At 35.7% G+C, this 57671-nt stretch carries 50 protein-coding genes and 1 pseudogene (1 of these 51 running past the window's edge); 49 read left to right on the top strand and 2 right to left on the bottom strand.

The window, feature by feature from the left end:
* From flgK to PVA17_RS14690, 7 genes are all read left to right on the top strand, one after another.
* Window positions 1-1099 carry the 3' portion of a flagellar hook-associated protein FlgK gene (gene flgK / locus PVA17_RS14720; protein WP_132360530.1) on the top strand. The gene continues 443 nt to the left of window position 1, outside the view, so only the last 1099 of its 1542 coding nucleotides appear in the window; its start codon lies off the left edge, out of view; the stop codon is at window positions 1097-1099.
* 29 nt (window positions 1100-1128) lie between these two features.
* Entirely contained in the window at window positions 1129-2049 is a 921-nt protein-coding gene (gene flgL / locus PVA17_RS14715) for a flagellar hook-associated protein FlgL (protein WP_274068100.1), read from the top strand.
* Between the two features lie 158 nt (window positions 2050-2207).
* Window positions 2208-2771 (top strand): DUF6470 family protein, encoded by a 564-nt coding sequence (locus PVA17_RS14710; protein ID WP_274068099.1) that lies wholly within the window; start codon window positions 2208-2210, stop codon window positions 2769-2771.
* A gap of 16 nt (window positions 2772-2787) precedes the next feature.
* Window positions 2788-3231, top strand: a complete 444-nt coding sequence (gene fliW, locus PVA17_RS14705; RefSeq protein WP_274068098.1) for a flagellar assembly protein FliW — start codon at window positions 2788-2790, stop codon at window positions 3229-3231.
* A complete protein-coding gene (gene csrA, locus PVA17_RS14700) occupies window positions 3231-3449 on the top strand; it encodes a carbon storage regulator CsrA (protein WP_274068097.1) in 219 nt (72 codons plus the stop codon). The genes fliW and csrA overlap by 1 nt, the downstream gene beginning before the upstream one ends.
* A 202-nt stretch (window positions 3450-3651) precedes the next feature.
* Window positions 3652-4494 carry a flagellin Hag gene (gene hag / locus PVA17_RS14695; protein WP_274068096.1) on the top strand — a complete coding sequence of 281 codons (843 nt, stop codon included), beginning with the start codon at window positions 3652-3654 and terminating at the stop codon, window positions 4492-4494.
* A 712-nt stretch (window positions 4495-5206) separates the two neighbouring features.
* Window positions 5207-5551: a DUF8042 domain-containing protein gene (locus tag PVA17_RS14690; RefSeq protein WP_274068095.1), complete on the top strand. Its 345-nt coding sequence runs from the start codon at window positions 5207-5209 to the stop codon at window positions 5549-5551.
* Between the two features lie 42 nt (window positions 5552-5593).
* Here the strand turns inward: PVA17_RS14690 and PVA17_RS14685 are convergent.
* Window positions 5594-5799: pseudogene (locus PVA17_RS14685) on the bottom strand (IS4 family transposase); the annotation flags it as partial.
* A gap of 256 nt (window positions 5800-6055) precedes the next feature.
* On the opposite strand from PVA17_RS14685, the gene pseB reads away from it, so the two are divergent.
* The 32 genes from pseB to prfB all read left to right on the top strand — a co-directional run bounded on the left by pseB (window position 6056) and on the right by prfB (window position 42340).
* Window positions 6056-7027 (top strand): UDP-N-acetylglucosamine 4,6-dehydratase (inverting), encoded by a 972-nt coding sequence (pseB, locus tag PVA17_RS14680; protein ID WP_274068094.1) that lies wholly within the window; start codon window positions 6056-6058, stop codon window positions 7025-7027.
* Window positions 7028-8011, top strand: a complete 984-nt coding sequence (gene galE, locus PVA17_RS14675) for a UDP-glucose 4-epimerase GalE (protein WP_274068093.1) — start codon at window positions 7028-7030, stop codon at window positions 8009-8011.
* A complete protein-coding gene (locus tag PVA17_RS14670) occupies window positions 8008-8940 on the top strand; it encodes a UDP-glucuronic acid decarboxylase family protein (protein ID WP_274068092.1) in 933 nt (310 codons plus the stop codon). The genes galE and PVA17_RS14670 overlap by 4 nt, the downstream gene beginning before the upstream one ends.
* Before the next feature lie 12 nt (window positions 8941-8952).
* Window positions 8953-9834 carry a UTP--glucose-1-phosphate uridylyltransferase GalU gene (gene galU, locus PVA17_RS14665; protein WP_274068106.1) on the top strand — a complete coding sequence of 294 codons (882 nt, stop codon included), beginning with the start codon at window positions 8953-8955 and terminating at the stop codon, window positions 9832-9834.
* The gene (locus PVA17_RS14660; protein WP_274068091.1) at window positions 9831-11078 is read left to right on the top strand and encodes a UDP-glucose dehydrogenase family protein; all 1248 of its coding nucleotides are present in this window, start codon (window positions 9831-9833) and stop codon (window positions 11076-11078) included. Before galU ends, PVA17_RS14660 begins: the two co-directional genes overlap by 4 nt.
* A gap of 21 nt (window positions 11079-11099) precedes the next feature.
* Complete coding sequence (locus PVA17_RS14655; protein ID WP_274068090.1) at window positions 11100-13955, top strand: 6-hydroxymethylpterin diphosphokinase MptE-like protein; 2856 nt, start codon at window positions 11100-11102, stop codon at window positions 13953-13955.
* A gap of 36 nt (window positions 13956-13991) precedes the next feature.
* Window positions 13992-14651: a class I SAM-dependent methyltransferase gene (locus PVA17_RS14650; RefSeq protein WP_274068089.1), complete on the top strand. Its 660-nt coding sequence runs from the start codon at window positions 13992-13994 to the stop codon at window positions 14649-14651.
* On the top strand, window positions 14629-15549 hold the full coding sequence (locus PVA17_RS14645) for a LicD family protein (RefSeq protein ID WP_274068088.1): 921 nt from the start codon (window positions 14629-14631) through the stop codon (window positions 15547-15549). Before PVA17_RS14650 ends, PVA17_RS14645 begins: the two co-directional genes overlap by 23 nt.
* A gap of 23 nt (window positions 15550-15572) precedes the next feature.
* Window positions 15573-16730 (top strand): glycosyltransferase family 8 protein, encoded by a 1158-nt coding sequence (locus tag PVA17_RS14640; protein WP_274068087.1) that lies wholly within the window; start codon window positions 15573-15575, stop codon window positions 16728-16730.
* A 50-nt stretch (window positions 16731-16780) separates the two neighbouring features.
* Window positions 16781-17899 (top strand): methyltransferase domain-containing protein, encoded by a 1119-nt coding sequence (locus PVA17_RS14635; protein WP_274068105.1) that lies wholly within the window; start codon window positions 16781-16783, stop codon window positions 17897-17899.
* Window positions 17900-18295: 396 nt separating this feature from the next.
* The gene (locus PVA17_RS14630; protein WP_274068086.1) at window positions 18296-19396 is read left to right on the top strand and encodes a glycosyltransferase family 8 protein; all 1101 of its coding nucleotides are present in this window, start codon (window positions 18296-18298) and stop codon (window positions 19394-19396) included.
* 20 nt (window positions 19397-19416) lie between these two features.
* On the top strand, window positions 19417-20541 hold the full coding sequence (locus PVA17_RS14625) for a glycosyltransferase (protein WP_274068085.1): 1125 nt from the start codon (window positions 19417-19419) through the stop codon (window positions 20539-20541).
* Window positions 20542-20544: 3 nt separating this feature from the next.
* Window positions 20545-21717 carry a glycosyltransferase gene (locus tag PVA17_RS14620; RefSeq protein ID WP_274068084.1) on the top strand — a complete coding sequence of 391 codons (1173 nt, stop codon included), beginning with the start codon at window positions 20545-20547 and terminating at the stop codon, window positions 21715-21717.
* A 478-nt stretch (window positions 21718-22195) separates the two neighbouring features.
* A complete protein-coding gene (gene pseH / locus PVA17_RS14615) occupies window positions 22196-22732 on the top strand; it encodes a UDP-4-amino-4,6-dideoxy-N-acetyl-beta-L-altrosamine N-acetyltransferase (RefSeq protein ID WP_274068083.1) in 537 nt (178 codons plus the stop codon).
* A 25-nt stretch (window positions 22733-22757) separates the two neighbouring features.
* Window positions 22758-22982: an acyl carrier protein gene (locus tag PVA17_RS14610; RefSeq protein WP_274068082.1), complete on the top strand. Its 225-nt coding sequence runs from the start codon at window positions 22758-22760 to the stop codon at window positions 22980-22982.
* 1 nt (window position 22983) lies between these two features.
* Window positions 22984-24231, top strand: coding sequence for an ANL family adenylate-forming protein (locus PVA17_RS14605; RefSeq protein ID WP_274068081.1), 1248 nt, complete (start codon window positions 22984-22986; stop codon window positions 24229-24231).
* Complete coding sequence (locus PVA17_RS14600; protein WP_079559511.1) at window positions 24228-24953, top strand: SDR family NAD(P)-dependent oxidoreductase; 726 nt, start codon at window positions 24228-24230, stop codon at window positions 24951-24953. The genes PVA17_RS14605 and PVA17_RS14600 overlap by 4 nt, the downstream gene beginning before the upstream one ends.
* 34 nt (window positions 24954-24987) lie before the next feature.
* Entirely contained in the window at window positions 24988-25713 is a 726-nt protein-coding gene (locus PVA17_RS14595; RefSeq protein ID WP_274068080.1) for a glycosyltransferase family protein, read from the top strand.
* A complete protein-coding gene (gene pseG, locus PVA17_RS14590; protein WP_274068079.1) occupies window positions 25710-26678 on the top strand; it encodes a UDP-2,4-diacetamido-2,4,6-trideoxy-beta-L-altropyranose hydrolase in 969 nt (322 codons plus the stop codon). Before PVA17_RS14595 ends, pseG begins: the two co-directional genes overlap by 4 nt.
* Window positions 26675-27721 carry a pseudaminic acid synthase gene (gene pseI / locus PVA17_RS14585; protein ID WP_274068078.1) on the top strand — a complete coding sequence of 349 codons (1047 nt, stop codon included), beginning with the start codon at window positions 26675-26677 and terminating at the stop codon, window positions 27719-27721. Before pseG ends, pseI begins: the two co-directional genes overlap by 4 nt.
* Window positions 27718-28860 (top strand): UDP-4-amino-4,6-dideoxy-N-acetyl-beta-L-altrosamine transaminase, encoded by a 1143-nt coding sequence (gene pseC / locus PVA17_RS14580; RefSeq protein ID WP_274068077.1) that lies wholly within the window; start codon window positions 27718-27720, stop codon window positions 28858-28860. Before pseI ends, pseC begins: the two co-directional genes overlap by 4 nt.
* A gap of 59 nt (window positions 28861-28919) precedes the next feature.
* Window positions 28920-30134, top strand: a complete 1215-nt coding sequence (locus PVA17_RS14575; protein WP_274068076.1) for a glucose-6-phosphate isomerase — start codon at window positions 28920-28922, stop codon at window positions 30132-30134.
* A gap of 37 nt (window positions 30135-30171) precedes the next feature.
* Window positions 30172-31824, top strand: a complete 1653-nt coding sequence (locus PVA17_RS14570) for a phospho-sugar mutase (protein WP_483308027.1) — start codon at window positions 30172-30174, stop codon at window positions 31822-31824.
* A gap of 266 nt (window positions 31825-32090) precedes the next feature.
* Window positions 32091-32378, top strand: coding sequence for a flagellar protein FlaG (locus tag PVA17_RS14565; RefSeq protein ID WP_483308026.1), 288 nt, complete (start codon window positions 32091-32093; stop codon window positions 32376-32378).
* A gap of 22 nt (window positions 32379-32400) precedes the next feature.
* Window positions 32401-34707 (top strand): flagellar filament capping protein FliD, encoded by a 2307-nt coding sequence (gene fliD, locus PVA17_RS14560; protein ID WP_274068073.1) that lies wholly within the window; start codon window positions 32401-32403, stop codon window positions 34705-34707.
* Window positions 34708-34732: 25 nt separating this feature from the next.
* Window positions 34733-35092, top strand: coding sequence for a flagellar protein FliT (gene fliT / locus PVA17_RS14555; protein ID WP_274068072.1), 360 nt, complete (start codon window positions 34733-34735; stop codon window positions 35090-35092).
* Between the two features lie 194 nt (window positions 35093-35286).
* Entirely contained in the window at window positions 35287-35697 is a 411-nt protein-coding gene (gene fliS / locus PVA17_RS14550) for a flagellar export chaperone FliS (protein ID WP_274068071.1), read from the top strand.
* Between the two features lie 346 nt (window positions 35698-36043).
* Entirely contained in the window at window positions 36044-36427 is a 384-nt protein-coding gene (locus PVA17_RS14545) for a PilZ domain-containing protein (RefSeq protein WP_274068070.1), read from the top strand.
* A 143-nt stretch (window positions 36428-36570) separates the two neighbouring features.
* Entirely contained in the window at window positions 36571-37122 is a 552-nt protein-coding gene (hpf, locus tag PVA17_RS14540) for a ribosome hibernation-promoting factor, HPF/YfiA family (protein ID WP_132360578.1), read from the top strand.
* 537 nt (window positions 37123-37659) lie between these two features.
* A complete protein-coding gene (secA, locus tag PVA17_RS14535; protein WP_132360581.1) occupies window positions 37660-40170 on the top strand; it encodes a preprotein translocase subunit SecA in 2511 nt (836 codons plus the stop codon).
* 390 nt (window positions 40171-40560) lie between these two features.
* Window positions 40561-41106 carry a competence protein ComK gene (locus PVA17_RS14530; RefSeq protein WP_132360583.1) on the top strand — a complete coding sequence of 182 codons (546 nt, stop codon included), beginning with the start codon at window positions 40561-40563 and terminating at the stop codon, window positions 41104-41106.
* 129 nt (window positions 41107-41235) lie between these two features.
* A protein-coding gene (gene prfB, locus PVA17_RS14525) for a peptide chain release factor 2 (protein ID WP_402933768.1) occupies window positions 41236-42340 on the top strand; the annotation gives its coding sequence in 2 pieces (ribosomal slippage) (window positions 41236-41310 and window positions 41312-42340; 1104 coding nt in all).
* Between the two features lie 224 nt (window positions 42341-42564).
* On the opposite strand, the gene PVA17_RS14520 is transcribed toward prfB, so the two are convergent.
* A complete protein-coding gene (locus tag PVA17_RS14520; protein ID WP_274068069.1) occupies window positions 42565-43074 on the bottom strand; it encodes a competence protein ComK in 510 nt (169 codons plus the stop codon).
* Window positions 43075-43299: 225 nt separating this feature from the next.
* Between PVA17_RS14520 and PVA17_RS14515 the strand changes: the two genes are divergently transcribed.
* From PVA17_RS14515 to PVA17_RS14470, 10 genes are all read left to right on the top strand, one after another.
* A complete protein-coding gene (locus PVA17_RS14515) occupies window positions 43300-43542 on the top strand; it encodes an IDEAL domain-containing protein (RefSeq protein ID WP_274068068.1) in 243 nt (80 codons plus the stop codon).
* 319 nt (window positions 43543-43861) lie between these two features.
* Complete coding sequence (uvrB, locus tag PVA17_RS14510; RefSeq protein WP_132360589.1) at window positions 43862-45841, top strand: excinuclease ABC subunit UvrB; 1980 nt, start codon at window positions 43862-43864, stop codon at window positions 45839-45841.
* Window positions 45842-45848: 7 nt separating this feature from the next.
* Complete coding sequence (gene uvrA, locus PVA17_RS14505) at window positions 45849-48713, top strand: excinuclease ABC subunit UvrA (protein ID WP_274068067.1); 2865 nt, start codon at window positions 45849-45851, stop codon at window positions 48711-48713.
* Between the two features lie 574 nt (window positions 48714-49287).
* A complete protein-coding gene (locus PVA17_RS14500) occupies window positions 49288-50481 on the top strand; it encodes a DUF4097 family beta strand repeat-containing protein (RefSeq protein WP_274068066.1) in 1194 nt (397 codons plus the stop codon).
* Between the two features lie 274 nt (window positions 50482-50755).
* Window positions 50756-51442 carry a cell division ATP-binding protein FtsE gene (gene ftsE, locus PVA17_RS14495; protein WP_132360596.1) on the top strand — a complete coding sequence of 229 codons (687 nt, stop codon included), beginning with the start codon at window positions 50756-50758 and terminating at the stop codon, window positions 51440-51442.
* Complete coding sequence (ftsX, locus tag PVA17_RS14490; protein ID WP_132360598.1) at window positions 51432-52316, top strand: permease-like cell division protein FtsX; 885 nt, start codon at window positions 51432-51434, stop codon at window positions 52314-52316. The genes ftsE and ftsX overlap by 11 nt, the downstream gene beginning before the upstream one ends.
* A gap of 78 nt (window positions 52317-52394) precedes the next feature.
* The gene (locus PVA17_RS14485; RefSeq protein WP_274068065.1) at window positions 52395-53711 is read left to right on the top strand and encodes a murein hydrolase activator EnvC family protein; all 1317 of its coding nucleotides are present in this window, start codon (window positions 52395-52397) and stop codon (window positions 53709-53711) included.
* A 699-nt stretch (window positions 53712-54410) separates the two neighbouring features.
* Window positions 54411-55034, top strand: coding sequence for a hypothetical protein (locus PVA17_RS14480; RefSeq protein ID WP_274068064.1), 624 nt, complete (start codon window positions 54411-54413; stop codon window positions 55032-55034).
* 42 nt (window positions 55035-55076) lie between these two features.
* Window positions 55077-55670 carry a redoxin domain-containing protein gene (locus PVA17_RS14475; protein WP_248717931.1) on the top strand — a complete coding sequence of 198 codons (594 nt, stop codon included), beginning with the start codon at window positions 55077-55079 and terminating at the stop codon, window positions 55668-55670.
* 274 nt (window positions 55671-55944) lie between these two features.
* A complete protein-coding gene (locus tag PVA17_RS14470; RefSeq protein ID WP_248717932.1) occupies window positions 55945-57393 on the top strand; it encodes a S41 family peptidase in 1449 nt (482 codons plus the stop codon).
* Window positions 57394-57671: the final 278 nt, after the last annotated feature.

Here is a 57671-nt window from a genome sequence, read left to right as displayed (position 1 = left end):
AATCGCAATTGCTGAATCCTTTAAATATATGGATAGACAGCTAAAACAGATCCAAGGTAATATCGGGAATGAAATTAATGTATCGACGGATAAAGTGAATTCAATTCTTAAACAAATTGCAGCTCTTAATAAACAAATTCAAGAAGTTGAGCCGAGTGGTTATGTGCCAAATGATTTATATGATGCACGTGATGTATTGGTAGATCAGTTAAATGAATATATTCCTGTAACGGTTTCATTGCAAAAATCAGGTGGTTTAGCAAAAGATGTTGCTGAAGGTTCAATGACGATTACATATGTATCAGCAGACGGTACTCCAATTAAATTAGTGGATGGTAGACAATATGCTGCACTTGCAACGATGGACACGAACGATCGGCGCATTGATGGTGATGTAGATGATCAAGCGACAGGGAGCTATGCTAACTTTAAGGAAATTAAAATTTCTGATATTGGCGAGCCACCGGGAGATCCAGCGACTGGAATCGCAATAGATTACAGTAAAATGGACCCTGGTAAAGGTACATTACGTGCATTGATTGATGCGTATGGACATAGCGGTGGACAAGGTACTTATCCAGAAATGCTTGCTAATTTAGATAAACTAGCAAATGAATTTATAACAAAATTTAATGAAGTTCATAGTAAAGGTTTTGGTTTAGATGATAGCACGGGTCAGAACTTTTTCTCTGGGACGACTGCACGGGATTTTGAGGTAGTTATTACAGATCCGAAGCAAGTAGCTGTATCCGATACGGCGGGTGAGGAAGGTAATAACGGAAACATGCGTAAGTTAGCAGCGCTGCAATCGCAGGCTCAAGATAACTTAAAGAAAGGTACATTCCAAAACTATTATAAATCATTAGTGGGAGACTTAGCGGTTAAGGGACAGGAAGCTGAACGCAGTGCATTCAACTCTGAAACAATGCATTTGGAAATTTTAAAACGTCGTAATTCAATGAACTCAGTTTCCTTAGATGAAGAGATGACTAATATGATTACATTCCAGCAAGCATACAATGCCAATGCACGTATGATTACAGTGGTAGATGAAACATTAGATAAAATCATCAACGGTATGGGAAGAGTAGGGCTATAGTAGCCACTTAACTGAGAGGAGATAAATTTATGCGCGTTACACAATCAATGATGTCGAGTAATATGCTACGGAATTTAAATACAAGCTATAGTAAAATGTCTAAATACCAAAATATGTTGGACTCAGGTAAAGTAATTACTAGACCATCCGATGATCCAGTTGTAGCAGTAAAGGGAATGGGCTATCGTATAGATCTTGATAAAAACCAACAATACCAACGTAATCTACGTGAAGCAAATACATGGCTAGATACAACAGACGAGTCGCTTGATCAAGTAGGTGAAGCATTAAAACGTGTAAAGGAGCTTATTGTACAAGCTGCTAACGATACAAATACTGCTGATGATCGTCAAAAGATCAATGCAGAAATGCAACAAATCAAGGAACAATTGCGTGATATCGCCAATACAAAAGTGGGCGAAAACTATATCTTTTCAGGCACGCATACAAACCAACCCCTTTATACGGATAAAACAGGACCACAAAACCCAGCAATTACTACTGGGGGAAATAAGCCGATTGAAATTAACGTCTTTGATGGTATCTCGATGAATATTAATACTCAGGGTGCTGATTTATTTAAGAATATTGATGGGTTTATGACGCACGTAACAACACTTTTAGAAAGTGGTGCAACAGGTCCGGAGATTGGCAATGCACTCGGTTTAGAAGTCACAAATGGTGCTAATAAAATTCCAGGTTTAGATGGTATTTATGAAAATACATTGGCTGTAAGAGCAGATGTCGGAGCTCGTCAAAATCGTGTAGAGATGATGGAAAATCGACTAAGTCTTCAAGAAGTAAATGTAACAAAACAACTATCTGCCAATGAAGACACGGACTATGCGAAGACCATTACAGATATGGTTACACAGGAATCCATTCACCAAGCCGCTCTATCGGTAGGAGCAAAAATCATTCAGCAAACCCTAGTAGACTTTATCCGATAAAATCTACCAGGGTTCTGCCCTGAAAGCGAAGCGACAGGGGCAAATGCGAAGTGAAAGGTTCTGCCCCGAAAGCGAATAGTTCAGGGGCAAACTTTATAATGAATAATAGAGCGTTTGGACAATATGTTCAGACGCTTTTCTTGAAAGGAGAATAGTAAATGCGACTTCCACAAATTCAAATTCAAACAACCGATGCAAAAATAGAACTTGAAATTAGCAAGCCTCAACAGCATATTGAACAGCCCAGAGCTACCCAATTTATTGAACAACCAGCTGCTATCCTGGAAATTCATACAACTAAAGGTGTTTTACAAATCGATTCTTCTCAAGCAAGACGAGATATAGGAATGATTAGTCCTTTGGAATCAAGTGCAAACTATGCGGAAGAGGGTAAACAAGGGGCACTTGACGGGATGGCGCGTAGAGCAAGTGAGGGACGTCAATTAATGGAGAATGCAGGTAAAGGACAAGGGCGTGCGACAATTCAAAATATCGCAAAACAAAATCATGGTCCTCACCGTGTGCCATTCAACATTAAATTTGTGCCTTCTGTGGGCTCTGTTAAAATCGACTATACACCAGGTACTACAGACATCAATATTGAGAAAAGAGATCCAATAATTGACGCAAAGGTGAACAAACCTATTCACGACTACACACCTGGTAAAGTAACTAGTACAATGGTACAAAGACCAGATATCAACATTGACGTCAACATCTAAAGGAGCGCATAAAAGAATGAAAATAGCTACTAAATTTTTAGGTCAAATCGAAATTGAGGAACAGGACATCTTAACGTTCGAACATGGTTTACTTGGATTAGAGAATGAAAAAAAATTCGTATTATTACCTATAGATGCAGATCTTCCTTTAGCGATACTACAATCTGTTGAAAATGTGGAAATTGGTTTTGTAGTTGCCTATCCGTTCGCCTTCAAAAAAGATTACAGCTTTGATATATGTGAAGATGACCGTAACCAGCTACAAATTGAGAAAGAAGAGAACGTACTTACATACTCTATAGTAACAATGAAGGAAACATTCCAAGAATCAACGATTAATTTGCTAGCACCTATAATCGTTAACATGGATAAAAAATGTGGTAAGCAAATAGTCCTGCAAGATAATAAATCCTATCCACTACGCTACCCAATGCAAACATTGGAAGGAAGTGCAAAATAATGCTAGTACTTTCTCGAAAAAAAGATGAATCTATCATGATAGGCGATCAAATTGAAATTAAAATATTAGCTGTCGAAGGCGAGCAAATTAAAATCGGCATTGTTGCGCCAAAAACAGTTAAAGTACATCGGTCCGAAGTTTTTGAAGCTATTCAAGCGCAAAATAGAGAAGCTTTAGCAGCATCCTCAAGCTTCTTGGAACAGCTAACGAAAAAATAAAGACTACGTTTTTTAGTGATAATTTTAAATTAGTAATCTATTACATAAAAAAATAAAAAAAACTTTCGAAAAACTATTAAACATTTCCAACTAAATACGATATATAAATTGTAAGGGGCAGGAAGTACATACATACTACCTAATCCGAACATTCTACACGGATGTGGAATGACAAAAACAAACATTCAAGGAGGAATTCCAAATGAGAATTCAACACAACATTTCAGCTTTAAACACACACCGTAACCTTGCTTTCAACAACACTCAAGCTTCTAAAAACCTTGAGAAATTATCTTCAGGTTACAAAATCAACCGTGCTGGCGATGACGCTGCTGGTTTAGCAATCTCTGAAAAAATGCGCGGACAAATCCGTGGTCTTGACATGGCTACTAAAAACGCTCAAGACTCAATCTCTTTAATCCAAACTGCTGAGGGTGCTCTTAACGAAACTCACTCAATTCTACAACGTATGCGTGAATTATCAGTACAATCTGCAAATGATACTAACACACAAGAAGATCGTGATAAATTACAAGCAGAAGTAGATCAATTAGCAAAAGAAATTAACCGTATTTCTAATACTACAGAATTCAACACAAAGAGTCTGTTAAACGGTGACTTAGAGACTGATGGAGCAAAATTCCACATCGGTGCTAACTCTGGTCAAAACATGACACTTAATATTGGAAAAAATGATGCTCAAGAATTAAAAGTTGGTACTACGAATGATGAAACAACTGAGGGTATTAAAATTAATTCTCAAGAAAATGCAGATAAAGCAATTAAAATAATTGACAATGCAATTAACACTGTATCTAAAACTCGTTCAAACTTAGGTGCTGTACAAAACCGTTTAGAGCACACAATCAATAACTTAGGTGCATCTTCAGAAAACTTAACAGCTGCTGAGTCTCGTATCCGTGATACAGATATGGCTAAAGAGATGATGGGCTTCACTAAAAACAACATCTTAATGCAAGCTGCTCAATCTATGTTAGCTCAAGCTAACCAACAGCCTCAAGGCGTTCTTCAATTATTACAATAATTTTGAAGCTGTGTTTAAAACCTTTAGCCATTTTTTGGCTAAAGGTTTTTTTATTAATTACTTACACAATTAATAAAAATGACCGATATTATAATGAGTGATAAGTATGAATAATAAAGGTTAATGGTTATTTTGTACATAGGAGCAAGAGCAAATCGGTTAGTCCAAAAATAAAATTCCTCATCATGCACATTGTATTTGGCTATGGATGAAGCTATCTAGTAGATGCTCTATTAAAGAGGTTTCAATTTGATGAGAAGCTTATAGTAATTGCCCACTACTAGACAATGGAAGTATAGAAGTAAGAGAAACGCATGAAAAAATAGTTGTATTTAATAGTACTGTTATTGAAGATTTGATATTCGTCTGAGGAATTTTACAAAAGGGATTCGAATAACCTTTCAAGTATTTTGTTAATCGAATTATGATAAAATATCCCCAAATATGTTTAAATTAATTTTTTAAAAGGTAGCAAAAATAAATATAGCTATATGATATTTTAGTGAAAGAAATAACAAGAACTTTTAGGTCAACTGCCAGTTGAGTTGATTGTTGCGTCTATTACAATGGAAGTTATGCTGGCTGCTTGCAAAAGAAAACGAAACGGCTGAAGATATGTATAAGCGATTAAACAAAAGATCTTTATAATGAACTAAATAAAGCGATAAAGAAAATAAGAAGCTATTGACAAACATAAAAGTGAGGGATAAGCATGACAGAAGAAGTAATAGAAGTAATTATAAGTTACAATGATTATTTATCAAAAGTACCTTCGGGAAGTGTTCAAATTGCAAATTATTTGCGAGAGGATAATGTTCAAAATGCCATACAAATGGTTTTAGATTTTTCTGAAGGTATTGCGTGGCTAGTGCATGCTACGGAATTACTAGAAAAGAATGGTGTAAACGTAAAGTTTGAGGCGGAAAAAATTCATGAATTTTTAAATGAAGTGAATTCAGGATTAGAAATGCAAGATTATGTGTTAGTTGCAGATATGTTTGAGTATGAAATTGCAACATTCTTTACAGAAGTACAACCAATAGTCGGGATAATATAATGATGGATTGGTCGTTGACAAGTTAACATAGTGAACCTTTTACCATGACAGAACCTTGTAGGTGCAAAAACAATAGCTGTATGACTAGCAAGTAAATCATAAGATTTGCTTTAGAATGCTTTTTGTAGACGTAAAAGTGATTTAATTGCTTTAAAGAAGATTTCGGTAACCCAACGCATCCCATAGATTCGGATGATTTCTTGTTCTGGGAGTGTATAACCGGTACTGAGAATTGCCAGATATTTAGATATATGAAACAAGAATGAGTTAAAATTATTTTTTTATAAAATACCAATACTACCTCTTTGTGGGGTATTTATAACTTAATGGTTATTATTGTTTAGGGAATTATAAATAGATAGCGATAAACTTAGCGTCACATCTTATTAGATGTGACGTAATTTTGTTATAAAATTTTAGTTTCTCGAGTGTTGGCCGATATATAATAGAAAGTGAGTATGTTCTTAAAATACATAAAAGCTGAATTGAGGTATTTAATATAGAATGGAGACAGTTAAAAATAAAACGGTACTTGTCACAGGAGGAACGGGATCTTTCGGGAAGAAGTTTATTCGAAAGATTTTAAACTTAGGTGTAAAAAAGGTGATTGTTTTTAGTCGTGATGAGCTGAAACAATATGAAATGAAACAGGAGTTTATTGATTCACGTTTGCGTTTTTTTATTGGTGATGTTCGTGATAAGGAGCGTTTACATCGTGCATTCGATGGTGTCGATATCGTCATTCATGCGGCAGCGATGAAGCATGTGGATGCATGTGAATATAATCCGTTTGAGGCAGTCAAAACGAATATTAATGGTGCACAAAATATTATTGAAGCAGCAATTGACTGTGGTGTGGAAAAAGTGATTGCACTCTCAACAGATAAGGCGTGTTCACCGGTAAATCTTTACGGAGCAACAAAACTGGCTTCTGATAAGCTTTTTGTGGCAGCTAATGCCTATGTAGGTGAAAAGAAAACAAGTTTTTCTGTTGTGCGTTACGGTAATGTAGTGGGGAGTCGAGGAAGTGTTGTGCCATTCTTTAAAAAGATAAAAGAAACGGGTACATTGCCTGTTACAGATGAACGGATGACACGATTTTGGATAACATTAGAACAAGGCGTGCAATTTGTACTTGATAATTTAGAACGTATGCATGGAGGTGAAATTTTTGTACCAAAAATTCCAAGTATGAGAGTTGTAGATTTAGCTAAAGCCATTGCTCCAGAGTGTAACATTGAGTTTGTTGGCATTCGTCCAGGTGAAAAGTTGCATGAAGCGATGATTATGGAGGATGATGCACGGCATACGCTTGAGTTTGATGATTATTATATTATTCAACCGGAATTTTCATGGTGGTCAAAAAAATATGCCGAAGGTGGGAAAATATTGCTGGATGGGTTTTCCTATACAAGTGACAATAACGTAGAGTGGCTTACGATCGAGCAATTACACAATTTAGTGGAGGATATGTAGATGATTGCGGTAATAGGTGGAGCAGGTTATATTGGTTCACACACGACAAAATATTTAATACAACAGGGAAAAGAAGTAGTTGTGTTCGATAATTTGAGCACAGGTCATCGAGAGTTTGTGCCAAATCATATCCCGTTCATAGAAGGAGATTTAGCGAATAAACAGGACTTAGTGAGATTGTTTACAGGTTATCCACAAATTCATACAGTGATTCATTTTGCTGCATTTGCCTACGTTGGAGAGTCAGTAGAACAACCTTCAAAATATTATCAAAATAATGTTATAAATACGATTAAGTTGCTTGATACAATGCTGGCTTATAATGTGAAAAAAATAGTTTTCTCTTCAACTTGTGCAACATATGGGAACCCGATAGAGTGGCCAATTACAGAAAATCATCCACAACACCCTATTAATCCTTATGGTCGTACAAAATTAATGATAGAACAAATTATGGAGGACTATTCTTTAGCTTATGGGCTGAAATTTGCTGCATTACGTTATTTTAATGCAGCGGGAGCAGCTGTGGAATGTGACATAGGAGAATGGCATGAGCCTGAATCCCATTTAATCCCACTCGTTCTAAATGTTGCGTTGGGTAAACAGGATGCTATTTCAGTATTTGGATCAGATTTCGAAACACCTGATGGGACTTGTGTCCGTGATTATATTCATGTTACCGATTTAGCGGATGCGCATAGTCGAGCTGTTGAATATTTAGGCAAGCATGAAATTAATTTGAAGCTGAATTTAGGGAATGGTGAAGGTTATTCTGTTCTCAAAATTGTTCAAGAAGTTGAGCGGATTACTGGACAAACTATACACTATATATATTCAGAGAGACGTGTGGGTGATCCTGCAAAACTAGTAGGTTCATCCGAAAGAGCAAAGCAAATATTAGGATGGCAGCCGCAATACAATCTGCAACAAATAATTGAAACGGCATGGCATTGGCATCAAAAGAAGTTTGGAGGACCACAATGAAACGAATTCTAGTAACAGGCGGAGCAGGCTTTTTAGGTTCCCACTTAATTGATCGATTAGTGGAACAAGGACATGAAGTAGTTTGTATCGATAATCTGCAAACAGGTTCACTCGAAAATATAACGCATTTACAAGGGAAAATCACTTTTCTTCAGCATGATATTTCTGAAAGTTTGCCAGAGCTAGGAAACTTCGATGAAATTTATAACTTGGCATGCCCTGCAAGTCCTGTGCATTATCAGGTAAATCCCGTGCATACATTCAAAACGAGTGTACTTGGTGCATTACATTTGCTTGAACTTGCACGAAAAACAGGAGCGAAGATTTTTCAAGCGTCCACTTCAGAGGTATATGGGGACCCTTTAGTACATCCACAACCGGAGCGTTACTGGGGTCATGTTAATCCAATCGGCATACGTAGCTGTTATGACGAAGGTAAACGTGGTGCCGAAACATTGTTCTTTGATTATGCAAGAATGTATGATGTAGAAATTAAAGTTGTACGTATTTTTAATACATATGGGCCAAGAATGGATGCTAAAGACGGACGTGTTGTGAGTAATTTTATTGTCCAGTCCTTATTGAAGAAACCTTTAACTATATATGGTGATGGTAAACAGACACGCTCTTTCTGCTATGTAGATGATTTGATAGAAGGTTTTTTACGATTAATGGCTACAACCAAAGAAGTTACAGGTCCTATAAACCTTGGCAATCCGAATGAATTTACAATGCTTGAACTAGCAGAAAAAGTTGTGAAATGGACAGGAAATGATACACCATTACAATTTGAAAAGCTTCCACAAGATGACCCTAAACAACGACGACCAGTTATTTCTGAAGCACAAAGTATCCTAGACTGGGAACCAAAAGTCATGTTAGATGAGGGACTTCAGAAAACAATCGCTTATTTTGCAAGTAAAGTGTAGGAGAGATGAATGATGCAAAGAGTACGTAAGGCAGTTATCCCAGCAGCTGGCTTGGGAACAAGGTTTTTGCCCGCAACAAAAGCACAACCGAAGGAAATGCTACCAATTGTGGACAAGCCTACGATTCAATATATTGTAGAGGAAGCAGTGGCATCCGGTATTGAAGATATTATTATTATTAGCGGACGCAACAAACGTTCGATTGAAGACCATTTCGATACGAATTATGAATTAGAACATACATTAGAAATGAAAGGGAAGCTTGATGATTTAAAAGAAATCGAAGCCATTTCAAATCTAGCGAATATACATTATATACGCCAAAAAGAAGCGAAGGGTCTTGGAGACGCAATTTATTGCGCACATCGTTTTATAGGAGATGAGCCATTTGCGGTCTTACTAGGAGATATTATTTTACAAGCATCTACACCTGCGTTAAAACAATTAATCGATATATACGACCATGAAAAGGTTTCTGTCATTGGAGTCCAACAAGTATCGATGGAGAGTGTCCATAAATATGGTGTGATTGATCCAGCAACAGAGGTTCAAAATGGCAAGGCATTCGACGTAAAAGGATTTATTGAAAAGCCAACGAAAGAGACTGCACCATCAAACTACGCTATTATGGGACGTTATGTCTTAACACCTTCGATTTTTGAAAAATTGGAAGCAACCAAACCTGGTGCAGGTGGAGAAATCCAGTTAACAGATGCGATTCAATCGTTAAACCAAGTAGAGCGAGTAGTTGCACAAGATGTTGAAGGACAATTATATGATATTGGTAGTAAAATCGGTTTTGTCCAAGCGACGATAGACTTTGCCTTACAACGTAATGATTTAAAAGATGATATTCAAGCTTACATCAATATGAAAGCGGGGATAACAAAGTGAATATAGGCATTATTGGCACGGGATATGTAGGCTTAGTAACTGGCGCTGTTTTATCAGAAATCGGGCATGTTGTTACTTGTTTAGATATTAACGAAGAAAAGATCGATACACTAAAAAAAGGGCAATCACCAATTTATGAACCTGGATTAGATGAAATACTAGTACGTAATATTGAAGCAAATCGTTTATTCTTTACAACAAGTACTCAAGAGGCATTTGCGCATGCAGATATTATCTTTATAGCTGTTGGTACACCACAAGGTGAAGACGGTGCAGCGGATCTGTCTTATATCCAACAAGCAGCTAAAGATATTGCAATCAATGTAGATCATAATGTGATTGTGGTTGTGAAAAGTACAGTTCCTGTAGGTACGAACGATATAGTTGAAGAAATTATTCATGCTAATATGACCGACGATTTCCAAATACATGTAGTTTCTAATCCAGAGTTTTTGCGCGAGGGACATGCGATTAACGATACATTTCACGGAGATAGGATCGTGATTGGAGCAGAGAATGCATTTGCTAGAGATAAGGTGGAAAGTATATTCAAACCACTAAATATACCAATTATGCATACGAATCGTCGCAGTGCGGAAATGATTAAATATGCATCAAATGCTTTTTTAGCAGTGAAAATTAGCTATATTAATCAAATTTCTAATTTATGTTATGCATTAGGTGCAGATGTGAATGCAGTAGCAGATGGCATGGGTATGGATCATCGAATAGGACGTGCTTTTTTGAATGCTGGATTGGGCTATGGTGGATCATGTTTTCCAAAAGATACTGAAGCGTTGGCATACTTGGCTCGAGAAAATGATGTGAAATTAAGTATTGTAGAATCCGCTATATACGCAAATGATGAGCAACGACATATCTTTGCTCAAAAAGTAATTAATCACTTTAAGGGCAAGATTCTAGGGAAGAAAATTGCGATATTAGGATTAGCATTCAAGCCAAATACAGACGATATGCGTGAAGCACCATCTATCATGATTATTAAAGAATTAGTTGCAAGAGGTGCTGTAATTTCAGTATATGATCCAGTTGTCAAGAAAACGTCTTTTTTAGATGACATAGAAGTATCTTATGCTACTACTAAAGAAGAATGTGTTTCGGGATCAGATGCAATCTTGCTAGTTACTGAATGGAAAGAATTTATCGAGGCAAATTGGACTGAGTTAATGACGTTTTCTAACAATGGAGTTGTCTTTGATGGAAGAAATATACTTAAGTTTTAATGCTTAATGGAGGTGGATGGAGTGAGCAAAATTCAAGTTGAAATTCTGGATAGTAAGATAGGAGTACCTGCATTACGGATGGAGGTAGATGATAAGAAGCTGATGCTCCATAGTAAATATAATCCGATCCAAGAAGCGGAACGCTTTATTGATTCTTTGAAGGAAAGAATTGAAGACTCGGAGCATATTTTGTTCTATGGTGTGGGTCTCGGTTATCATATTAGCTATTTTTGTGAGCTTTACCCTGAGAAACTAGCGTCAGCATACGAGCCAATTACTGAAATTGCTAACTTGTGTTTGAAACTGAAATCTAAAACCGCATTCCCGAAAGAAAAATTAGCACATTTTTTAATAGAAGATACTGAGAATTCATTACAAGCAAATATACAGCGATTAAGAGAACTAGTACATCAAAAGTTTATAATTATTACTTTACCTGTATATGAAAGGCTGTTCTCTGTGAAAACTGAAAACTTTAGTCAGTCCTTCCGAGACTTTTTATTAATGGTAGGTAATGATATTGTAACTACTGCTGAATTTTCGAGACGATGGACTGTTAACGCATTGATGAATCTGCCTCATACATTAAAAGATCCTAACTTTTTGCTACATCAAAAGCACTTTTTTAAGGGGAAGCCAGCAATAATTGTAAGTGCGGGGCCTTCTTTGGATGAGGAATTAGAAAACTTACGATATATAAAGGAGAATGGTTTAGCCTATATTTTTGCAGTCGGATCATCCAATAAAACGCTTTTAAAACATAATATTTATCCTGATGCTGTTGTTACATATGATCCACAACAACATAATTATAAACTATTCGAAGAAATTTATAGTCGTGGCATTAATTCTATACCTATGATTTATGGTACTACTGTTGGTTATGAGACATTGGATTATTATACAGGTCCAAAAATGTATTTTGTGACATCTCAGGACAAAATCACACAACAATTTCATCAAGATAAGCTTCCTATCATATATGATGCTCCATCTGTTGCACTAATAGCAATGCAGCTATTAAACGCACTTGAAGTTAGTGAGATTATTTTAGTTGGACAGAACTTCGCCTTTAAGAAAGATAAGTTTTATGCAGATGGAATTACTCGCTATGACGAAGACAAACGTGCAATTTCGGATAATAGCATTCAGGAGAAGGATGTTGCAATTTCCTTGGAAACAGAGGATGTCCATGGAGGCAAAGTTAAAACGAGCTCACATTTCCTTCAGATGAAAGTAGATATGGAATTATATTTACAATATGTTAATATGCCAGTTATTAATACAACAAGTGGTGGAGCTGCTATTATTGGTACCGAATATCAACCGTTGAAACAGCTAATAGAAAAGAAATTAGTAACCTCAATTGTAAATGATGATTGGCTAGATAAATCGACATCTAAAAGTCTAACAAAAGTAAATAAGGTGTTTATGAATGAGTTTCAAAGAGAATTTGACTCTTTTGTTCAACATGACAAATTACTGAAAGTATACCTAATTGAATTTAATGAAAAGCTTCATGGGTTAAAACCAAATCAAATTCAAAAGAAACTTGAGCATTTGGATGAACTTTTTAATCAATATTTTCAAAATGTATTCTTTCAAACATCTATTATACAAATAGCAAAGCGTTCAATTGAAAAATTAAAGGCAGAAACACAACTTGTATATGCAATGAGTACATCAAGAGAAAAGGCAGAAAAAGTTATTAAAATGCATATGGCATTCCTAGAAAAATGTCGATTAATATATAGTGATATCGCTCCAATCATTAGCAATTGGACTATTCCTAAGGTATCTGAAATGGTAAAGTCTAAAAGTTTCATAGCTACATCAGGGGTATTTCATTACGAAGGAGAGTGGCAAAGAAAAATACCAATATCTAGGGAAGAAATGCCAGAAGGCTTAACAGAGGAAGAGTTAGAAATTTGGTACAAAGAAAAAGATATAAAAGATGCAATTGAACTACCAATTTCATTTGTAGAAACATTTAGAAAAGGTTCATTAATTCAGTTTCGTTTTATGGGGAATAAACTTTCCATATATGGAAGTAACCATTCAAAAGTTGTCTTAGATTTAAAAGTGATTATAGATAATAAAATCACTAATTTATCTATCAATTCTATTGAGAATGTAATAGATGATTTATATATTCGTAAAGAGATTAAGACATTTACTAATTTAAATGATGAAATTCATAATGTAACAATTGAAGTTTTATCGGAAAGTCCGAATTTTACTTTTCATGGAATCGAAATCAACAAGTCAGGACGATCTTTTCATATTCATGAAGTGGAAAGAATAGAAGACTTAACAGTAGGAAAACGCATTCGTTGTCATTATGAAGCTTTCAAAAATAATGTTGGGCATTTTTCAGGATGGGGTAAAGAAGAAAGCCCATTCCTTGAAATTATTCCTAGGGCTAATCCTTATGGGGACTTCTATTTTATATGCGTTGAAGATGGAAAATTAATTGCAGATAGAAATGTTCAAAATGAAATTTCCTGGTTGACCCTAGAAACTAATGATATTGCAACAATATCTGGATATCAAGACAAAAAGTTAGGGATTATAGTAACGTTACCTACTGGTGGTAAATTCAGGGATGATCAAGAGAATGATTGGTTTAAATATATTAAGAATAGTTTTAAAAATAATTTAGGAATCACTAACAGTGATTTTTATTGGAATTGTGTAAGTGACTTCACTTCTTGGTGTTTAGATGAATCCACTGAGTATAAAGGAAAAGTGGTGATTAGAGGGAGATATAGGAATTTAAATAAGTGGAAAGGTAAAGACGGGCATTATTGGGGGGTAAGTGATAGTAAGGCTAATGAATATACTACAAATAGTTTTAGACCAATAGTATTATACTAATTTAAGTCTAGAGTAAGTAAAAATGGAGATGAATGTATGGGGAAATACAACATTGAAACACATAATGAACAATACTGGGAGCAATATTACGGAAAAGAAATGATAAGTGAAGAATCTAGCTTTTGCGGATTTATTAAAGGGAAAATAGATTCATCTTCATTTATTGTAGATGTTGGCTGCGGATCGGGTAGAGATACTACTTCATTCTATGAAAGTGGTTATAAGGTTATTGGAATGGATAAATCTCAGCAAGCTATTCAAAAGAACGAGGCAAAAGGCAAAAAAGGCAACATAAAATTTATGTGTACTGACATTAGTCAAAAATATAATTTTAAAAATATTTTGAAATCGGTGAAAGATGAAAATTCTAATGTCCCAATAACTATTTATAGTCGTTTCTTTCTTCATTCAATTACACTTGAAAATCAAAATAACTTTTTAGAAGTTATTGCTGAAACATTATGCAATAATGATTTATTATGTCTGGAATTTAGAACTATTGAAGATAGTGAGATAAGTAAAGTTTACAACAATCATTATCGAAGATACATTGATATGGACAAATTATTGCTAGAATTAGAGGAAAAGTATAATTTCGAAATATATTATAGTTTTAAAGGAAGAAACCTTTCGATATTTAAAGGTGAAAACCCGTATTTAGGAAGAATTATTTGTGGAAGGAAAGAGGATGTATAATTTGGAGAATATTATAATATTCGGTGCTGGAAATACAGGAAAAGAGTTTTTTCGATTATTTTCTAAACATAGAGAACATTATAATGTTCTAGCATTTGCTGATAATGATGTTGAAAAATTTGGTAAGGAGCTTCATGGAATTAAGATCATTGATCCCGCTGACATAAATCAATATCAATATGATGTAATAATTATAGGAAGTAATGATAAAACTACCAAAGAATCAATTTATGATCAATTAACTTTAAAATATAATATAAGTAAAAATAAAGTTTCATATAGCCCTAAAGGATTTCATAAAAAGGTATTTAGGCCCTTTATGGATAAGAAAACTTATAAGTTTGCTTCAGATATTTTAAAAATACTAATTAATTATTTTAATAATAATAATTTAATATATTACTTAGAGTTTGGAACTTTATTGGGGATAGTTAGAGATAATAAAATACTTGAATGGGATGATGATATTGACATCTCTATTCGAAGTAGTGATTTTTTAGAGATAAACAACAAATTGGATTTCTTACTTATGAAATTGAAAAAGGATTTCGATGATATTGGAATTCAACAAGAGAAAAAGATAAGATATTCTAGCCCTGATAAACCCATTCAAATTGATTTGAAATTTAGTAGTATTTTAGGGGGAATTAATGAATTTGATATAAACATCTCATTACTCTACTTCGTTGATGGTTACGGGATACAAGTTTTAAATAAAATGCCTGAAAGAATGTATTTTACTAATGAAAACATTGAATGGGAAGGGTTAAAAGTTAGAGTACCTAAGCACTATGAAGAATATTTAGAAATTACATACGGTAACTGGAAAGTTCCTAAAAAAAGTACTTCTTACGATGATTATGTAGTTTATTTTGAGGACTACAATAAAAACAACTGAATTTTTGTAAACAGGAGGATAAAATGAATAAAATAAATGTATTAACTTCGATTAATAAAGAATATATTCCTCACATGGGGGCAATGTTTACATCAATTTTAGAAAACAGCAGTAATATAGAGAATATTTGTTTAGGAGTTATTCACAGTGAATTAGTGGATAATGATAAAAAAGAAATTGATAATTTCTTCAAAGAGAAATACGGAGTTTCAATTAATTATTATAAAGTTGATGAAAATGAGTTTTCAGAGTTACCTATTATTGCTGAACATTTAAAGATTGAGACTTACTTTAGATTAGCTATTCCGAAAGTCGTTTCAGAAGATATAAATAAAGTGATATATTTGGATAGTGACATGATAATAAGAAATGATATTTTTGATTTATGGAAAATAGATATTGAAAATTATATTGTAGGCGCAGTAATTAATCCTTTAAACAACTCAAATATGTATTTATACAAAGGTCTCGGACTGAGTGATTCCTCAGATTATTTCAATGCAGGTGTATTATTGATAAACTTAAAAGAATGGCGAAGAAGAGAGTTCAATATAGAGATTAATAATTTTATTGAAAAAAAACAAGAGTCAATAATATATGCTGACCAAGATGCTTTAAATGGAGCAATTAATGGAAATTGGAAGCGAATTGATGAAAGATGGAATATGACGAATAATTTATTAGACATAGATCTAGAGTTTCAATATCAACTAAGTAGAACATTAAAGGAAATAACAGAAAACCCATATATAGTTCATTTTACAGGTAGAAGTAAGCCTTGGCATTTATTTTGCTGGCATCCATTTAAAGAAGAATATAAGAAATATGCTAATCTAACACCTTGGAGTAGAAATCAACTTGAAACCCACAATAACAAAAAGTTGAAAGAAATAATAGTTTTTGGCACTGGGAAAGCAGGAGAGAAATTATCTAAGTATTTAGCTATTCAGGGTTATGAAATTAGTTATTATCTTGATAATGACGTAAGCAAAAAAGACTGTGAATTTATGGGTAAATCAGTATATTTACCAAACTATATAGCAAATAATTTTTCTAATGAACGAATGTTAATTATAGTCGCAAGCCAGTACTATGACGAGATTAGTAAGCAATTAAACAAAATGGGCTTAGAAGAAAATAACGATTATTATTCAATTAATAACCTAGAACTCATTATGTAGAAACTTTTAAATATTCAAATATAATTTATTGGAGGATATACATTGTGAAAATGTTAAATATCGGTTGTGGCAGTACGTTTCATGAAGATTGGGTAAACGTAGATATATATTCTACGAGCGAGCATGTAATAGAAATGGATATTAGAAAAGGGATAGCTTTTGAAGATAGTTCATTTGATGTTGTGTATAGTTCACATGTTTTAGAGCATATGTCTAAAAATGCTGCTGAAGAATTAGTTAAAGAAATGATGAGGGTTTTAAAACCAGGAGGAATTCTACGTTTAGTTGTACCAGATTTAGAAGCAATAATTACTAATTATACGAAGTTTAAAGGACAACTAGAAAATTCCCAAGATTCACTAACTGAGGCTAATTATGATTGGACAATGATCGAATTATATGACCAAGTTTTACGAACTAAACCAGGTGGGATGATGATTCCTTTTTTACTTAACCCTGAATTACCTAATAAAGACTTCATTATCCAAAGATTTGGATGGGAAGCTGAAAGAATATTAAAACCCATTTCAGATGTACTAAAACAAATAAATAACTTAAAAGAAACTAAAGAAGATTTATTAATTTTTGGGGCAGGCTCATTTGGTATTAAAGTAGATGCTATTTTTAGAAACAATGCTATTAGTTGCTCTGCTTTTATAGATAATGATGAATCAAAGTGGGGACAAAAGTTAAATGGAAAACCAATCTGTTCTTTGGAAAGAATTAATGAGAAAAGTTTAATAATTGTATGTTCAAGTTGGTGGAAGGAAGTCTCTATTCAATTAACTAATAAAGGTATGATAGAAGGGGAAGATTTTATTATATTTGATAAAACAATTAGTTTGAGTCCAAGTGAGGTAAATAGTAATTCTAGCTTAAAAGAAGACAAACTCATAAAAGTTTATCAATATATTAATAAAGAACTAGGAGAGGAGTACGAAGCTATTTTTAAAGAAGCGGTATTTAGAAATTCTGGAGAAATACATAAATGGATGTATGATGCTTTTTCATTATCAAGATTGATGCAAAAGTCAGGTATTTCGGTTAGCAAGGTTTGTATGGCAAATGAGAGTAATATTCCTAACTTTGAAGAATACAATCTGGATATATTGGATGGGAAAGTAAGGAAACCAGATTCGTTATTTATGGAAGGTTATAAATGTAATTAATGAATTTTTAACTATTATTAATAAGTATTTATATAATTGGATCTACGTCAAGATTATAGACACACTCAAGTTAATTTTTTGTGTGTTGCGCAACGTCCATTTTTGGAGTGTTCCACATCCCGAGTAGCCCGTCAAAGTGAAAAGAGCCTTTGACCGCCTACTCGGGATGTAGTGCGGAAAATGCATGGATGTTGCGCCCGAAAAATGTGGTGGGGTAGATTTCTTTGTACCCCTTGTTTACACTGCTGCTCGGCACATTTTCTCATACGCATCGAGTGTAAAATAACCAATGCTACCGTGGATCCGCTTGCGATTGTACCAGCCTTCGATGTACTTAAATAAGGCGAGAAAATAGTAGTGGGAAGTAGTTAATATCTTTAAAAAGAGGTCTGTCCGATGAAAGAAAAAATAAGTATTATTATCGCAAGTGATCCTGGGTATTTATGTCATGCTACTATAACGATAATATCTATTTTGCAAAACACAAAATCGAATAATATTATTTTTTATTTTTTAGATGAAGGAATAGGAAGAGAAAACAGAGAGTATTTACATACAGAAGTTAATAATTTAAAAGGGAATATTGAATTTATTGCTATTGATAAAGAAATATTTTCAAACTTTCATGTAAGTGGCCATATTAAACAGTCTACATATTATCGATTAATAGCTCCAAACCTTTTACCAGCAGATATAGAAAAGGCAATTTATGTAGATAGTGATGTCATAGTAAACGAAGATATAGCTAATTTATTCTATATTGATATAGAAAATTTTATTATAGCAGCGGTTGAAGAATCGGAGCAAGATTCTGAAAGAATTAAGAAACTAGGGATTGAAAATTCTTGTTATTTTAATGCTGGTATAATATTAATGGATCTTATTAAGTGGAGAAATGCTGATATAACCAAAAAAACTTTTCAATATATTGTTGAAAATCCTGATAAGTTAATCTATTGGGATCAGGATGCATTGAATGCCATTTTTGGTGGAGAGTGGTATCAATTAGAGGCTAAATGGAATGTACAAACGAATTTTTTCGAGTTGGAAAAGTACAAAGAGGTATGTTTAAATCCAGCAATTGTTCATTTCACTACAGATGTAAAGCCATGGCATATTTATTCTAATCATCCATTTAAGCAGCTTTATTTAGAATATAGAGAAAAGACTCGTTGGAGAAATGTACCTTTAATTAATAAAGAGTTGCAAAAAAAATTACAATTAGGTTCAAAGCTTATTTTATTTGGAACGGGAAGCTATGCAGAAAGAATAGTGAAAAAATTACCATTTGAAGTGGTTTATTTTATAGATAATAATCAACTTAAACATGGAACGCTATTTTTAGATAAACAGATAAATAAGCCTGATGAGATATTAAGTGAAAACAAAGATGACATTGCAATTATTATTGCTAGTATGTATACAAAAGAAATAGGGAATCAATTGAAAAAACTGGGGTTTGAAAAAGATATACACTTTTTTGAATTACATAGCTAATTGGTGTAGGAGGAATTTTTATGTTGGCTTCAGTGTTAATAAATAATTATAATTATGCTCCTTATTTGACTGAATGTATACAATCAGTTTTGGACCAAACCTACTCAGATATAGAAATAATCGTTTACGATGATGGCTCTACTGATAATTCGTTAGAAGTTTTATCGGAATTTAATGATATAAAAGTAATTTCTAATAGTAATTATGGTAAAGGTCACAATTTGAACCAAATGAATGCTGTTTATCAGGCTTTTAAGGAATCAACAGGGGAAGTTATTTTCCTATTAGATAGTGATGATTACTTTAGGAAAGATAAAGTAGAGAAAATTATAAATCTCTTTAAAGAAAATCCAAATATTGATGTAATTCAACACCCTCTAGAGGAGGTAGATGTGAATAGAATTGCAAATGGAAACATAGTACCTGTTTTAAAAAAGGTTCAAGATTATAAACAATATATTTATCAAACCGAGAGCCTTTTCCATCTTTTTTCAATGACTAGTGCTTTAATTTTTAAGCGTACTTTTTTGGAAAATGTATTACCTTTAGGGGAAGACAGCCTCTCATATATAGCAGTAGATACTAGATTAATGCAATTGTCGGCTTTAAGTGCATCTATTTTCACCCTTATGGAACCATTTGCTTATTATAGAAAACATGGTGAAAATTATTCAGGAAAACTTGGAGATGTCTCGCAACATAGAATATACACCGAGGAATTGTATAGTTTTTTTAATAAAAGTGCTTTAAAAAATGGTTTTGATTCAATAGAATACTCATATGATAAGTATTTAAAGAATACATATTTTTATCATAAACTCAGTATAGATAAATGTCTTCAATTCATTATGAGAAATCCGAAAAATGGATATTTCATTTGGGGGGCAGGAGAAGCAGGACAAAGTATATATCATGCGTTAAAAGATAAAGGATTGAATTTTCAAGGCTTTATTGACAGCGATGAACGAAAACAAAATTGTTTAGTTATGGATAAAGAAGTACTGAGCCCTGCTAGTTTATACGATAAGGGCGAAATTTATATACTAATTTCTCCTTTTCATGCCTATGAAACAATTGCTACAATTTTAAAAAATCATAACTATATTGAGAATAAGCACTTCATATACCCTTATATGGAGGATTAACAAGTGGATAATATTAAAATTTCAGTTGTAATACCTGCATTCAATGCAGAGTTATATATAGAAAAAGCGATTCAAAGTATATTGAGGCAAACTGAACAAGTGTATGAAATCATTATTATTGATGATGGTAGTGTCGATCAAACCTGTAAAATCGTTCAAAAGATTCAAAAGGACGAACCGAAAATAGTTTTGCTAACACAACAAAATGCCGGAGCATCGGCGGCAAGAAATAGTGGTATTCATGAGGCTACCGGTGATTGGATATTATTATTAGATGCCGATGATGAATGTTCTGAAGAACTAGTTGAAACTTATTTGACTAAAATAAAAGAAGTTAGAGAAGATATTTCAGTAATTTATACTGCTTATTATCAAATTGATGATAATTCTAAAGTGATTTCCACGCAACTAAGTGGGAAGCGATTAAACTCAACGGAAGGGTTTTGTGATATTTTAATAAGAAATCCAATTATTTCCCCTTCTGGTGTATTAGTGAATAAAAAACATTTAAATGACATGCATGGATTTAATACGCAAATTAAGTATGTAGAAGATGTTGATTTATGGGTTCGTCTTTTAGATAGCAACTATTCAATAGAATATATTGATAGGCCCCTTTCTTACATTCGACGCCATGCAAATAATACTACCTCTAGTATGAGTACTTCACATAATGCAGAAAAGCAAATAATGGATCAATATGGTTTAGATTATATTAAAGAAAAGCTCTATAAACGGAGTTATACAATGGAGAAAAACAGTCTGGATTTTGCTTTATTTTTAATTCGTTATAAACAGTGGAAGCAATGCGAAGAACTGTTAGAGAATACTCAGATTTTAGAAGATTCACCACAATATAATAGCTATTGTTTTCTGAAATCTATTATTAATATTGAAGATAAACGATTCGATGAAGCGTTGGATGAATGTGAAAAAATACTTGTTGCAGATGTAACCCATGGGGCAGCATTGAATAATTCAGGCGTTATTTACGCAATGAATGGCAATAAAGAGCAAGCAATTATTAATTTGGAACAAGCTATGTTGCTATTTCCAGGGTATTTAGATGTTAAGCATAACATGACGCTAATAGAAAATAGTGAAACAGATAAATCACTTTTTAGATTTACTTTGCGTGAGCTAAGACCAGTATTATTATCATATAGTACAGATTAAAGAAGTGTGGTGAAAAGAGTGAAGTTAATTCTACTTTCAGGTGGATCTGGTATATGACTATGGCCACTATCTAATGGCTTGTGTGCAGAGATAGATTTCCTAATTCATATGAAGAATTACTAGAGCACTATTCAAGATTGCCTAAAAGTAGCTTTGTTTATAAAGTGGTAGAGGGGAGGATTTCACTAAAATAACTGCTTTAATCTATGATGGTTATTGGAAAGAGTTGCACTCACAGATACAGAGTTGATTGAAGTACAAATAGGTGACCATATAGTAGAAGAAGATATAACAGGACTTTCCAATTATTGATTGTAGATACTTGAGACAATAAAATAACTAAAATGCGGCTTTCATACAATACGTGGAAGTCGTATTTTTTGTTATTATATAACTAGAAATACAATGTTAGATAAAATATCCGATAAATAATATGGAATATTTTTTAGTGAATATTAATTTCTTATGGAGGTTCTAAATGATTCGCTTTATTAAACTTAGAGAAGAGCATCTTGAACAAGTTTTGGAATGGAGAACACAGGAAGATGTCACTAAATTCATGAACACGGATATTGAAAAAGATATGGATAAACAGAGAGAGTGGTTTAGAAGTATTTCAAATTCAAAAACCGATGCTTATTGGATTATTGAAATAAAGGAAAAGCCAATAGGCGTAATTTCTTTAAATAATATAGATTTTGTGAATAAAAGAACGAGCTGGGGCTTTTATATAGGAGAAGAAAAGTATCGCTTATATGGAGGGATTATACCTCCATACTTTTATAATTATATATTTTCAAAGTTCGAATTTCATAAAATCACTGCAGAAGTGATGGAAGGGAATAACAATGTTATTAAGTTGAATTTAATGCATGGTTATAGAATGGTTGGCGTATATAAAGATCATATTTTAAAAAATGGTTCGTACTCTGATTTGAATTTATTGGAGCTTCTAAAAGAAGATTGGCTAAAGCTAAATAAATTCCAAAAGTATGTATGTGAATTTGAAGAGTAAAAATATAGAATTGGAGAATAAATAAATGGATAAATTATTATTAATTATTAATGAAATGCGAGAAGAATCAGGATATGAATTAATTGAATCTTTAGAAGCTACTATGGATTTAAGAGAAGATTTACAACTAGACTCTTTAATGTTAGCGGAATTAACAGTACGAATTGAAGATGAATTTGATATAGACATTTTCGAAGACGGTATCGTTCAAACAATAGGTGAAATCATTGTTAAAATCGAAGGGAAATAATATGGAAAATGTTTTTTTAATACATAATGATATTGCTTATAGTTATCAGAAATTGCTATTGGATTTGAATAACAAGGAATATGAAATACCTTATTTATATGTGAAGGATAATCACCCCTACGATGTTTTCTTAGGTATTGTTCACAGTCTGCTTTTTGACTATCCAATTGAAGTGTTAGATGGAGATTTTTCTGAAAAAGAGATAAGTGAATTAGGTATTGATGTAAATGCGTTAACATTGAAGTCAAAACTAAAAGAACACCTCAATCTTCAGAAGTTAGATGAAGTCATGCAACGAGTGAAAGATATAGAAAACTGGCAATTAACTCTATATACATCAGGTACAACAGGGCGTCCTAAAAAGATGAGTCATACTTTCCAAACACTTACAAGAAACGTAAAAATCCATAAGAAGTTTGAAAATGATATTTGGGCTTTTGCCTATAATCCTACTCATATGGCTGGATTGCAAGTGTTTTTTCAAGCATTTCTCAATCAAAACACATTAATTTATATGTTTGGTGAGTCAATGAAGAAGATACCAGCATTAATTGAGGAATATCAGATAACTCATATTTCATCTACGGCAACTTTTTATAGAAATGTACTTCCTTATGTACAAGGAAATACGTTTTCTATGGTCAAAAGAGTGACATTTGGTGGAGAAAAGTTTGATTTACTTTTAGAAGATAAGTTAAAAGCTGTTTTTCCAAATGCTAAGATGATTAATATATATGCATCGACTGAGGCAGGTAGTTTATTTACAGCACAAAGAGATACTTTTGAAATTAAGCTGGAGCATCAACAGTGGGTGAAAATTACAGCACAACAGGAATTATGTATACATCATTCTTTACTTGGACATTCAAAGTCTCTATCACTGGATAGTGAATGGTTTCACACTGGAGATCTTGTTGAATTGGTTGATGAAACACATTTTAAGTTCCAATCACGTCAGTCGGATATGGTTAATGTAGGAGGCTACAAAGTGAATCCGCTCGAAGTAGAGAATATACTAATGCAAGTTCCAGGTGTTATCGATATTCTAGTAAAGTCTAAAAATAATAGTGTTACGGGTGAGTTACTTGTCGCAGACGTTATCAAAAATCAGGAAATGGATGAAAAAGAGTTGAAAAAAGAAATAAAACAATATGCATCTATACATTTACAAGAGTGGAAAGTTCCACGCATTATTAAGTTTGTAGATGAACTTCCTAGTACAAGAACGGGAAAGAAGGTCAGAAAATGAAATGGATTATTGTGTCTGGTGATTCAAGAGGAGTCGGCAGGGAAATTGTTCATCAAATACTAGCTAAAACAGAATTTGGTGTTATTGGTATTAGCCGTTCAAGTGAAGATGCTGCGGGCGAACTGTTAGCAAAATACCCAGACCGATTCAAACCACTCTCATATGATTTAACAGATGTGGATGGTATAAAGCAATTATATATGGAGGAGATCCGTAAAATAGGATCAATATACGGACTCGTAAATAATTCAGCTATGGCATATGACGACATTGTCTCTAACCTTAATGTTCAACAATTGCAGACAATGTTCCAAGTGAATGTATTTGCAGCTATGCACCTATCGAAGTATGCAATTAGAGATATGTTATTGCATAAAACGCAGGGCTCTATCGTACATATATCCTCTATCAGTGCTCATACGGGATATAAAGGGTTGAGCATGTATGCAGCATCTAAGGGAGCGATGGAAGCATTTTCTAAAAATACTGCTAGAGAATGGGGTAGCAAAGGAATCCGTTCTAACTGTGTTGTACCAGGTTTTATGGAAACAAGTATGAGTACAGCATTGACAGAAGACCAAAAAGCACGTATTTACCAAAGAACATCTTTGAAAAAGGAAACGGATATATCAAGTGTAGCGAGTACAGTACTTTTCTTACTTTCTGATCAAGCAAAGTCGATTACAGGTACAGTTGTTCATGTTGACAATGGAACAATATAATAGAAAATTTCTATGTAATGTAGGGTGTGATTATTTGAAAACAATAGTTATTATTCAAGCAAGAATGGGGTCATCTCGCCTACCTGGAAAAGTTTTGAAAGAACTTGGCGATGTAGATGTACTTACATATGATATAGAACGGTGTCGAGCAATTAAAGGAGTTAGTGAAGTAGTAGTTGCGACTAGTCATTTACCACAGGATGATGCAATTGCAGAATGGTGTGAAATTCATAAGGTATCTTATTTCCGTGGTTCTGAAGATGATGTACTGGATCGATATGTGCAATGTTCTAAAATTTATAAACCTGATTATGTTATGCGTGTTACATCAGATTGTCCCTTTCTTGATTATGAAATGGCAAGTGAGATTGTTTCACTAATGGAAAAGGAGCAGAAAGACATAGTATTAATGAATGGAGAGCTTTCTCGTGGATTAGCGGTTGAACTCGTTTCCTATGATGCACTATTACGTATATATGAGAGGGGGACTGAATCTCGCCATCGTGAGCATGTCACTTATTATGCATATGAATTTCCTAAGGAATTCAATGCAGTTACATATAATGTGCCTTCAAACCGTATAGCTCCTGAGTTACGTCTAACGTTAGATACTGTGGAAGATTATAAATTGGTTTCGACAGTAGCGAAGCATTTTAATAACACCCTTGTATCAAGTTTAGAAGTTATTCGTTATTTAAAAGCAACACCTCAGGTTGCTAGATTAAATGCACATATTGAACAAAAACCGGTGATTAAATGAAAAAAATAATTATTCGTACTGACGCATCAGTAGAAATTGGAAGCGGTCATGTTATGCGTTGTTTAACAATTGCTCATAATTTAAGGCAGAAAGGTTGCCATGTTCAATTTTGGATGGAGCCACATGCGGGCAATTTGATAGATTATGTTTCACAACAAGGATATGAAACTATTGTTAATGCTGAACAGGCTAATCTTTATATTATTGATCATTACGGGATTGATATGGAATGGGAACAAAATATTCGATTTTATACTAAAAAGCTAGTAGTGATTGATGATTTGGCAAGAGAGCATGATTGTGATGTATTACTAGATCAAAATGTTGTACCAAACTTTAAGGACCGTTATGATAATCTTGTACCAAAGCATTGTATCAAATTACTGGGTCCAAAGTATTTAATTATGCGTGAGGAGTTTATTGAAGCTCGTCAGCAAATTCGACAGAGCAATCAAAATATTCATCGACTTCTTGTATTTATGGGGGGAACTGATCCAACCAATGAAACAACGAAAATATTGACTGCACTAGAAAAATTGAGTTTTACCCATGTGGATGTTGTTGTAGGTAAAGGAAATGCACATAAAGAAAAAATTGAGCAAATTTGTCGTGAACGAAATTACCATTATCATTGTCAAATTTCTTATATAGCACAGCTTATGCAGCAAGCGGATTTTTCCATTGGTACAGGTGGAAGTTCAATGTGGGAGCGCTGCTATGTTGGACTCCCATCTTCAAGTACTATAGTTGCTGAAAATCAGCTCATTACAACTAACTATGCAGATCAACTTGGGGCAGTCATTAATTTAGGATGGTATGAAGATGTCACAGTAGATAAGTATAAGCATTTGTTAAATGGGTTGGGCGATATAGATGTGGAGCGACATGAAAAAATTGGTTTACAATTAACTGCCACACCACAACCAAATGCTTGGTTATCACACATAATGGAGTTGTTAGCATGATTAAAATTGGACATAAAGAAATTGGCAAGCATGCAAAGCCTTTTATTATTGCAGAAATGTCTGGCAATCATAATCAATCATTAGAAAGAGCTTTGCATTTAGTAGATTTAGCAGCTGAAGCTGGAGTGGATGCGTTAAAGCTACAAACGTATACACCTGATACAATTACATTGGATGTTCACACAGGTGAGTTTTTTATTCAAGACGATGCGAACCTTTGGAAAGGGAATTCCCTATATAATTTGTATAAAGAAGCATACACCCCTTGGGAATGGCATGAGGCAATTTTTAATCGTGCAAAAGAACATGGATTACTAGCTTTCAGTTCACCTTTTGACGAAACAGCTGTCGATTTTTTAGAAACTTTGAATGTACCTGCTTATAAGATTGCATCCTTTGAAAATGTTGATATTCCATTAATTCGAAAAGTTGCTCGCACTGGTAAACCAATTATTATTTCTACTGGTATGGCAACAGCAGCAGAGCTTGATGAAGCGGTTCGAGCTGCGAGAGCTGAAGGAAATCATCAAATTGTATTATTAAAATGTACAAGTACATACCCTGCTACATCTGCAAACTCTAATTTAGCCACTATACCTCATATGCGAGAGTTGTTTGGTACTGAAATTGGTTTATCAGACCATACGATTGGTGTTGGTGTATCGGTTGCTGCAGTAACTCTTGGAGCAACTGTTATTGAGAAACACTTTACTACCTCTCGTTCCGATGGTGGAGTGGATTCAACATTTTCTATGGAGCCACAGGAGTTAAAAATGCTTGTAGAGGAAACTGAACGAGCGTGGCAAAGCTTAGGGCAAATTCAATATGGTCCAACAGAAGCTGAAAAGGACTCAACTAAATTCCGACGTTCATTATATATAGGGGAAGACTTAAAAGCATGCGACGTTTTAACAGAAGAAAATCTTCGAAATGTTCGACCAGGTTTGGGGCTGCCAACAAAATACTATGATTTAGTACTTGGAAAGACTGTTAAGCAAGATGTAAAAAAGGGAACACCTTTAAGTTGGGAGTTATTACTTTGAAAAAACTCAATCAATTTCTTTCCTACGGTAGGCAATCAATAGATGAAGACGATATACAAATTGTTATAGAAACATTACGCTCACCTTTTTTAACACAGGGCCCAAAAATTCAACAGTTTGAACAGGCAATTGCCAATTATGTTGGTACTCAATATGCAGTTGCTTTTTGCAATGGAACTGCAGCACTTCACGCAGCCTGTTATGCGGCAGGGATTGGTGTTGGAGATGAAGTTATTACATCACCAATTACTTTCGCAGCCAGTGCTAACTGTGTTAGATATATGGGAGGAAAGGTTGTCTTTGCAGATATTGATGCAAATACTTACAACATTAATCCTGAAGAGATAAGAAAAAAGATTACACCAAATACAAAGGCAATTATCCCAGTTGATTTTACAGGTCAACCAGCTGATATGGATGTCATTATAGATATCGCACGTGAACACAATCTAGTTGTGATTGAAGACGGTGCGCATTCTCTTGGTGCTGAATATAAAGAGAAAAAAGTTGGTACACAGGCAGATATGACAATGTTTAGCTTCCATCCTGTGAAGCCAATTACGACAGCTGAAGGCGGTATTATTGTAACGAATAATGAGGACTATTATCGTAAATTACAACTATTCCATAGTCATGGTATTGAACGAACGGACTATTCGGCTGATCAAGGTGGTTGGTATTATGAAATGACTGACCTTGGCTATAATTATCGAATGACTGATTTACAAGCCGCACTTGGTTTATCACAAATGAAAAAAATTGATACGTTTATCCAACAACGTCGTGAAATTGCAGCTTTTTATACGGAGGCATTTCAAGATATAGAAGGAATTATCGTTCCACAGCAGCTAGAGGGAACTAATTCCGGCTGGCATTTGTATATGGTTCAGCTTGAGGGAATATCGCGGAAGTTTGTGTTTGAACAAATGAGATCTTTGAATATAGGAGTTCATGTACATTATATTCCTGTCTATTGGCACCCATATTATCAGGAACTGGGTTATGAACGTGGAATATGTCCAATTGCTGAAAAGTGGTATGAAAGAGCTTTAACATTACCAATTCATCCAAATATGACAGTAGAAGATTTATCAATAATCGTGTCGAATATTAAAGAATTATTAAAACAGCCGAAATAAGTAGTATAACATACAGCTTACTCTAAAAAGAGTAGGCTGTTTTAACAGGAGTTGACGACATGATTAATTTTCAGCCACTAACTGATCTCCCTAAAATGAAAATTTCAGAAAATCCGAGCATGCAGCATTATAATCCTGTTACTATGCAAGAGCTTTTTACGATTCAAAATGTTGCAAATCAAATAAATTCAAGAGCACAGATTTTTCTAGTTATTGGTGTCGGTGGTTCTTTTCTTGGTGCACGTGCGGTAATTGATGCTCTAACTCCTTATTTCCATACTAATAATGGTGTCGAAATTTTATATGCTGGAAATAATATGAGTGGTGCGTATTTAAAGCAGCTATTGTCTTATTTAGATACGAAGGACGTTTATGTCAATGTTATTTCAAAGTCTGGTTCAACGATGGAGCCTGCGCTTGCCTTTCGAGTTGTGAAAAAATATATGGAGCGACGATATGGTAAGGAGTCACATAAAAGAATAATTGTTACTACTGATGCTGAAAAAGGAATTTTAAGGAAAATAACCCTTAAAGAAGGATATCGTCAATTTATCGTTCCGACTGAAGTAGGAGGACGTTATTCAGTTTTTACGCCAGTAGGTTTACTACCAATAGCTGTTGCTGGTATTGATATAGAAGCATTTGTACGTGGTGGAAGACAAGCAGAATTAGATTTTTCTAGTGATTCGAACAGCGCTGTCGATTATGCGTATAATCGTTATGCATTATATAAACAGGGTTACTCCGTTGAATTACTTGCTTCGTTTGAGCCGAGACTCAATAAATTACATGAATGGTGGAAGCAGTTATTTGGAGAAAGTGAAGGTAAAGAGAACAAAGGATTGTATCCTTCAACTGTGAACTATTCGACAGATTTACACGCTATTGGGCAGTTTATTCAAGAGGGAAGTCGCATAATGTTTGAGACACTTATTCACTTTGACAATATTGAAGAAGATATTGAAATCCCTTTTTCTGCTGAAAATATAGATGGTCTGAATTATTTAGCAGGTAGATCTATGAATGATATAAATGCAACATCAAAAGACGGGGTAGCCCTCGCACATGAAGAAGGTGGCGTCCCTGTTATTCGTATAGAATTGCCAAAATTAGATGCATATCATGTTGGATATTTGATGATGTTCTTTATGAAAGCATGTGTTATTAGTGCTAACTTACTTGAGGTGAATCCATTTGATCAGCCTGGTGTAGAAGCATATAAAAAGAAAATGTTAGAGTTGTTAAAGGAAGATGTGGTGAAGGTTCGTGCATAGAGAGTTGTATGAGTTATGGCGACAAAAAGCGAATAGTATGTATCAAGATGAACTGCTAGAAATTGCTAATAATAAACAAGCGATAGAAGATCATTTCTATCAGTTAGTTCCTTTTGGTACGGGTGGAATGCGTGGGAAGTTAGGCGCCGGCACGAATCGTATCAATGTTCATACCATTCGTTTAGTAGCTGAAGGATTAGCTCGTCAAATTGAATGTCAGGGAGAAGCGGCGAAAATAAGTGGTGTCGTTATTGCGTATGATACACGACATTTTTCACAGGAGTTTGCTTATGAAACAGCAGGAGTTTTGGCTGCACATGGTATACAAAGCTATGTTTTTAGCGAAAGTCGACCAACTCCTGAATTAAGTTTTGCTATTCGATATTTAGCGGCTTATGCTGGAGTAGTTATTACAGCAAGTCATAATCCTAAAGAATATAATGGTTTTAAAGTATATGGACCAGATGGAGCACAGCTAACACCTCAATTTGCCGATGAAGTCTCTGAACATATGAAAAGTGTAGAAGATATTTTTAAAATTCATTCTCTCACAAAAGATGAATTATTTACATCGGGTTATTGCATTGAGATGCTAGAAAAATTGGATGATGCGTATAATGTAGCTCTAAAAACACTTGTTCATGCTAATGGTAAAAAGGATATAAACATAGTCTTTACTCCTTTGCATGGTACAGGTCTTGTGCCAACAATGCGTGCTTTAACAGAGGCAGGTTTTACAAATGTCTATATTGTAAATGAACAAGCTATTCAAGATGGTGATTTCCCAACAGTAAATTATCCAAATCCTGAAGAAGCACCCGCTTTTGAAATGGGGATAGCACTTGGTAAGAAAGTTGGAGCGGAATTAATTCTTGCGACAGACCCTGATGCAGACCGCTTAGGTGTAGCAATTTCTATTAAGGATGAATATCAATTATTAACAGGTAACCAGCTTGGAGCCCTATTATTAAATTATATACTTACTAAAAGGAAGCTTGAAGGTTCTTTACCGAGAAATGGTGTCATGTTAAAAACAATTGTGACATCGGAGTTAGGAACAGCTATTGCTGAAAGTTTTAATATCAAAACTATTAACACTCTTACAGGATTTAAATTTATAGCAGAGAAAATTGCTGAATTTGAATCAACAGGTGAGTATTCATTTTTATTTGGATATGAAGAAAGCTATGGATATCTAGCAGGAAGCTTTGTCAGAGATAAAGACGCAGTACAAATTGCCCTTTTAACTGCGGAAATGGCTGCCTATTACGCTGAACATGATTTAACACTATTAGGTGTACTAAATTCACTTTATAAACAGTATGGGTACTATCAAGAAAAATTACTATCTTTTACATATGATGGGGTAGAAGGACAAAAACTCATAGCCCATATTATGGAGTATTTAAGGAATAGTAAGTTAACTGAGATGGCTGGTATCAAAGTTAGAGAAGTAGAGGATTATAAAAGTGGTTTTATATACTTGGCTAATGAGGAAAAGCAGACATTATCATTACCTCCAACAGATGTATTAAAGTATATTCTGGATGATGGATCATGGATTTGTGTTCGACCTTCTGGGACAGAACCAAAATGTAAAGTTTATATAAGCGTAAAAAAAGACAATAAAGCAGAGGCAGATGAAACTCTAGCTAACATTGAAGATTTTATGCGTAAAATAATTAAATAATTTTTTTATAAAATTTTAACCTCTTGAATTAATTTCCAACAAAAATTCAGGAGGCTTTTTTTATTTTCAACAAGGCTCTAGCTGATTGTTTGTCAAAAAACGTGAAACAATAGAAAATCCTTCCGATAATAATGTTAAGAAATGAAAAGTTTAGGAGGTTGAATTATATGCGTATTGCATCGCAAGGACAGTCAGTTGACATGACTACTGAACCAATCAATACAAAAGCAATGAATGTGCAGGAAAATATGACGCCTAATGTTTCAATGGAAACAATCACTAAACCATTAGAAGAAAAAGCAACTTCTACCGGGGAAGAACAAGAAGTTTCAAAAAATAAACTGCAACAGGTAGTTGATGTTGTAAATGAATTTTTAGAAATCAATAACAGTTCTTCGAAATTTATTTATCACGAGGGTTTGGAACGTTATTATGTAACGATTGTAAATCGTGATACCGAAGAAGTAGTAAAGGAAATTCCACCCAAAAAATTATTAGATGCTTTCTATGAAATGCAGAAAATGGTGGGAATGATAGTAGACGAAAAAATTTAAGTAAAATTAGGAGGATGTAAATATGGTTTCAAGAATTGGCGGATTAGCCTCAGGGATGGATATAGATAGTATCGTAGCAAAACTTATGTCGGCAGAACGCGCACCTTTGTACAAATTACAGCAGCAAAAAACAAAATATGAATGGCAACGAGATGCTTATCGAAGTGTAAACACAAAAATAGATACATTTAGTAAAAATATGTTCGATAATTTTATAATGTCTAGTAACTTTGTAAAAAAATCTACTACAATATCTGGTGCTAATGCAGATAAAGTATCCATTACTGCTGGTTCAGGTGCTTCGAGTTCTTTAAATATTCAAGGAGTTCAATCACTTGCTACTGCGGCAACATCAGGTGCCAAAACAGCAGAACAGACAACTTATAGAAATGCGGTAGGAACAGATATACTAGCAAGTATTGATAACAATCTTTCTGTGCCGACTCAAGTTAATTTTAAAATTGATGGTGTAAATCAAAACATAAATATTGATTCCACAACTACTGTCTCAGGATTAGTACAACAATTAAAAGATGCTGGTTTCGAGAAGGCAAGTTATGATGAAAAAACAGGGAAATTTTCACTAGGTTCTTTTGAAGGTAAAAAAGTAGAGGTAGCAGATGCAGATAGCGCTGCATTTTTGAGAGACCAGTTAGGTTTTTCAACATCTTATACATCATCTGAAATTAAAATAAAAGATCCAAATGATGGAACTAAAGAAATATTAGCTAAATCGTCTACAACTTTAGGTGAGTTGGGTATTAACGGATCTAGTTTAACCTTCTCTATCGGTGGTGAATCACCTAAAACGGTAAGTATTGATCCTAACAAGACTATAGGAGATTTAGTAAAGGATTTAAACGCAGAGGGCTTAGATGCTTCATTTGATGCAAAAACAGGTAAATTAAATATTAAAGCGAAAGATGGTGAAACATTACAATTTGATAATGGAAGCCAAACAGATTTAGGTAAACTTGGTGTAGCACAAACTGTAGGTGCTTCCTCAAAAGCTTTTTCTCAAGTAGAGATTGCTACACATGGTGGAACTTCAGAGTCACCTACATCAAGTACCACACTACAACATTTAGGTCTATTAAATGATGGTAAATTTAAAATAAGTGCTGTTCAAGCTGATGGTAAAATGAAAGATACTATTATTGAATTTAAAGCAACAGATACAGTTGATTCTCTTATTAAACGAATTAATTCATCTGGTGCAGGAGTAACTGCATTATTCTCTAATGGACAAATGTCTATTTCAGCTAATAATACTGGAACAAATAATGAGAATGTAGATGCTGATATTCAATTGAAAAGTGTGAAAATGGTGAATGAAGATCAATCTGAAAGCATTGATAATTCCGGCTTTGAGCTATTCAATAAACTTGGATTTGTTAGTAGCCCCCCATCAGGAGAAGCAACGGTTAACTTATCTGGAAAAGGAACAAATGCTAAATATAAAATTAATGATTTGGAAATGGAAAGTCAATCTAATACAATAAATATTCAAGGTTATTCTGTTAAGCTGAATGGTACATTTAATACTGATTACAACCCTGCTACACAAGGCGTTTCAGTGTCAGCTTCCAATGACATTGATTCGATGATGACAAAAATTAAGGAGTTTGTAACTACTTACAATGGTTTAGTAAACGAACTAAATGGCTCTTTAAAAGAAACTAAATATCGTGACTATGCTCCGTTAACAAGTGAGCAAAGAGAAAAAATGTCTGAAAGTGAAATTAAGTTATGGGAAGAGAAAGCAAGGAGCGGTTTATTAAGAAATGATCAAATTTTAAGAGATGGTTTATCTAAAATGCGAATGAACTTTACGGGAGCAATAGGTGGATTAAGCGATAGTACAATTGACTCGTTATCAGAAATTGGGATAACAACGTCCTCTAAAGTTAGTGATGGTGGTACATTAGAAATTAATGAGACTAAATTACGTGCGGCATTAGAAAAAAATCCAGATCAAGTAGCCCAAATATTTACGCAGACGGGAAAGGCAAAAGATACTATCATTGATCCTGTTACTGGACAATCAAAAACTGTTGATTCACGTGGAATTGCACAACGTTTAAGAGATTCAATTGACGACTTCAAATTGAAAATTGAGAATAAAGCTGGCCGTTCAACAATGACTGATCACCAATATAATATTGGTAAAAGTATGATTGATTTAGATACACGTATTGAAAGAATGCAAAAACGCTTGGTAAGTGTAGAACAACGTTATTGGAAACAATTCACAGCCATGGAGACAGCAATCAATAAAGCAAACCAGCAATCTGGTATGTTCATGCAAGGTTCTGGAGGAGGCTTCTAAATTAGAGGCAAGGTAGGAGATTGATATGCAACTAATAGAACAACTATTGCAGGTGTCAGCTAATTTATTCAAACTTTTGGGAGATATTCCAAAAGGTGAAGATCGCGACGAATATATTGATAAAATCAACAGTATGTTAGACAAGCGTGGAAAGATTATTGAGGATTTGGTTCAAGAAGGGTTTCAATTTGACGGACAGAATCGCATTCATGGAACGTTACTTGAATTAGATAATGGAATAAAAGAACGATTGGCTGCTGTCATGAGTGCCGTAAAGCAAGATATGGCAAACCTACAGAAAACGAAAAAAAGTGAAGAGCAATACTTCAATCCATACTCGGATGTTCGAGTGATGGATGGCATGTATTATGACAAAAAGAATTAATATTTTATCTTCAATTAGCCTGGTGGACGCCGCCAGCTCAATGGAAGATAAAACTGGATGGATATTAGATGAATTGTGATAAAATATTTCACAATCTAGACGTAATTCCGCCGAGCTGTAATTGCTAATTAGCTTTTCTTCATAAAATGGTTTAAACTAGTAAATAAGTAACCTTTCAAAGGAGTTGTCCTTTATTGGCAGCAAATCTAACAGCACAAAATGCGTATAAACAAAATAGTGTTACCACTGCTTCCCCTGGTGAATTGACGTTAATGCTTTATAATGGTTGTTTAAAGTTTCTTTATAAGGCGAAACATGAGATTAAAGAAAAAAATATCCAAGAAAAAAATGCGAATCTTCAAAAGGCGCAAGCGATTATTAGCGAGCTCATGGCAACATTGAATATGGATATCGAGATGTCAAAAAATATGTTAGCTCTTTATGAATATATGAATCGTCGTTTAGTAGAGGCAAACATTAAAAATGATGTCGCTATTATTGAAGAAGTTGAGGGATTAGTGACGGAATTCCGTGATACATGGAAAGAAGTTATTCGCATTAATCGACAACAGCAATTCGGTCAGGGAAACACTGGACAAATTTAGACAACAAAGAGGCCATCCATTCATGATGGTCTCTTTTCTTTGCAAGAAATACGAGACAAGGGATTTTATATCATACAAAAGGGAAACATTTAACTCATTTCAGCGGGTGTACAAACATCCGCTGAAATGAGTTAAAGCCTCCGGCGGATACCACGGAAATCGGAATGGAGTTCTTTGTGCAAGCACAAAGCCGATTCCGGACGCAATTATGCCGAGGCATAATTGATTTGTTCATAAAATAGGTCTTTATCCTGTATAATATGTTACTTATTCCCTCTAGATGTAAAACATGCATCGTGTCATAATCAAGCTAAATAGATGTTTTGAATAGTATTGGGGTGGGTATATGATATTTAAGCGCCAAGAAGGCTTTCGATTTAAGTTCGATGAGCCTGTTAAAATGACTTTTGCGATATATGAGGATGGAAGAGTGAATCAAGCGCAAACGGCAATGGCTGATTTGCTTGATATTAGTCCACGAGGTTTAAAGATGTTTACTGAAGTAGATTTAGGTGTTAATCCTCCGCCTTTAGATTTACGATTTGTTCTTGATACTATAGAGGTACGAGCTTATGGTGAAATAATTTGGAGCCGCCCTTTTGGCAAGGGTAAACAATATGGCGTGAATTTTAATGATCAAGAATCGGTGGAGGATTTGATTGTCGAAGAGTTGAAACTACGCCGAAGAAGAGAAGCTGATGAGGCAAAACTAAATAGCATTCATTTATAAAGTGAAACATTCATCAGCGGAGGCAAATGCTACACATTATTATTGCAGGAAAAATTTTTTTGAAAAAAAGATAATTATTTTAGAGGAATTTCGTACACTTGTGTAGAAGTATAAAGTATAGCAGTTATAAAGGAGGAGTTTACATGTTAAACTTTAACATTCGCGGTGAAAATATTGAGGTAACTCCAGCTATTCGAGAGTATGTTGAGAACAAAGTCGAGAAAGTTGAACGTTATTTTAACGAAGATGTTAACGCCAACGCTAACGTAAATTTAAAGGTTTATAATGACAAGCAAACTAAAGTGGAAGTTACAATTCCAATGAAGAACTTAACTCTTCGTGCAGAAGAGCGTCATAATGATATGTATGCGGCAATTGACTTAATCGTTGATAAATTAGAACGTCAAATCCGTAAGCATAAAACAAAAGTAAACCGTAAATTCCGTGAGCGTGAAGGTACAGGCCTTTATTTTGCTACTTCTCAGGCAGCAGCAGATGCGTCAACAGAGGAAGACGAATACTCTATTGTTCGCACAAAGCAATTTGATCTAAAACCGATGGATCAAGAAGAAGCTGTCTTACAAATGAATATGCTAGGGCATGATTTCTATATCTTTACAGATGCAGAATCAAACGGCACAAATATCGTCTACAAACGCAAAGACGGTAAATATGGCTTAATTGAAACAACTTAAACTTTAATATGCACAAGGGCTCTCGCGGAAAGCGGGAGCCTTTTTATTTTCCAAATATCCCCTCAATAGTAGTAGGATGAATGCAAATATATAAGATAAGCCCCTGGCAGATATCACGGATTTTGAAAGGAGTCACCATAAGGATGTTAGCCTACCACCGTCGCTTCCTAAGATAACGGCTAAAGGATCTGCGTCGGTGCTGCTACCGTTACGCTTTCGCATCGATCGCTGCGCCACGTTAGCGCTGTGCTCTCGCACAAAAAGCATCGATCGCTGCGCCACGTTAGCGCTGTGCTCTCGCACAAAAAGCATCAGTCGCTGCGCCACGTTAGCACTGCGCTTTCGCACAAAAAACATCTACCTGGCCTAAACACAATTCAAAATTCGGATGGCATTGTTTATTTGTAGTGACAGCAACAACAATTATGCCAAGGCGTAATTGATATGATTTCCTTTCATGCTAGGGACTCTGTTTGCATGAATCTGTTATACAATGGTAAAATGGAAGCTGAGACTATATAGGAAGTGAAAAAATTCATGGTAAACCTATTAAATAAATTATTTGATTTCAATAAACGTGAAGTAAAAAAATTAGAAAAAATCGCTGACCAGGTTGAGGGATTCGCTTCTCAAATGGAACAGCTTTCAGATGATCAATTACAAGCGAAAACAGAAGAGTTTAAAAAACGCTATGCGGACGGAGAGAGTTTAGAGTCGATTCGTGCGGAAGCTTTTGCGGTTTGTCGAGAAGGCTCAAAGCGTGTGTTAGAGATGTACCCATTCCGTGTGCAAATTATGGGTGCTGCGGCATTAGATGAAGGTAATATTGCGGAAATGAAAACCGGTGAAGGTAAAACGTTAACAGCTACAATGGCTGTTTACTTAAATGCCATTACTGGTAAAGGCGTACATGTTGTGACAGTCAACGAATATTTGGCGAGTCGTGATGCTGAAGAAATGGGGCATTTGTATAATTTCTTAGGCTTAACGGTTGGTTTAAACTTGAACAGCCTATCAAAAGAAGAAAAACGTGCAGCCTATGAAGCGGATATTACGTATAGTACAAACAATGAGCTAGGCTTTGACTATTTACGTGATAATATGGTGCTTTATAAAGAAGAACGTGTACAACGTCCGCTGCATTTTGCAGTAATCGATGAGGTTGACTCGATTTTAATTGATGAAGCGCGTACGCCATTAATTATTTCGGGTCAGGCTGGGAAATCAGCGCAGCTATATAAACAGTCGAATGCGTTTGTTCGTATGTTAAGTGCAGAAACAGATTACACATATGAAGAGTCGACAAAAGGTGTTACGTTAACAGATGCTGGTGTTGAAAAAGCAGAGAAAGCATTTGGCATAGATAATCTATTTGATTTAACACATGTGCGTTTAAACCATGCGATTAACCAATCGTTAAAGGCACATGTCAGTATGCATAATGATGTTGATTATGTTGTACAAGATGGTGAAATCATTATTGTTGACGGCTTTACAGGTCGTTTAATGAAAGGTCGCCGTTACTCAGATGGACTACATCAGGCAATCGAGGCCAAAGAGGGTGTAGAGATTCAAAATGAATCGATGACGATGGCGACAATTACGTTCCAAAACTACTTCCGTATGTATCAAAAACTTTCGGGTATGACAGGTACTGCGAAAACAGAGGAAGAGGAATTCCGTAATATTTATAATATGAATGTTGTCGCGATTCCTACGAATAAGCCGATTGCTCGTGATGACCGTCCAGACTTAATTTTTGCTTCGATGGAAGGGAAATATAAAGCGGTGGCGGCAGATATTGCAGAGCGCCATAAAGCTGGACAACCAGTTCTTGTTGGTACTGTCGCAATTGAAACGTCTGAAATAATTTCGAATTTATTGGATAAACATAAAATCCCACATAACGTCTTAAACGCGAAAAACCATGAGCGTGAAGCTGAAATTATTGCGAATGCAGGTACAAAAGGTGCAGTAACAATTGCAACAAACATGGCTGGCCGTGGTACAGACATTAAGCCTGGTGAAGGTGTAATGGAGCTTGGTGGTTTAGCGGTAATTGGTACGGAGCGTCATGAATCTCGTCGTATCGATAATCAGCTGCGTGGTCGTTCTGGTCGTCAAGGGAACCCAGGGATTACTCAATTCTATCTATCACTAGAAGATGAATTAATGCGTCGTTTTGGCTCCGATAATATGAAGAACATGATGATGAAATTAGGGATGGATGATTCACAGCCATTACAATCTAAAGTTGTTTCAAGAGCAGTAGAATCAGCTCAAAAACGTGTTGAAGGTAATAACTTCGATGCTCGTAAACGCTTATTACAATATGATGATGTGTTACGTCAGCAACGTGAGATTATTTATAAAGAGCGTTACGACGTATTAGAAACAGAAAATATGCGTGTACTTGTTGAGTCTATGATTCAAGAAACGATCGACAACGTTGTCGCAATGTATACGCAAGGTGAGCAAAAAGATTGGCATTTAAAAGCAATTGATGACTTTGTATCAGCAAATCTATTAGATGAAGGCGATCTAAAGGTGGAAGATTTCCAAGGTAAATCCGCAGAAGAGATTAACCAGCTAATTTCAAACGCTGTTCAAACGCGTTATAATGAAAAAGAAGAACAGCTTACACCAGAACGTATGCGTGAATTTGAAAAGGTAATCTTACTTCGCTCAATTGATACAAAGTGGATTGATCATATTGATGCGATGGATCAGCTACGTCAAGGTATCCATCTTCGTGCATATGGTCAAAATGATCCACTTCGTGAGTATCAACAAGAGGGCTTTGCTATGTTTGAGGATATGGTCGCTTCCATTCGCGAAGATGTAGCAAAATATGCGATGAAGGCAGAAATCCATAATAATTTAGAGCGTGAAGAAGTTGCAAAAGGTCAAGCTGTTAATCCGAAAGAGGATGGCGGCTCAGCTCCGAAAAAGCAACCTGTCCGTAAAGCTGAAAATGTCGGGCGTAATGATTTATGTCCATGCGGAAGCGGTAAGAAATTTAAAAACTGCCATGGTGCAGCTCAATAATATTCGAAAAAGATCATTTTAACTGTATGTTAAAATGGTCTTTTTTTCGATGTTTTAGGATCTTTTCACGGATCCGCCTGCTGCTAGCTATACTATAGCAACCGCAAGTTAAGTAGTTTTCAAATCTCAGAAAATTAGAAAAAGAGGTATATGATACTACAACAATAGGTAAATAGTTCAATGAAAAGGGTAATGTTTATAACTTTCTTGTGATTTATTATAAATATGTGAATAGTTGAAAAGTTTTGGGTATTTGAGTCTATTTTTAAATAAAGGGGGGATTTATGGATATAGATTATAATCCTCGAGGAAATACATTGGCGTTTACCAATATATTTATTAGTATTTTTCTCTTTACTAGAAAAACATACAATTTTGAGGAGGATTGACATGCATAATGATGACATTATGAGTAGTAAAACGATGCTGTATATACCGGAGTATGATGCACATGGTAACTTGGGTACACGTGTAATAGAAAGGGATCGCGAATATATATCAAAATTAGCGCCGACAAAATTAATGGATTATAATCTACGTTATTTCGGTTCTAGCTTAAGAGGGGCTTTTGATGGATCGAGAATGATACTTGGAAAGTTGAATAAAAATCCAATAGTTGTTCATGAACAAAGCAATATTGTATGGTTTCCAAGTAAGTCTTATTTACGACGTGACTGTAAATGGTTTGCTGTTCATCATATTCAGGACTATCTAGCTATCGATAAAAAGAATACAAAAGTAATTTTTATGAACGGCTATGAAACTAATGTGGATCTAAGTGTTAGGTCATTTGAAAACAGAATTCAAAGAGCTTTTCTACTAAAATATAAACTGGAAAAACGAACAAAAAATTTATTAGTTCAATATGATCAAAGTAAAGTATTCCAACGTATGGCAAACGATGTTATCTTTGAGGATGAAGCTGAAAAAGACTAAAACGAATGCTGAGGTTGTAAAAAAGTATGTTTTCCGCCGTAAAAACGTTATAATAAAGAGATCGGGGCTTTAATGAAGTATCAGTATTTTAAAAGTTTGCCCCATAAATAACGTTCGGAGGATTTAACAATGATTGAATTAGCAGATGTACGTAACGCGTTAGACACTTCAGCCAAAAAATTGGCGGATTTTAGGGGGTCTCTTTGACTTAGAAAACAAAGAGGCACGTATTCAAGAATTAGATGAAATGATGCTTGAGCCAGGTTTCTGGGATGATCAGCAAGGGGCACAGGTAATCATTAATGAGAGTAATGGCTTAAAGGCAACTGTTAATGAGTATAAAGATTTATTGGAAACATATGAGAACCTAGATATGACGTTAGAGCTATTGCGCGAAGAGCCTGATGAAGAATTGCAGGAGGAGCTAGGCAATGAATTAGTAGAATTCCAGCAAAAAATGGGCGATTTTGAGCTGCAATTACTATTAAGCGGTCCATACGATCAAAATAATGCAATTTTAGAGCTACATCCAGGAGCAGGTGGTACGGAATCTCAGGATTGGGGCTCGATGCTGCTTCGTATGTACACACGCTGGGCGGAAAAACGTGGCTTTAAAGTCGAAACAGTTGATTATCTTCCAGGCGATGAAGCAGGAATTAAATCTGTAACATTGTCCATTAAGGGTCATAATGCTTATGGCTATTTGCAAGCAGAAAAAGGTGTCCATCGTTTAGTACGTATTTCACCGTTTGACTCTTCGGGTCGTCGTCATACATCGTTCGTTTCTTGTGATGTTATGCCTGAATTCGATGACAATATTGAAATTGATATTCGTACAGAGGATTTAAAAATTGATACGTATCGTGCAACAGGTGCAGGTGGTCAGCATATTAATACGACAGATTCAGCTGTTCGTATTACGCACATTCCAACTGGTACTGTCGTACAATGTCAGGCTGAACGCTCACAAATTAAAAACCGTGAAAAAGCAATGACAATGTTAAAAGGGAAACTCTATCAATTAGAGATCGATAAGCAGCAGGCACAGCTAGATGAAATCCGTGGTGAACAGAAGGAAATCGGCTGGGGCTCACAAATTCGTTCCTATGTATTCCATCCATATTCAATGGTGAAAGATCATCGTACAAATGAAGAAACAGGTAATGTAGGAGCTGTGATGGATGGTGATGTTGATCCATTCATTAATGCATATTTACGTTCAAAAATCGGCTAATGAAAGCCCCTCAGAGACACAATAAAATTGTGCTTTGAGGGGTTTTTTAGTTTCTAAATCAATTGTGCATCGGTATAATTGCATCCGGAATCGGCTTTGTGATATCCGCCGGAGGTTTATCAGCGGATGTTGGAACCCCCCTGATAAGTGACTTAAAACCGTATTTATCTCACCCCTGTACCTGTCGCTACGCTTTCGATCAAAAGATATTTTGCTGAAAGAAGTTAAAAAGGTGGATGGTACGGAGCGTCTTGGCTAATCTCCTTGCGTTCATTCATGTAATGTTTATAGAGCATCGATGCATTGACAAATTGCTTGCTGATCGAAGCATATTGAATAGGTAGCTCAATCTGTTTATCATTTTTCAGTGTAACGATACAGCCCGTTTTACTCGCTACAATATTCGAAATGGCGTGAAGTCCAATCCAAATATTGTGGATAGAGTTTGGAGAATAGGTTGGTAGAAAAATACAAGGATAACCATAATCATAAGCAACAACGATTGGAAGCTTATGTTGATTGCCGAAAAAGCGTTTGGCAGAATGTCTTGCTGCTTCATAGGTTGTGCCGAGTGAGATACAAGATTTTCGTAATATATGCATTGGTTTCCGCGTGACGATAAGCTCATTATGCTTATCAATGACTCGTGTGAAAATTTTAGAATCATACTGCACTGGCTGAAGTAAATAGGTGTTGAAAGACATTAAATACCCATTGATGTAGTTTGCCGACATTTATGTAAACCTCCTTTTTCTATTTGTTATTGAAGTGTAGAACATAAAATTGAATTCTGAAAGTATAGACAAAAGGAGAAAACCGTTGATATTTCAAGCTTTTATATAAAGAAATTGCTTGAAATTGCACGAGATTAATAGTAAATCGAAGTGATTTTCAGTTCTTAAGCATTGCATTTTAACGTCAATTTTCTTATAATTTAGAAAAGGATCGAGGTGAGATCGTTGGATAAATATTATTCGTATACAGATTTTCTAAAAGCCGTTGGTCAGTCAAAGAAAGTTGATGAGGCAGAGAAATTATTAAACGAGATTTATTTAGATTTATTTTTAAATCATATCCAGCGTATGCATCGTGAAGAGCAGCTCATGGTTCTGATAGATAGAGCACTCGATGAAAAAGATGAAAATGCATTTCATCTATACGCAGCCGAACTAATAACCTTACACCAAGATGCAAGTGAATAATATGACGAGCCCGCTCTCCGCTTATTGGAGAGCGGGATTTTTTTGCTATTTTTGCGCCATTGATCAGGTTTACCGGTAATAACCCGAGATTCCCTCTAAGGTAATGCATTTACATTTTCCCATGTCGATTAGCTAACATTTGGAAAGGGTAATCTATTGATAAATAGGTTGTCATTAGTACATACGTTCTATCGCAATGACCTTAAAGAGAGCAAACGGAAATTTTTTTTACAAACATTCGTTCGTTAAATGTTCGAAATTTAAATTATGCTATGCTAAAATATATGTATCAAATTGGTAGGAAGGGACGGGGACATGTGTGCAAACATTTGATTTACAAGCGCCATATACGCCTGGTGGAGATCAACCACAGGCAATTGCGGAATTAGTGGAGGGTGTACGTGCAGGTAAACGTCATCAAACGTTGCTCGGTGCAACAGGAACAGGAAAAACGTTTACGATTTCTAATGTCATTCAACAAGTAAAAAAACCGACGCTTATTATGGCACATAATAAAACATTAGCAGGTCAATTATATAGTGAGTTTAAAGAATTCTTCCCTAATAATGCAGTTGAATACTTTGTCAGCTACTATGATTACTTTCAGCCAGAGGCATATGTACCGCAGACGGATACTTACATCGAGAAAGATTCAAGCATTAATGATGAAATTGATAAGTTGCGTCACTCTGCAACATCTGCATTATTCGAGCGTGATGATGTCATTATTATAGCATCCGTGTCCTGTATATATGGTCTAGGTTCTCCAGAAGAATATCGTGAAATGGTCGTATCGGTGCGGACTGGAATGGAAATTGAACGTAATCAGTTGCTTCGAAAACTGGTCGATGTACAGTACGAGCGTAATGATGTGAGTTTTACACGTGGGACGTTTCGGGTACGTGGCGATGTAGTGGAAATATTCCCTGCATCCCGTGATGAGCATTGTATTCGCGTGGAGTTTTTTGGGGACGAGATCGATCGAATTCGTGAGGTAGATGCGTTAACAGGTGAAATATTAGCGGACCGTGATCATGTAGCTATTTTCCCAGCATCCCACTTCGTTACACGAGAAGAAAAAATGCTAAAGGCCATTGAAAATATTGAAAAAGAATTGGAGGAGCGTTTAACTCTTTTACGTGCAGAGGATAAATTGTTAGAGGCACAGCGTTTAGAGCAACGTACTCGCTACGATTTAGAAATGATGCGTGAAATGGGCTTTTGCTCAGGTATCGAAAACTACTCGCGCCATTTAACATTGCGTGAAGCGGGGGCAACTCCATATACGCTACTTGACTATTTTCCTGAGGATTTTTTACTTGTTGTCGATGAAAGTCACGTTACGTTACCACAGGTTAGAGGGATGTATAACGGTGACCAAGCACGTAAAGGTGTGCTAGTTGAGCATGGATTCCGTTTGCCATCAGCACTAGATAACCGCCCTTTACGTTTTGAAGAATATGAGAAACATATACATCAAGCTATTTATGTATCAGCAACACCTGGCCCGTATGAGCTTGAGCATTCTCCTGAAATGGTGCAGCAAATTATTCGTCCAACAGGGCTACTTGACCCACAAATTGACGTCCGTCCTATTGAAGGGCAAATAGATGATTTAATCGATGAGATTCAAGGTCGTATTGCTCGTAATGAACGAGTGCTTGTTACAACATTGACGAAAAAAATGTCAGAGGATTTAACGGCTTATTTGAAGGAAATGGGTTTAAAGGTGGAGTACTTGCATTCCGAGATTAAGACGCTAGAGCGCATTGAGATTATTCGCGAGCTGCGCAAAGGTACTTATGATGTTTTAATCGGCATTAACTTATTGCGAGAAGGGCTAGATATTCCTGAGGTTTCGCTTGTGGCAATTTTAGATGCTGACAAGGAAGGATTTTTACGTTCAGAGCGCTCACTCATTCAAACAATTGGACGTGCTGCACGTAATGCCAATGGTCATGTCATTATGTACGCAGATAATATGACAGATTCGATGAAAAAGGCGATTGAGGAAACGAAGCGTCGTCGAACACTGCAAATGGCCTATAACGAAGAGCACGGCATTACACCGAAAACGATTGTTAAGAAAATTCCTGATGTTATTCGTGCGACACAGGTGGCAGAGGAAGAAGAGTCTTATGTAACGAAGGCAACAAAAGGTAAGAAGCTGACGAAGGCGGAAAGAGAGCAATTACTTGCAACGCTGGAAGTAGAAATGAAGGAAGCGGCAAAAGCACTCGATTTCGAACGTGCTGCTGAGCTGCGCGATACAATATTTGAATTGAAGGTAGAAGGGTGAATGGCTTGTGAAAAATACTGAAATTGTCGTGCAAGGTGCACGCGCTCATAATTTAAAAAATATCAATGTCACAATTCCACGCGATCAATTAGTCGTGCTAACAGGGTTATCGGGCTCAGGGAAATCATCATTAGCGTTCGATACGATTTATGCCGAGGGCCAACGTCGTTATGTTGAATCCCTTTCAGCTTATGCTCGTCAATTCCTTGGTCAAATGGATAAACCAGATGTCGATGCGATAGAGGGATTATCTCCTGCTATTTCAATCGATCAAAAAACGACGAGCCGTAACCCACGTTCTACAGTTGGGACAGTAACAGAAATCTATGATTATTTACGTTTGCTATTTGCGCGCATCGGTAAACCTATTTGTCCAAATCATGGTATTGAAATTACGTCCCAAACGATTGAGCAAATGGTCGATCGTTTAGTAACTTATCCGGAAAGAACGAAAATGCAGTTGCTTGCTCCGATGGTATCAGGGCGTAAGGGAACGCACGTAAAGCTACTGGAAGATTTAAAAAAGCAAGGCTTTGTTCGGGTACGTATCGACGGTGAGCTACGTGATTTAGATGATGCTATTGAACTTGATAAAAACAAAAAGCACTCAATAGAAGTAGTCATCGATCGTGTTGTGATGAAGGAAGGTGTCGCGGCACGTCTTAGTGATTCTTTAGAGACAGCATTACGTTTGGCAGATGGGCGTGTACTTGTCGATGTGATGGAACATGAGGAATTATTATTTAGTGAGCATCATGCTTGTCCTTTATGTGGATTTTCAATCGGGGAGCTAGAGCCTCGCATGTTTTCATTTAATAGTCCGTTTGGAGCTTGTCCAAGCTGTGATGGTTTAGGCTCAACACAAGAGGTAGATCTTGATTTAGTAGTGCCTGATTGGGACCGTAGTTTATTAGAGCATGCTATAGCACCGTGGGAACCAACAAGCTCTCAATACTATCCACAATTATTAAAGGCTGTGTGCGATCATTATGATATTCCAATGGACGTTCCAGTAAAGGATCTTCCGAAAGAAAAGATGGATAAAATTTTATATGGTTCTGGTAAAGATAAAATCCACTTCCATTATGAAAATGAGTTTGGCAATGTGCGAGATCAAATGATTGAATTCGAAGGTGTTGTCCGAAATGTGGAGCGCCGTTTTAAAGAGACAACATCTGACTACGTGCGTGAACAAATGGAAAAATATATGGCGCAGCAAGCATGTCCATCTTGTAAAGGTTATCGCTTAAAGCCTGAAACATTAGCTGTAAAATTAGCAGATAAGCATATTGGTGAAGTTACACAGTATTCGATTCAGGAAGCTGATACATTTTTCAAAGAGCTAGATTTATCAGAAAAGGATATGAAAATTGCTCGACTTGTTTTACGTGAAATTGAAGAACGACTGGGCTTCCTAGTCAATGTAGGGTTAGATTATTTAACGTTAAGTCGAGCAGCAGGGACACTTTCAGGTGGAGAAGCTCAGCGAATTCGCCTTGCGACACAAATCGGCTCGCGTTTAACGGGCGTTCTCTATATTTTAGATGAGCCATCAATCGGCTTGCATCAACGTGATAATGACCGTCTTATCAGTACATTGCAAAATATGCGTGATATAGGCAATACGCTTATTGTTGTTGAACACGATGAAGACACAATGCTGGCGGCTGATTATCTCATTGATGTTGGTCCTGGTGCAGGTGTGCATGGTGGTCAAATTGTAGCGGCCGGGACACCCCAGGAAGTAATGGAACATGAAAAGTCATTAACAGGGCAATACTTAAGTGGCAAGAAGTTTATTCCATTGCCAATTGAGCGACGCAACCCGAATGGGCGCAAATTATCGATTAAAGGTGCCAAGGAAAATAATCTTAGAAATGTAAAAGTTGATGTACCACTTGGCTTATTCGTTGCTGTAACAGGTGTTTCGGGGTCAGGAAAATCAACGCTTATTAATGAAATTTTATATAAGTCATTAGCTCAAAAGCTTAATCGTTCAAAAGTGAAACCTGGCGAACATAAAGAAGTAACAGGAATTGATGAGCTCGAAAAGGTAATTGATATTGACCAATCACCAATCGGTCGTACACCTCGCTCTAATCCAGCTACGTATACAGGCGTTTTTGATGATATTCGAGATGTTTTTGCAACAACAAATGAAGCAAAGGTACGTGGCTATAAAAAAGGTCGCTTTAGCTTCAACGTTAAGGGAGGCCGCTGTGAGGCTTGTCGTGGTGATGGTATTATAAAAATTGAAATGCATTTCCTACCAGATGTTTACGTGCCATGTGAAGTCTGTCATGGGAAGCGTTATAACCGTGAAACGCTTGAAGTGAAATATAAAGATAAGAGCATTGCAGATATTTTAGATATGACGATTGAAAATGCAGTAGTATTCTTCGAAAATATTCCGAAAATCCAGCGTAAGCTACAAACGATCGTGGATGTAGGATTAGGCTATATGAAATTAGGACAGCCTGCTACAACGCTATCCGGTGGTGAGGCACAGCGTGTGAAATTAGCCTCTGAATTACACCGTCGTTCAACAGGTAAATCATTCTATATTTTAGATGAGCCGACAACGGGCCTACATGCGCATGATATTGCACGTTTACTGGTTGTTTTACAGCGTCTTGTAGAAAATGGCGATTCTGTGCTAGTAATCGAACATAATTTAGATGTCATCAAAACAGCAGACTACATTATCGATTTAGGGCCAGAAGGTGGCGATAAAGGTGGTACTATTGTTGCGACAGGCACACCAGAAGAGGTCGCTGAAGTAAGTGGCTCTTATACTGGGAAATATTTAAAACCGATATTAACAAGAGATCGTCTACGTATGGAAGCTGTTTTAACAAAGGCTTCTCAATAAAGTCCCAAAAAGTTCGCAAATTTCCTAAGGAGATTTGCGAATTTTTTTACGATAAGGGGCATACTGCGAAGGCGGATGTCGATAAAAATTAAAAGTTGGGTGATAAAACGTAAAAGTTAGTCGATAAACTTCAAAAGTGTGCTGCTGTCGCTACGTTGCACTCACGCTTTCGCGCAAAAAACATCTGTTGGCCCGAGACCCTGCAGCGCAGCGGATGTTTTCTGTGCGAAAGCGTAGCGACAGCAACAACAAAAGCGGCTCATCGGACGCCCCCAGGAAGCTCTGCTCTGTGCGAAAGCGAAGCGGCAGCTACAAATGTTTTGACTGTGCGAAAGCGAAGCGGCAGCTACAAATGTTTTCTGTAGCGAAAGCGAAGCGGCAGCTACAAATGGTTTTAACTGTGCGAAAGCGAAGCGACAGCAACAAAGCGCCCAGCCGGAACGGAAATCAACCCCACGCTATTGGTAATGAGCCTAAAAAAGGTATATCTCCAATATTTTCATTTTTATGGTGAAACTTTTCACAAATTGAATCGTATAAATAATATAACGAACTGAGGGAGGCTATTTTTATTATGCAAAATGAACGTCAACGAATTTTAGAACTTGTAGAAAAAGGAACAATTTCAGCGCAAGAGGCGATTACATTATTAGAAGCATTAGAGCAACCTAGCAAGTCCACTCAAAATGTTATGAATGATGTAGTAAATGAGGACCAGTATTCCACAACTGAAAAAGAGTCAGTATTTAAAGATGAGAGTCAAAACGAACAACAATCGCAAAAAGACGAAGATTTCTCCGAATATTTCCAAGAAGAAATGCGAGATTTCCGTAAAGATTTATCACAAATTGGTTCACTCTTTATGGATATGATGAATACGGCAGTAAAAAAGGTGAAAGAATTTGATGTTACCTCTCCATTTGGTGATAAATTCGAGTTTACACATACGGAAGAAGTTTCAGCTGAACGTGTAGATAAAATAATTGCTGAATTACCGAATGGCAATTTTGCATTAGAAACTGCTGAAGGAGATAGCTTCCAAGTCATTTGCAAGGTAAAGGCACCTTTTGTTAATGATAGTGAAGAAGAAACGCGCGCTAACTTCCTAGAGCAATTCGTTGTCAAGGAAGATGGAGATTCACTACGAATTTTAAGTCAACTTAAGCTTGTTCAAGTAAATGTTAAAGTACTTGTTCCAAAGGATAAATTAGAAAAATTATCAGTACGTTTAATGAACGGTAACGTTACTTTACAAGATACGGATTTCGAGCAATTAAAAGTAAAAACATTAAACGGTGCGATTAAAGGCTCTAAGTTTAACTTTGGAAAGGCAGAAGTAGATTCGTCAAATGGTTCGATTGAATTAACAAATGTTCGTGGTAAAGATTTAGAGGCTGAAACATTGAATGGCCGTGTCTATTTAGATGGTGCATTGGATGAAGTTGCAGCAAAATCGGTTAATGGACATGTTGTTGTCACTACTTGTTCTACTAATTCAGCGAAAATCAAAGCACAAACAGTCGCAGGAGCTGTTGAATTGTATGTGCCACGTACACTATCGTTAAGCGGTAAAATTGTTACGAATTTTGGTAAAGTAGATGTTGGTATTCAAGACGTTTCCAAAATTGAATCACAGGATCAATTTTTATCAAAAGTAGTACGTTTTGATAAAGAAATAGAGAATGCTAATCGTTTATTTATTGAAGGTGAGTCTAAAACAGGTGCAGTTTTAGTACGCTATACAACGACTGACGAGCAGCATATTTAACTAATAAAAAGCATTCAGGCTAAGCATAACAGCATAGCTGAATGCTTTTTTGCTGTTTGAAAACATAAGAAAAGCAGAAATCGATTTTCCACTATTGGGCTCGATTTCTGCTTTCTTGTCTGTCGAGTTTATGTTAATTTTGTGGCAATGAAATAACGAAATAACAGGAACTACCACGGAATGAAATGAAACTGTAATAATAAAGGGAGAAATAGAGTGCTATAATAGAGAACGAAATACCTCTTACATGGTAAGAGATTTAGGTGGTTTAAATATGATAGAAATGAAGAATGTGACAAAGAAGTACTCAAATGGCGTTGTTGCGACAAATGGGATTTCTGTTAACATAAAGCAGGGTGAATTTGTCTATGTTGTAGGTCCAAGTGGTGCAGGTAAATCTACATTTATTAAATTAATGTACCGCGAGGAAAAAGCTACTTCTGGAGAAATCACTGTTAATGGCATAAATTTAGCAGAATTGAAAAATAAAAAGGTACCTTTTTTACGTCGTCAAATTGGTGTCGTTTTCCAAGACTTCAAACTGCTACCTCGTTTGAATGTATATGAAAATGTAGCGTTTGCACTAGAGGTAATTGAGGAAGACCCAATAGAAATTCGCCGCCGGGTAATGGAAGTTTTAGAGCTCGTGGGGCTAAAGCAAAAGGCAAGAATGTTCCCTAATGAGCTTTCAGGTGGCGAACAGCAGCGCGTTTCGATTGCACGATCTATTGTGAATGTGCCAAAGGTCGTTATTGCAGATGAGCCTACGGGAAATCTTGACCCTGAGACATCTTGGGACATTATGAATTTATTCGAAGAAATTAATGCAAGAGGTACAACTATTGTGATGGCAACCCATAACCGTGAAATCGTAAATACGATTCGTCGTCGAGTAATTGCAATTGAAGGCGGCATGATTGTCCGTGATGAGCACGGAGGTGAATACGGCTATGAAATTTAATACAGTAAAACGCCACTTCCGAGAAAGTGTAAAGTCTCTTGGTCGTAATAGCTGGATGACTATTGCCTCCGTTAGTGCAGTTACAGTGACATTAATATTAGTAGGCGTATTCGCGCTTATTATGATGAACTTAAATAAAGTAGCATCTGATTTAGAGAACGATGTTGAAATTAAAGTGTTAATTGATGAAACAGCAGATAAAACAGCTGAAAAAGCACTCATGGAAAAAATAAAGAAATTGCCTGATGTCGCAGAGATGACTTATTCGACAAAGGAAAATGAATTAACGAAATTAGTAAAAGATTTTGGGGACGATTTTAAACTATTTGAGCAAAGTAATCCATTACGTAATGTTATTTATGTGAAGGCTTCAAATCCTCAACAAACAGCTACTGTTGCTAAAAAAATTGATAAATTTGAGCATACATATGACGTTATGTATGGTGAAGGCAAAGTAGAAAAACTATTTAATTTCTTAAATATTAGCCGCAATGTAGGGATAGTACTTATTTGTGGATTATTATTTACAGCAATTTTCTTAATTTCTAATACGATTCGAATTACTATTATTGCACGTCGTGATGAAATAGAAATTATGAAACTTGTTGGAGCAACGAATTCGTTCGTGCGTATCCCATTTTTATTAGAAGGAATGTGGCTCGGAATTTTAGGTTCTATTATTCCGATTGCGGTCATCGCAACCCTTTACCACAATGTATATAAAATTATTGCGCCTCGATTAAAAGGCGAACTTGTTCAAGTACTTGATTTCTCACCTCTTGTGTACCAAGTAAGCGGTCTACTATTACTCATCGGTGTACTAATTGGTATTTGGGGAAGTTTCATGTCCGTACGTAAGTTTTTAAAAATCTAGCTTTCGTTAGGCTTCGCACTAGTTGTGTTAGCCGGAAGACAATCAACCAAAATTAATAGTCGAAAAGGAGTTCAACCGGTGAAAAGTATGACGAAAAACTCATTGAAAACACTTACTGCAGCATCTGCACTATTTCTTTTTATCCAAACTCCATCAGCGTATGCAACTAGTTTATCGGATTTAAAAGATGAAAAAAAACAAATTGAATCAAAAAAAGATGGCTTAAATTCATCCATCAATAATAAAACAAATGCTATTTCTGAAAATGATAACAAGCAACAAAAATTATTAGATCAAATTAAAAAATTAAATGCTGAAATTGATAAAACTAACGGTACTATCAAAAATGTATGGGCAGAAATTCAAGCTACAAATAAAGAGATAAAAACTTTAGAAGATTCTATTGCAGAGCTTCTGCACAAAATTAAAGAGCGTGATTTATTGTTAGAGGATCGTGCTCGTGCCATTCAGGCAGGTGGTTCCGTTAGCTATTTAGATGTACTACTTAGTTCTAATAGTTTCATAGATTTTATCGACCGTTTCTCTGCTGTCAATGCATTACTTGAAGCGGATCGACAAATTATCCAGGATCAAAAAGAGGATAAGCAAAAATTAGAGGAACAAAAACAGACTTTAGAAGGAAAACGCCAAAAGCTCGAAGATAAAAAAGCTGAGCTCGATCGTTTAAAAGCATCATTGGATGGACAGAAAGCTGAGAAAAACAAAGTAATTGATCAATTAGAAAAAGAACAAGAAAAGCTGAAGTCAGAAAAGGTACTGCTTGAGAAAGAGTATTCTGAGGCTCTTGAGATTAGTGCGGAATTACAACAAAAAATCATTGATGAGCAAAATCGATTAGCGGAAATTGCTCGTCAACAAGAAGCGAAACGTAAGGCAGAAGCCGCTGCCGCAGCCAAAGCAGCTAATTCAAACAATAGTGGTGGTGGGTCAGGATCTGGATCTTCAATAGTCAATGCGCCACAATCGAATGGTACTTGGATTAAACCAACAAATGGTCGTTTAACATCGACTTATGGCTGGCGTGAATTTGGCGGTTCAGAGTTCCATTATGGGATCGATCTTGCAAATAGTATAGGTACGCCAGTATGGGCAGCTGCTGACGGTGTTGTTTCCTATGCTGCACCACTTAGCACGTATGGTAATTGTGTCATCATAACACATTCTATCAACGGTCAAATTTACACGACAGTATATGCACACTTAAATTCCTTTAACGTTAGTGTTGGCACAGAAGTATCCCAAGGTCAACAAATTGCTGCTATGGGTAACACAGGCCGTGTAACAGGGCCTCACTTGCACTTCGAAGTGCACATCGGTCCATGGAGAGGACAAGCAGTCGGAAGTGACAATCCATTAAAATATATTCCAATTTAACGGCTTTCAGCGAATGTCTTCCCCGCTATAGGTGGAAAGATGACTGGTCAACTAAAGCCTCCAGAAATATAGAAAGCTATACATTAGGAATCTTCTAATGTATAGCTTTTTTATATTTTCATTAAGTTACCGAAACATCACAGCGAATGTTCAAAATAACTTGCTAGTTAAGATTAAGCGGTGTCAATAAACTGAGGAGGATTTTTACATTGTGTGTTTAGAATAATAAAGATGAATAGAAACATCTAAATGGAGAATAGAACTAGCAAAGTGGTGGATAGAATTATGAAACTGTGGATAGAGTCGGCAAAAAGGTGGATAGAACCATAGACAATGCGGATAGAACCGTCAAAAAAATGGATAGAACTATCGAAACTGGGGATAGGATAGGCAAAGTGGTGGATAGAACGTAAATAACGTTTTTTGAAAATCGATATAATAAGCTCACTCAATTTTTGACGTAAAAAATATATTCATCTGTAGAACCTGAACTTTTTTAGCAGATGTATTATTTGGAAGCCTCTTTTCTAGTATGCCATCATTTTATGTAATATTATTTATAGTGTGAATACCTAGTTGGGTATTTCACTAGAACTGTTCATAAAAAGTCTATTCAGGAAGATTTTTTGAACACGGTGTGAAATGACAGTTCATATAAAGATTATATGCTATGCTGTAGCTATCTGGAGGATTTATTAGATGAATAACACAGAATGGTTCTCTATTCGGGCATTAACATTACCAGCAACAGCTGTTGCTCTACTTGTGGCTTTTTTCATTGTATGGCTAGTTTTGCGGGTACAATTTTCTAAGAAATGGGCGGGGGTATATGGTGACGCGGTCTTTACCTTTATTGTCGTTTGGAAATTTAGCATAATTGTCACTGATTTTAAAGTTGTTATCGCTCAACCATTCTCGCTTCTTTATTTTAATGGTGGAACAATTGGTGTCTTATTAGGGGTAATGGCAGCATCGTTACAGCTTTGGTGGAAGCGACAACAATTTCAGTTTGACGCAACTGGAGTCGCTGCCTGTAGTTGGGCAATCATTTTAACGCAATCGATTTATCAATGGCTTGTAGTGTTACTAAATGATAATCAAACCACTAGCGAAGTGATAACTTTATTTGTGCTAAGTACACTCACAGTCCACATATTATGGAAAATAACAGCTATCAACCGTGCTTTATTTTTATATACAAGTGGTTTTATGATTGTTGCTCTCTTTCAGCCTTATGGTTTATGGCAACCAGCAGTAGGTGTGAGCGTCATATTACTTATATTAGGTTTAGTGATTCAGCGTTTTGCTGGCACGTCTAAATGATATGGTTCAACAATAAAGTACTTAATTAATGGGAGGTAAGGAATGAAAAAAAATATTGGGCTACTTATCGTCGTATTATTAGTAGCTGTGATGATTGGTACATATGTTAAACAGCAGATTGATAAGGATCGTGAAATTGAAACAACTTCTCTTGGAAAAGAAATGGATGAACGAAAGATTGGTTTAAGCAATGGAGATACGCCACCGGATTTTACGTTAACAAGTTTAGATGGCAAAAATGTAACTTTGAGTGAGCTGCGTGGAAAAAAAGTTGTGTTAAACTTTTGGGCAACATGGTGCCCACCGTGTAAAGCAGAAATGCCACATATGCAAAATTATTATGAACAATATGCTAAAAAAGATAATGTAGAAATTATAGCTGTCAATTTAACAAGTGAAGAACGAGATGTTACAGCTGACGCAAAAATAGATTCTGTGATGACATTTAGAGATAGCTTTGATTTAACATTTCCTATTTTACTTGATCAAGACCCGAAAAACTCAATCGGCATTGCCTATCAAATATTGACGATTCCTACAACCTATTTTATTGATTCAAATGGATATATTCAACGTGCTATAAAAGGGCCGATGAATGTAGAAATGTTAAAAAAATATGTAGATGCATTAGACTAATCAAATCAAAGAATCTGCTCCTTTTCTTAAAAGAAACGAAGCAGATTTTTTATTTGTTTAAAAAGAGCCTACGATTCGTGATGGATACCCGCGCTAGGGAAGTAAATACCCGCTATTGACGATAGAATATCTGCGCTAGAAATCAAATACTCACGCTATGCAATAGAATACTCTTGACACAAAAATCATAGTATTCAACAAATTATTTTGAAGTTTAATCTTGTATGTTTGAAAAATAAACTTCATACAGTAGAAGAGACGGAGGAGGGAAGGTTTGCGCAAAATAATGGCTGGTGTCGGCGTACTTGCTAGTAGTCTATTGCTAGGTAGTGGAGTTTATTTTGACTGGTTTAATTTAGGGGATAAAAAGGAGCCGGTCGTTACAGAGGTTGATTCGATTAATGAAGCGTTGAATTTAATTGAGGAAAAATCTGTATACAGTACGAAAAAAGATGTTTTGGTGGAGGGGGCACTTCGTGGTATGGCCGATGCTATAAAGGACCCTTATAGCACCTATTACTCGAAAGAAGAGGCGGAACAGCACCGACAAATGTTAGCCGAGGAAAGAGTAGGCATAGGGATTGAGCTATCTGAAAATAACGGAAAATTTATTGTTGTATCTCCAGTCCGTTCGTCCCCGGCAGATAAGGCAGGAATGCGCTCTCTCGATGAAATTGTACAAGTTGATGGCGTTCGGGTAGATGGCAAAAAGATGAGTGAATTAATGCATTTAATTCAAGGGGAGAAGGGGACGAAAGTAACTATTGTCGTCTATCGTCCAAGTGAAGATAAACATATTAAAATGACGATGGAACGAGCTGCAATTTCTAATAAAACAGTAACGAGCGAAGTAGTGAACGTAGAAAATACTCCGCTTGGTTATGTGGAAATTTCACTTTTCGGTGAGAAAACAGCAAATGAGTGGGTTGCCGAAACGAGTAAATTGCTTCGAAAAGATATAAAAGGGTTAGTGATTGATGTGCGGGATAATCCAGGTGGTTATTTACATAGCGTCGCAGCCCTACTGAGCACAGTATTGGAGAAAGGCAAAGTGTTTGCCTATATGCAAAATGCTGAAGGTGCTATGGAACCGTTAAAAACGGAATCAAAAAGCTTTGATGAAAAGTATTTGCAGACAATGTACAAGATACCAATTGTAGTTTTACAGAATGCGGGCAGTGCATCTGCTAGTGAAGTACTTAGTGGCGCTTTAAAAAGCTGGGGACGTGCCTCCCTTGTTGGTGTCAAGAGTTTTGGAAAGGGAACAGTTCAGGAGTCTTGGTCGCTGAAAAATGGTGGCGAGCTTAAATTGTCCACAAATAAATGGCTGACGCCAAAGCGCGAATGGATTCATGGGCAAGGTATTGAGGCTAATTTAGTGGTTGAACCAAATGAATTATTCGCTTTTCAAATGCATCCATTATCAGGAAAATTTAAAGAGGGCGATATGAGTGAAGAAATTGCTTATACGCAAAATGCTTTGAAAAAACTAGGCTTTAAAATTGCTCGTTTAGACGGTTACTTGGATGAATCGACGGAGGAGGCGGTTAAACTTTATCGGGAGGATAAGAAATTGAAAAAGGCAGAAGATAATTATAATATGGACACTACCTTCTTTAACAGCTTAAACGAAACGTTGAAAAAATATAAAGAGGACCGTCAAAATGATTTACAGTTCCAAATGGCGACAAGTTTTTTACTGCACAATATTAAAGGAGAATAATAATATAAGAATGTAGATCGGTGAAAAGGATTTTTTTGCTTTTGAAGATAGTTGCGGAAGCGTGTAGCCCGTAGTAGCTTTAATATTTAATGATATTATATAGGAGCATATCAAAAGAGCATGTTTTGAAAAAAGTGATCAAAGCATGCTCTCATTTAAACTTTTTATAAGTTTCTATCCCTTTAATTGAACTAAACTGAATTTTAGATAACAATAAAACATCGGGTTTACCTAGATTGTTAGTCTAATATTAAATTGTTTTTTTAATCCTATTAAAT

It is taken from the genome of Lysinibacillus sp. CNPSo 3705 (genome assembly GCF_028674935.1).
Taxonomy (GTDB): Bacteria; Bacillota; Bacilli; order Bacillales_A; family Planococcaceae; genus Lysinibacillus.
This window is presented reverse-complemented; position numbering and strand designations above follow the sequence as displayed.

Bases quoted from the DNA above. Each gene is read 5' to 3' on its own strand.
- flgL (WP_274068100.1), top strand. From the start codon at position 1,129: ATGCGCGTTACACAATCAATGATGTCGAGTAATATGCTACGGAATTTA.
- PVA17_RS14710 (WP_274068099.1), top strand. From the start codon at position 2,208: ATGCGACTTCCACAAATTCAAATTCAAACAACCGATGCAAAAATAGAA.
- fliW (WP_274068098.1), top strand. From the start codon at position 2,788: ATGAAAATAGCTACTAAATTTTTAGGTCAAATCGAAATTGAGGAACAG.
- csrA (WP_274068097.1), top strand. From the start codon at position 3,231: ATGCTAGTACTTTCTCGAAAAAAAGATGAATCTATCATGATAGGCGAT.
- hag (WP_274068096.1), top strand. From the start codon at position 3,652: ATGAGAATTCAACACAACATTTCAGCTTTAAACACACACCGTAACCTT.
- PVA17_RS14690 (WP_274068095.1), top strand. From the start codon at position 5,207: ATGACAGAAGAAGTAATAGAAGTAATTATAAGTTACAATGATTATTTA.
- pseB (WP_274068094.1), top strand. From the start codon at position 6,056: ATGGAGACAGTTAAAAATAAAACGGTACTTGTCACAGGAGGAACGGGA.
- galE (WP_274068093.1), top strand. From the start codon at position 7,028: ATGATTGCGGTAATAGGTGGAGCAGGTTATATTGGTTCACACACGACA.
- PVA17_RS14670 (WP_274068092.1), top strand. From the start codon at position 8,008: ATGAAACGAATTCTAGTAACAGGCGGAGCAGGCTTTTTAGGTTCCCAC.
- galU (WP_274068106.1), top strand. From the start codon at position 8,953: ATGCAAAGAGTACGTAAGGCAGTTATCCCAGCAGCTGGCTTGGGAACA.
- PVA17_RS14650 (WP_274068089.1), top strand. From the start codon at position 13,992: ATGGGGAAATACAACATTGAAACACATAATGAACAATACTGGGAGCAA.
- PVA17_RS14640 (WP_274068087.1), top strand. From the start codon at position 15,573: ATGAATAAAATAAATGTATTAACTTCGATTAATAAAGAATATATTCCT.
- PVA17_RS14635 (WP_274068105.1), top strand. From the start codon at position 16,781: ATGTTAAATATCGGTTGTGGCAGTACGTTTCATGAAGATTGGGTAAAC.
- PVA17_RS14630 (WP_274068086.1), top strand. From the start codon at position 18,296: ATGAAAGAAAAAATAAGTATTATTATCGCAAGTGATCCTGGGTATTTA.
- PVA17_RS14625 (WP_274068085.1), top strand. From the start codon at position 19,417: ATGTTGGCTTCAGTGTTAATAAATAATTATAATTATGCTCCTTATTTG.
- pseH (WP_274068083.1), top strand. From the start codon at position 22,196: ATGATTCGCTTTATTAAACTTAGAGAAGAGCATCTTGAACAAGTTTTG.
- PVA17_RS14610 (WP_274068082.1), top strand. From the start codon at position 22,758: ATGGATAAATTATTATTAATTATTAATGAAATGCGAGAAGAATCAGGA.
- PVA17_RS14605 (WP_274068081.1), top strand. From the start codon at position 22,984: ATGGAAAATGTTTTTTTAATACATAATGATATTGCTTATAGTTATCAG.
- PVA17_RS14600 (WP_079559511.1), top strand. From the start codon at position 24,228: ATGAAATGGATTATTGTGTCTGGTGATTCAAGAGGAGTCGGCAGGGAA.
- pseG (WP_274068079.1), top strand. From the start codon at position 25,710: ATGAAAAAAATAATTATTCGTACTGACGCATCAGTAGAAATTGGAAGC.
- pseI (WP_274068078.1), top strand. From the start codon at position 26,675: ATGATTAAAATTGGACATAAAGAAATTGGCAAGCATGCAAAGCCTTTT.
- PVA17_RS14575 (WP_274068076.1), top strand. From the start codon at position 28,920: ATGATTAATTTTCAGCCACTAACTGATCTCCCTAAAATGAAAATTTCA.
- PVA17_RS14570 (WP_483308027.1), top strand. From the start codon at position 30,172: ATGTATCAAGATGAACTGCTAGAAATTGCTAATAATAAACAAGCGATA.
- PVA17_RS14565 (WP_483308026.1), top strand. From the start codon at position 32,091: ATGGAAACAATCACTAAACCATTAGAAGAAAAAGCAACTTCTACCGGG.
- fliD (WP_274068073.1), top strand. From the start codon at position 32,401: ATGGTTTCAAGAATTGGCGGATTAGCCTCAGGGATGGATATAGATAGT.
- fliT (WP_274068072.1), top strand. From the start codon at position 34,733: ATGCAACTAATAGAACAACTATTGCAGGTGTCAGCTAATTTATTCAAA.
- PVA17_RS14545 (WP_274068070.1), top strand. From the start codon at position 36,044: ATGATATTTAAGCGCCAAGAAGGCTTTCGATTTAAGTTCGATGAGCCT.
- hpf (WP_132360578.1), top strand. From the start codon at position 36,571: ATGTTAAACTTTAACATTCGCGGTGAAAATATTGAGGTAACTCCAGCT.
- secA (WP_132360581.1), top strand. From the start codon at position 37,660: ATGGTAAACCTATTAAATAAATTATTTGATTTCAATAAACGTGAAGTA.
- PVA17_RS14530 (WP_132360583.1), top strand. From the start codon at position 40,561: ATGCATAATGATGACATTATGAGTAGTAAAACGATGCTGTATATACCG.
- PVA17_RS14520 (WP_274068069.1), bottom strand. From the start codon at position 43,074: ATGTCGGCAAACTACATCAATGGGTATTTAATGTCTTTCAACACCTAT.
- PVA17_RS14500 (WP_274068066.1), top strand. From the start codon at position 49,288: ATGCAAAATGAACGTCAACGAATTTTAGAACTTGTAGAAAAAGGAACA.
- ftsE (WP_132360596.1), top strand. From the start codon at position 50,756: ATGATAGAAATGAAGAATGTGACAAAGAAGTACTCAAATGGCGTTGTT.
- ftsX (WP_132360598.1), top strand. From the start codon at position 51,432: ATGAAATTTAATACAGTAAAACGCCACTTCCGAGAAAGTGTAAAGTCT.
- PVA17_RS14480 (WP_274068064.1), top strand. From the start codon at position 54,411: ATGAATAACACAGAATGGTTCTCTATTCGGGCATTAACATTACCAGCA.
- PVA17_RS14475 (WP_248717931.1), top strand. From the start codon at position 55,077: ATGAAAAAAAATATTGGGCTACTTATCGTCGTATTATTAGTAGCTGTG.